Origin of the sequence: Xanthomarina gelatinilytica, assembly GCF_000348685.1 — a bacterium.
Lineage (GTDB): Bacteria > Bacteroidota > Bacteroidia > Flavobacteriales > Flavobacteriaceae > Xanthomarina > Xanthomarina gelatinilytica.
Map to the genome: position 1 here is coordinate 1 of NZ_ANLA01000029.1, position 52,058 is coordinate 52,058.

Sequence of the window (52,058 nt, forward strand, 5' to 3'; positions counted from 1 at the left end):
AGTGTACCACTCAATCACTGAAGTGTACCACTCAATCACTGGGCTGTACCACTCAATCACTGGGGTGTACCACTCAATCACTGGAGTGTACCACTCAATCACTGGAGTGTACCACTCAATCACTGGGCTGTACCACTCAATCACTGGGCTGTACCACTTAATCACTCGGCTGTACCACTCAATCACTGGGCTGTACCGCTCAATCACTGAAGTGTACCGCTCCATCACTGAAGTGTACCGCTCCATCACTGAAGTCCAACGGGCAAACACTGGGCTACGACAGGCAATCACTGGGCTGTGGTGCTTAATCACAGGGTTATTGTGGACAATCTTCAGTCTGTACTACAAAATAAGTGTATGCTTGGTAGTCCTTCTTGGTTTTGGGATGGTTTATGGTGTGTTGTGGCTCACTATTTCTGAAAACAGTTGGGCAGGTTTATGTGGTTTTGGAATTTTATTGAAAAATCCATCCCAAACCAGACCAATCCCCATAGAGGCAAACCGACAAGATCCGGTTTCCGACTTGGCGGACAGGCAGTCAACACGGCATTCCCCCTCGGAGGGGCAGGCATGTTGGGTTCCCGAAGGGTCGGGACAGGCTGTACCGACCATAGAGCCTGCCCCGATTTATTATCGGGGAATGCTTAGTTATTGTGCCCCGTTTTTATTTTTCTTTTTCGTCCGTGCGTTGGCGTGAAAGCTCTTTGCAACCGCAGGAACGAGGATTGCAATGTGCTTGAACTGAGCGTTGGCTATGGTTCATTTACAAATATTTCATTGTAATCTTCACGACTCAATACTGTATCATATCCACCAACAGCTTGTCCTTTGTGTCGGTTTATACCTATGTATTCTAAACTTGCGTCTTCGTAGCGTTTGAACTTATAAACTGCATCATTCATCAAGGCAGAATTGAACACTCCAAGGCTCACAAGCAATTCAAAGTCTTTCACGTTCAAGCCTGTTACTTTCTTGAAAAGCCCTGGTTCTAATTGAGTGATAACATCTTTCAAAGTATGTTCTCTGTAGTCAGTCAAGTACATAAACACTGGAATACGAGTAGCAAACTTGATGAGCTTTTCTTGAATCTGTTTTCTCAGGCTTTTGTATTCTTTTTCTTCGTCTGTAAGTTCTTTCTTCTCCTTTTTTGTCATTTCCTCATCGTTCTTCTCTTTCTTGGCTTTCTTGACCGCCTCGGATTTGTTGATGATGGTTTCAATGTCTTGATTCAAGGATCTAAACCCTTCAATACTCATTAATGCAGCTAATGCATCTGGATTGTTCTTGATTCTTTCTAGTGTTCCATTGTCCACATTTACAAGCAAGGCAGATTCCCACCTACGTGCAAGTAATGTTGCTGTTGTACCGCTCATGGCAATGTCTAGCACTCCAGCTGCATCTACCTGTTTCATTGAACTTCCATCATAGGCTAGAACAGGTAGGAAATGAATAAACTCCGCAACGTTTTTCTCTGGGTTTGATTCATTTACATTTAAACGACAAGCATAATCGGCTACTTGACTTAATGCACGATTTGGGGCAAAGTCAAATACATAGCATTCTTTTTTAATGATTTCGGTTTTGTTGGGCGATTCACCATCCGGGTTTTTGATTGCCCACGGTGACTGCACTCTAAATGCTGCTTGAAAATAGGTTTCAGGGCTAGATGAATTACGCAACATGAATATTCCTGTCCAAGGTTTTACGGTTACACCTGTTGTCAATTTACCGCAGGAAAGGGTGATGGTTTTCGTTTTTAACGGATTGTCCATTGCATTTAGAACAGGGGGTAAGGCCTCAACTCCAATCCCTGCTTGAGTTCCTGCTGCAACAACAACTTCATAATCATGGTAGAATTTGTTGTTTGGTCTTGACATCAGGTTTTTCATTGCATGGCAGGACGCAACACTTGGCAAGAACCAAAACGTATGATTCAGAATGCTCAATAATCTTGAATCTGAAAAAGGCATAGGTGGTTTCTTAGCACCCATTTTTAAATCATCAATCGTAGTTTCAGAAAAACCACCACGAATTAGGTCAAGCCATTTCTGAACGTAGCTTTCCATTCTAAATCGTGCACCTTCACCAATTCCTGTAGCTTCAAAGAATACATTTAAATCAAATTCGTTGAACTCACCGCCTATAGCTACTTCCTTAATAGAATCTGGCATTTGATAGGTGAGCATAACCATTCTTGGTAAGCTTTCATAGGGATTGTTAGGTCCTTTCCATTCTTCTTTGGCTCGCTGTTCGTCTGAGTAGGTCCAGTTGAAAATTTGTTCTTCTATAAACTCACCCGAAGTGATGGCTCTAAATGGTGTGCCTGACAAATACAAAAAGCCATTGGTGGTAATCGGAATCATGTCTTCATCGAAGTAGTCAATGCCTTCACCTTCTCCAAATTTGGCTTCTTTGGCATCTTCTGACTCAAATAAATCTTTGGCATTTTCTCGCCATGCACCATAGTGATACTCATCAAAAACCACACAATCCCAATTGGTTGCGTGCACCCATTCGTTTTTAGTTTTAATACCGCCTGTAGAAGTGTTCTTTCCCAAATAATCCTGAAACGAACCGAAACAGACAAAAGGTTTGCTTGGGTCAATATCTTCAAAAGACAGACCATTTCTGCTCACAAATTGCCAACCCTCAAAATCTACATGGGTGAGTAAGTCTTCCTGCCAGGCACTTTGTACAGCAGGTTTAAAGGTGAGTACCAATATTTTGTTCCAACCTTGTTTTTTGGCGAGCTGATAGGTCGCAAAGGTTTTACCAAAGCGCATTTTGGCGTTCCAAAGGAAATGGGGTGTTTTGTCTGGGTTTTCGTCTTTGTAGCTTTCAAAGTAGCGAGCTGTTTTATTGACAGCTTCCTCCTGCTCTGGCCGCATGGCAAAGTCTTTGTCACGGCTTAGCTCATAGCTTTTGCCATCTCGCACGGCCTTGATAGCACTTTCTACTTCTCTTTTGGTGCAGACAAACCACTCGCCATCGGGGTTTTTGATGCCTTTTTTACGTAGGTATTCGTGTACTTCATAATCTCGAAAGCTAGAACCATCCTTGCGCATGGCAGATTGTTCTACCACAATTTTGAAAACCGACCTTACCGCACCGATTTGCTCTTTGATGCGTTGCTGTGCCGTTCTATTGGTATCACCCACTTTTAATTGCCCTTTGCGACTAGCATCATTGGGCAACTCATAGGCATAAATGGTTGGCGTTGCCTCTGATTTTTTTGGGAAGAATTCTTGCTTACTCATATTCTACAATTCCATTGGTCTTACCATAGAGTCGATAAACTCGATTTCTTCCTCCGTTAAACCGTATTTCACATAAAGCTTTTCATCCGTCCATTCTTCATCAAAATTTTGGATTGGAACTTCTGAATAAACACCGCGCATAGCATCCTGAGTGTTTTTTCTCAGAAGGATACAGAACCTAAAGAACTTGGTCGTAATGTAATTTTGGACGTTGATACACCTTTTTTCATTAGCAAAAGGACCAATCATCAAATATGTCTGAGTGCAACAACTCTTTATTTTACCAATGAATGGTTTAGCTAAAAACCTATATGGATAGACCCCACGCTCACCATATGACTTAGAAATGTATACTTTATGTTCATCTATCCATTGAGGATTTTTCAAAACCTGTTCTCTCCTGATATGCTTAATGCCATTTACTGTATGTAACTCAATTGAGTCTTTGAATGGCTCATTTTTAAATGCCTTAAAAGAAGATACAAAGCCAAATGGTGTTTGCGCACTAACTAACTTTGAAAAAGACTTCTCTTTATGAGATTTGATTTTTCTTAGGATTGATATAGCTGGGTTAAAACGGATAAAAACGTTGTTTCCCTGTTCTAGTAAGGGTCTTGTCATCTCAGAAGTCACTTTATCACCTTGAAATGTCCTGACAAGACAGTCTCCTTTTTTGTCGCGATTCCAAAGGAAATAACATACCCCTCCTGAAATATCAACACCTGGGAAACAATCTGTTGCATTAGGATAATCTGTTATTTGGCGAATACTAGTATCGTTTAACATTTCATCGCGAAAGTCATCCAAACCTCTACCACCTGCATACCATCTTGCTGGAATAATCATTGTCAAGTACCTAGGATTTAGTTTTTTGGCTTGTTCAATAAATTTATGATAAAGTGGAATAGCATAGTTTTTCTTTTCTACACCAATATTTAACTGATAAGGCGGATTGCCAATTATTACATCAAACTTCATATTGAAAATATTTTGAGGCTTATCGGTATGGATAAACTGATAAGCGTAGGTTTCTAAATCATCTGTTCTGCTATACACTTCTTCGCTTGCACCGCAATAGGTGCATTTGCCGTTTTGCCATGTGTGTTGTATGCGGTCATACTTAATATTGCCTTCTTCGGTTTCAAAACTGGTGCAAACCGAGTATTCACCATTGGCTTTTTTGGTGCAATAGGTGCTTCGTCTTGCCAATAAGGAAGTCAGTTCGGTAATCGCAATGCCGTACAACTGCTTGCTAAAAATATGGTCAATGCGTTCCTGCTGGTCAGGAATTTGGTCTTTTAGTCCGTCATTCAGTCGCTTGGCAATTTCACGGAGGAACACACCACTTTTAGTTACGGGGTCAAGAAAAGTAGTTTCCTTGCTTTGGAACAACTCCTGCGGCAGCATATCCAAAATTTCGTTTACTAATTTAGGTGGTGTAAATACCTCGTCATTGCTCAAATTGGCAAGGCATGAGAGTACATCTGGGTTATAGTTAATCTGTAGCATAGTCCGCTAATTTTAAAAAGTGCATTACAGGATAATCTTTTACAGGTTCATCAATAGCCGCAGGATTGCCTTCATCACTGAATAATGCCATCTGATGGGATTGTTCTACCAAAAACTTAAACATATAATCTCTTCGTTTTATCATGCTCCCATTTACCGCAGACCATTCAGAAAAGACAATCGGTTTTTTCGTAACGGGATTGGTAAAGTCTAAGGCATCGCCCCAAAGGATGTTTCTTTTCAATAGGAACTTCACAGAGGCTCGGCATTCTTCCTTACATTCTGTTTTGTAAAGTTTGGTGTATTGGTCATCAAATATTTTAAATAGTCGTTCTCGACATTCTTGGGCATTATCTTCCAATATATCCACGCCATAAATGCTAGAAATAGCAATCACAGCATAACGCTCATATTCCAGTTGGCTCTTTTTGTATTTCGCTTCAACTACAGCAAGCTTTCTTCTGAGAACTTCAGCCAAGAAATTCCCATTTCCGCAGGCGGGTTCCAGAAAGCGAGAATCTATTCGCTCTGTTTCCTGCTTCACCAAGTCAAGCATGGCATTCACTTCCCTCTCAGAAGTAAATACTTCACCATGGTCGGTTACTCTTTTCTTTGATTTTACTTGGCTCATTTCTTTTTTTTCTTCTCAATAATTTCTGTTTCAAATTTCATCTTTTCTGTCAGCGTAGGCAAAAAAGCAATGTGTGCGATAGCACTCTTTGCTTTGTGCGTTGGCTTTTTCGCATGACACACAACGGTATAGTATATGAAAAGTGCGAATATATTAAGCCGATGTTTCGTAAGGGAACAAATAAACTAAAGTTGCACTTTGTATGGAATAAGGTATTAAAAGCATTTTTTATATACATTGTTGTATGCAGTTATTATTTAACGTATGAGTAATAAGTCGGATGAAATAGATTTCATTAATAAACTAAACTCTATTGAGTCAAATTTGCCTTTGCTAAAAAAGCAAATACACTTCCTTAAATCAAATACTACACACAAGAACAACGAAACCATAGAAGCCTTAATATCGACTTGTGAGTTTATTCCGAGAGTTTTACGTGAGCTTTTAAATGGGGAAGGTATTTCTTTATAGACTTACCTGTTTCTTTAAATTTATCCTTATCCTTTTTGGGTATAAACATCATATATAAATCAGATATTTCTTTTATAGTGTTTTTCTTATCAGTAATAATGTATTCCATATTTTAAATTTTTAGTTATGAGTAATAAGTCAGATTCCTTAAATGTTAAACACAAACAGTTCGATTGGCGCAAATTCTTTTTCGGACTAATCTGTGGATTGGTTCTTGGTAATATTTTAAAGTATTTATTTGCTTAATTATTATGTTTTTGAAAATATCAAATCTAGGATATATGGCACTAGCCCGACTAAAACACCTACTATAAAATCTTTTGACTGTATCATATAGCCTTTAATGCCCCATTTTAATCTAAAATATTGAAGTTTATTTATGTCCAAATAAACATTTAACAATCCTTTTTTAGTTGATTTTTGAATATAATATTTACATTCGTTTGGTATTCTTTCTTTAGCCTTATGGGTTTTATATATTTTATCAATAATTGACAATTCAGAATTATATTCTCTTGGATAAATCCCAACATCAAATCCATTATTAAATTCAACTATTTCATTTCTTTCTATAACTAAAGTGCAATCTAAAAAATCGTTAGATTTATGTTTTGCATTTCCATTATATGTAAAACCTTTAACTTTCATTCTTATCCATCTCTATTGTTTTAATTGCATACAACGGCTCGTATAACCGTCAGTTACGGGTTAAAGTACGCAAGTTTTTCGGTTAAGCACTGACGTTAGCAATTCCGAGTGGATTCGGACGTAGTCGAATCCGCCGTAATTGCGGTTATACATTGTTAGGCACAGTATTTTAATTTTTTTCATCAGTTCCTTTACGTCCAAATAGACTTCCAAAAATTGGTGGTTTATCATTATGCGATTGTTTTTCTAAAGTCGAACTCGGATTAAATCCAGCTGTGTCTATCATAGTTCGAACTAACTTCTCCATTATTTCATTTTTTTCATCGCTTTCGGGTAAGTTTTCAATTTCTCTTTTGTAACCATCATAGGATTTTGCTAAACTTTCTTTGTATGCATATTCCTGTTCAAGTCTTCTATTCTGACTTTGTTGTTTACTTGCAAATAAGGCTAACCAAATTGTAGGAATGAAAAATGGTGCTCTTGATAAAATATTCATAAACGCATTTCCAATATCAGTACTGTCAGTTACTGTCTTAATTGCGTAGTAAACCATTCCAATCATAGTTAAGGTGAAAACTGCTGACCAGATAATATTAGGCCATTTATAACTGCTCTTTTGGTCGTGATATGATTTAGCAAGTCCCGCTGAAGTTGCTCCAGGAAGAAGTCCCTCAATTTTGGTTGTCAATGTTTCGTATTTTCCTTCCCATTCTCCGTGTAATTCTTCGTGTTGGGTTTTTAAATCGTTTAGTTTAAATTTTAGAGATTCTTTGTCCTCTGGTGTTTTTCCGAAAACCTTTGTTTCAAATCCGCTAACTTTTTCCTCTATTTCTGATATTTCTGAATTATACTCATTGATTTTTTCAAAAGTTTCATTCAGTTTTTCCGCTTTACTTAAAACAGCAGAACTTGGTTTTTTTACGAAATCATTGTAAAGTTCTGTGATGTCGTTTAATTCGCTTTTTAAAGTCGAAATTTCTTCTTTGGCTGTTCCGATGAAGTTTTCAAATTTTTCTTCGAAAGTTTCAATTTTCTCCTCTTCTGGTTTTTGTTCTTCCATATGGTTGGTTCTATATTGTGCCTAACGGTCTCGTGTATGAGTAGTAGCGGATTTCCACTCTCTAACTTTTCAGTTTAGCACTGACCTTTGTTTTATGTTTATACTTTCATTTTAGCACTATTTCCGGTATTACTTATACACAATGTTGTACGCTGGCTTTCTTTCATTTCAGTTCGTTAGCGTTGGCGTGAAAGCTCTTTGCAACCGCAGGAACGAGGATTGCAATGTGCTTGAACATTGCGTTGGCTTTAAACAGAAAAGTCGAATTTATAAACTCCTTCTCCGATTAAAGAAACTTCAATATCGGTTCTACCATATCTTTCCAAATGGTGTTTTCTAACTGGTTGACCTAATGGTACACCAATTCGGTTTCTAATATATTCTCCCAATTCAGCTTTAATTGGGAAAGAACTAATTTGTTTTGGATAAATTACACCTTCCACTGGTTGTGAACCTTCTAGTAATCCTTCCATTGTCAGACCATCATCCCAGATTATTTCAATTGAATCATTATGCCTTTGCATTCTGCCTCTTCCGTCAATTTCTAATGGATTCAGTTGTTTCGGTGGAAATAGATTTGGGAAATCTCTAATATGGCTCGTTCTGATAGGTATATAGGCATCATTAGGAGTTGTGTGATTATTAGGATTTTGCCCCCAATTTAATCCTGCTGCATTTTGAACTTCTCCGTTTCTACCTAATAAAGTCATCAAACAGTTGTCTGTTTGTTCTGTTTCTTCAATGACCCGTTCCATTCCTACTTCTAAACAAGAAATAGAATTGTTGAGAATATGAGAAATGTAATCATTTAGAGGTCTGAATGTGTCAAAAGTTGTTTCTGCTAAAACCTCCCTAAATGGTGTTGTCAGACCATTGACAGAAAAGTTTGCAGAGCCAATTAAAGCGTGGATAATGTCGCCTCTTCTTCTCCAAACATAACATTTAGAGTGAACAGGTAAATTTGAATAGAATATGTTCAAATTGTCTACTTCTCCTTGAATGTTTAAAAGAGAACTGTGAAGACTAGGTTTTATTCCTTCTGAACCATACATTCCATAAATTACTGTTGAATTGAAAGGTAACTCTTCAAGGCGAGCAACTGGTCTTGGACCTAAATAACCTGATAACACAATTAACTCGTCCGTTTCGTGCAACTGGTGTCTGTGAAATATTAGTTCTTCTAAATCTTGAGTGTATAGCATATGTATTAGCTGATATATTCTTCTTGTTGTTTAAATATTCCTGTATTTATTTCTGCGTTTACATTTCCATTAAGAAGTTCACTGACTGTTTCAGCAATAATTTTAGAAAAAGCAGGAGGAACAGCATTTCCTATCATTTTATATTGGTCTCCTCTTGAACCTAAAAATTCAAAATCATCATCAAAAGTTTGGAGTCTAGCTGCTTCACGAACTGTTATTGAACGTGCCTGACTTGGGTCAGGGTGAATATGACGTAAACCATCTTTGTATAAATGAGCAGGAATAGTGTTACTTGGTTTGTCTTCTCTAATTACGTGGTATTTGTGAAAGTTAGAATCTTTACCAGTTTTCTGTTTATATAACTCTATCAGTGCCTTGCTCGAAGTGTACATTTCCCTTCCACTTTTAATATCTTCAGCAAGTAACTTGAAAATCTCAATGTCTCTCTCACTGTGCATTCTCGGTTCGTGGTTCTTTGGAAGTGGAACGCCATTAAGTTTTACCGTATGTGAATGGTTTGGGTTCTTAGAGTCAGGAAATATTTTAGGTAAATACTCAAATGCAGTTTTTGAATTTAAGGGTTCAGCACTGGCTTTTGATTTCATCATTGAGTAGAAAGAATTGATTTTACTTTTACTTTCTTTGTTTTTTGGAACACCAAAAATGATTACCCTTTTCCTTTTTTGAGGAACATTGTAAAATGAAGTATCAAAAAGTGCATTGCCTCTCAAATTATCTGTGATTTCGTACCCAATTTCGTTGAATGCCTTTCTTATTCTTTTTACAATTGAAATTCCACCTGGTTTTGCTGATAGTATTCCTTCAACATTTTCAAAAACAAACGCTTTTGGTTGATAGTGATTAACAAGTTTCACGTAGCTCTCAAATAGGAAATTACGATAATCGTCTTGCATTCCGTTTTCATCTCTAACTCTTCCTGCAATAGAGTATGCTTGACAAGGTGGACCACCAACTATTAAATCAACTTGATTTGTTCCAATTAATTCGTCAAGACCAACACTCGAACCGTAAACAGAATCATTAAACCCGTTTATTAATTCTTCTGTACGTTGAATATCAAAATGAAGAATGTTGTTTTTGTTCAAATCATATTTCCATTTATTTTCAAGTCGATTTTTGAGAGTTGCAACAGTTGGAAATTCCCAATCAACTGCTGCCAAAGTATTATACTTTCCAGTTTGCAGAAATCCATCTGTTAAACCACCACAACCTGCAAATAAGTCAATTACATTAATCTTCATTTTGTAAATAGTTTAAAAGTTGTTTACCTAAAATTTCTCCAAGCATTGGTGGTACAGCATTACCTACTTGACGGTATTGTTCTGTTTTATTTCCAAGAAAAACAAAACTGTCTGGAAATGATTGTAACCTTGCGTTTTCTCTAACACTTGGAACTCTATTCCACTTGTAATGGAAGTGGTTTCTGTGTCCAGTGTCTATTGTTTTTGAAGGCTTTTCACTGTGGTAACGTGTCCAAGCTTCATTGAATTTTCGGGAATCCCCAACTCCTGGTGGCAAATCTTTATGATTCCCACCTTCAGGTACTTGAGAAATAACATTGATTACGTGTTCTGTATGTTGAGTGCCCAAATGATTAAAAAGGACTTTGTTACCATTCCTCATTGTCTTTTGGTAATCACTAAAAGGTTTTTTGTCATAGTTTAATTTTTCCTCTCCCAAGTCGGATACTAAATCAGGTAAATCACCAATAGCATCTTTACAGCCAACATATTTGTCAGGTGTATGGGTTGGTTCGGGGAATTCAAACATTCCTAAATCTTTTCTCAATGCAACAAAAAACACTCTTTTTCTAATTTGAGGAACTCCATAGTCTGGAGCGTAAAGTAATTTAGGATTACAGTTGTAGCCCATTTTGTCGCATAGCTCTATAATCTCTTTTTTGGCTTTACCACCATAAAGAGTTAACAAACCGGGTACGTTTTCAATAATTATTGCTTTAGGGTTGGTTTTTTCTGCTAAACGGAAAACCGCATAGAATAATGAATTTCTTTCGTCATTTTCTTTCCTAGAACCTGTTAGGGAAAAGCCTTGACAAGGTGGGCCAGCAATAATTACATCAATTTCTTTTCCATTTGATTCTTTGATTATTGTGTCTATTGCCGACTCTTTATGTAAGTCTAGTAATAATGCTTTTGAATTGTCGTGATTCTTCTCAAATGTCTTTAATGCAATTTCTGTGTTATCAACACCTAAAATAACTTGAAATCCTGCTTGTTGGAATCCATAAGAAAATCCTCCGCATCCTGAAAACAAATCTATTGCTGTTAATTTTTTACTCATTTTCAAAGTTGAATGTTCCTTGTTTGGAATTAGTATTTCTTAAATAATTGGCTGTATCTTCTGCTACTGTAAAAATGGATTCTGAACATTTATACTTAAAAGCTTCTCTAGCAAACTTGTCTGCAAAAAATAAATCCGTAACGGTCTGTATGTCGGTTTTAAATAATTCTGCCAATTTTTTCAGTTTTGATTTGCTGAATTTTTGACTTCCGTTTTCAATTCGACTAATGGCACTTGTATTAATTCCGATTTTCGCACCGAATTCAGTTTGTGTCCATTCTCGCCTTTCTCTTTCCGTTTTTATGTAATGTCCGAAACTTGCCATTTTTACAATTTAATCAAATTATGATTTGACCTATTTTTAGCAAATGTAAAAATAATTTTCTGTTTTTGCATCAAGTCCGATTGATTTTTTTTCTGGGTGGTGGTGGGGAAGGGCAAGCTCTTTTGGTTTTTTAGCGTTGGCTTTGTGTGTCGGAAAAACCAAATGTGCTTGACCGTGTGGTGGCTTTTTTCAGCTTGCGTACAACGTGATTGTATATGGTTTGTTGCGTGGTTTAAACACCTAATTTAGCAAATAAAAACCGAATAGAAAATCCGAGAGGATTTTCGTAAGTAGGCTAGAACTAGCAATAAATTATATACGGTGTTGGCATTTCGTTGTTTTTTATTCCGACTTGTTCTTATTCGACTTAATTTTCTTTTTTTTTTTCTGCGTTTGAGTGAATTCGGTCAGTGTTTTATTCCGCAAACTTTTTCAATTCCGATTGAGTGAGCAATTCCGAAACTTGCTAAATTCCGCATTTAATTTGAGTTTTGCTTTTCAATTTAGTTTTCGATTCCGCAAACGAGCTAAAAGTCAAAAGTTCTGATTTAATTCACTCTTTTTTATATTTCTTATGTTCTATTTTCTTTTTTTCTAAAATCGCATAAAATTTTCGTGGCGAGATTTTCAGGTCTTTTGTTATTTCGCTCACTTTTTTCTTTCCTTTTTTATACAGCTTTAAATTCTCGTTTACTTTTTTATTAAAGTAATGTTTTTCCAGTTTCTCAACGATTTGTAATTCAGTCAGATTTGAGTCATTCGCATATTTTTCAATTTCCGATTTAATGTCTTTTAAATTACTCATAATTGTCATTTTTAACGGTTCTGCTCAATGAATGCCAACGGTTCGGCTATGCGCAGTGCGGGATTGAAAAGCCGAAACTTTTAATCTGGCACAAACGGTAGCCAATGCTGCGTTTTGTGTTTTTATATTTATTCAACAAAAACGTCAAAGCGGAGCATTGGCGGGCTAAAAGCACCAACCTTTCGTTTATTCCTTTAACCCGCATTGCGTATAGGTTTTGTTGTGCAACGTATTTATTTTTCAGGATATTTTTCATATGCTAATCTTTCAATTTCAGATTCAGGTAATCCTTTTGCTCTCAGTTCTCCGAAATAGGTAGCTCTTAATCCTGCTAAATCATCAAACGGATTATTAATCAAAATTGACTTATGCTTTCTTCTTTCCCTTTCTTCCCAATCCTTATTTAAACGACCAAGTAACTCTTCTTGCTTAGCAAACATTATTCTTCGAGAGTCCTTGTCTTCAATTCTATTTTTTAATTCGTAGTCACAAGCCATAGAAAAAGTCACACCTGAAAAAATCCAATACATTAAGTCATTTATGTCGGAAGTGATTTTTCGTTCATACTCAGTTCCCCTTTCTGATATTACAAAATGATAAAGCCCTGAATTGTCAACTTCAACATTTGGTGTTGCATCTCCAATCGGAGTACTAAAAGTCGGCAATAAGTTTGTCGGTGCATTAATTTTGCTTGCTAGTTCCTTGGCTAAATTTTGTATTTCAGTTAGTGTTTTCATTTTATGTTGCACAACGGTCTCGGCTATGAGTAGTGCGGGATTTCGGAGCCGAAAACTTTCGGTTTGGTACGGACGGTAGCCAAAGCTACGCTTTGCGTTTTACCTTTGTTTTTTTTGAAAACGTCAAAGCGTAGCTTTGGCGGAATGGAGGCCCGAAACTTCGATTTAGCATTTAACCCCGCATTACTTATAGCCATTGTTAGCGGCTGGCATTTTTCAATTTCCACAATCCACCGTTTTTTATGGCCAATTTATCTAATTTCCCTTTTTTTGTTAGTTCATTTAAAAGATGTTCGCTTTCTTTTCTTGGTGTTCCCGATAGTTCCGAATATTCTCTTGCTGTTAAGCTTGGGTATTTGGTAAAAAGTGTTTCCCAACTTTTATTGTACTCCATTTTGGAAGTTTCAGGGTTAATTTTCAAAATGGCCATTTCGTAAAACGCATAAGGTTTTGAGCCATAGACAATTTCTTTGTTGCCCAAACTATCAGTAAAAAACATTGTTGGAAATCCTCTTACTCCTAATTCTCTCGCTAATTTCAAATCTTCTTCAAATAATGTTTTTGCTTTCCCTTCATAATCGGTTTTTAGCTGCTCGATATTCAGCCCTACATTTTTGCCCGCAGTTGCGATATGTTGCCATTTGGCAATATTCTTTTTTTGTAAAAAGACCATTTCACGCATTTCCCTTAAAAACAGAATTGCCTTTTCATTGTCTTGAATTTGAGCTGCTTTAAAAGCGATAGATGGCGGATAGGAAGAATCCAAAGGGTCTTCCAACCACACATCTCCGTCAATGGGCATATCATAATGAACGCTTACTTCGTCCCAATGATGAGCGACATCTGAGGGTTTACTTATGCCACCACTATTGTAACTCCAATCAGGTAAAAGTCCGCCCATTCTGTATTCAATTTCTATTGTTTTTCCGTATTCCAATTTTAACTTCCTTAATTGAGGTTCTATGCCCCAACAAGAGGAACAGATTGGGTCGGTAAAATAAATTACTTTCAACTGCTTTTCGATTGTTTGAATACTTTTTGTACTTGTTTGATTTTCTAAATTTTCAGGAAATTCACACATTCCGGTTTGTGGGTCACACAAAAGAGGGTTTGTTTTATTTGTCTCGTTTTTCATTTCATTATTTTTTATTTGCTCTTGACAAGCATTGTGGCTCATCAAAATGATAAATGTTAAGATTAAATGTTGTTTGAGTAATGACACTTTGACTATTTGTAGTTGAAGTACAAAATTACAATAAACTTATTGTATTTTTGCTATGGATTTCCCTTTAGAAACTACTTTCCGAATGGGAAGTATGTAGGATTTTGTCGTTTGATAAAAAATAAAGTCAATGAAAAAAAAAGCGATCATCAACAATACGGCTGTTTGTCAAATTAGAATGCGAGCAATAAGCGATTCTATGAGTATTTTATCGGGCAAGTGGAAGTTCCATATTTTGGGAACACTCATTGAAGGTAGTAAGTTGGGGTTTATGGATTTGCTACGCGAAGTAGATGGGATTGGTTCAAAAATGTTGTCGAAAGAATTGCAAGATTTGGAAATGAACCGTTTGGTAAGTCGCACTGTTATGAATACCAAGCCTATAACCGTAGAATATTCAATTACCGAATATGGAAAAACACTTTCGCCTGTAATTGATGCTTTGGCAAATTGGGGTATATCATACAGGGATTCTGTTTACGAGAAGTGATTTGCGGGTTGGTTTTGCTTGCCGCTAACTCGTTATATCATCTCAAATATAATTATATAACGGTTATAATTTCCGGATAACAACACTTTTTTGTGCTTTTATCCTTTGCTTTCCGTTTCAAACCTACCAATTTTTTAGCAGCTTTACAATACGTGATGTTACGTATATGTTGTGGCTCCTGCCCTAGTTGTTTGTAGGCTTGTTTTTTTGTAAAGAAAGGTATAATTATGGGGAAAACCTTACGGGTTACCGTAAAGGGGGTGGTTTTTTTTGGAAGACACTTCGATACTTTGATGTTTCGACACTTCGTTAAACTCAGTGCAGGCTTGCTCAACACAGGCTTGCTCAGTGTGAAAATAGACAGGTTTGTGGGATTAGCTACGCTGAACCTTACGGTTTCTTCGCTTCGCTCAGAATGACAGGCTTGCTAAGTGTGGCAGTGATGGATATAACAAACCACGGACACAAGGTATCCGTGGTTTTGTTTGGGCCTGTTATGGCCTTTGTTTGCAGATTGCTATTAGCGAATACGCGTAAACGTTAAGCTACCTAACTGGCTGTATTGTGGGCTGTTTGCGCCAAAGATGGCTTTTACGGCTTGTTTTACAGATAGAAAGGTGTCTACATAGCCTGTTACGGGCTGGTTGAAGAACTTGTTGCGTTCTATGCGCGAGGTACTCCATATGGCCTGGGTTTTGCTTACGGTTTTGTTGCTATCTTGCATGGCGCTGCGTTTTGCCTGCAGGGCTGTAAGCTGTAACTCTGGGAGGTTTGGTTGGTACTCTGTGCAGGGGGTTAAGACGTTTATGAGGTCTGTAAAGTGCTGAATTTGCTCTGTAAACGAGGTTTGACTGGCACTGATATGGTTTGTAGTGCTGTCTGGGTCTATCTTGATGATACGTGTTCCCCTGATTTTACGCACATAGTGCCTGGCTTTGTCTATGGTTGCCTGTGGTGCTCCTGAGGCTTCTAGCTCGTTTAGGATACGCGTAGCCAGTGGTTTTAGGTCTCCATACACCTCTTGTCTGGCTTGGACTTCCTGTTTGTTTTCTTGCATTTTTAAACGGCTATTGTCCAGCAGGTCCTGCCCTGTTGTGTTTAGGGTTTCCAGACTTGCTATTGCCAGTTCTGGATTGCTGGGGTTGTAGTCTGGACCATAGGTTAGCAGGTACTCTACTGCTTGTATGCCATAGGTGATGTTAAGTGCCATGCCTGTTTCGTAATAGTTGGCGTTTCTGGCACGCTTAAGCTGTTGCTTAGGCTGGGTTGGTTTTGGGAGTTGGATGTTGTGCTTTTCCAACATTTTTGGCATTTGTGCCACATTGTTAATTAGTTCTTCCGCAGCTTGCGATTTGGAACTGTTAATGGTTTTTGTTTTCATAACTTTAGTTGTTTTAAGTTATTAGACTTGAGTTTGGCCATTGTTCGGTTTTTTAGACAGGTGCCCTGCCATGGCCATGCAGGGGGAGCCTGTTTTTTAGTTGTTAGATTTTAGTTGTTAGTTTTTAGTTGTTAGTTTTTAGTTGTTAGTTTTTAGTTGTTGGTTGTTGGTTGTTAGTTTTTGGTTTTTGGTTGTTAATTGTTGTTAACTGCTTGTTAGCTAGACGAATATAGAAAATGGTTTTTAAAATTCCAAGAAAAACATCGATAAAGTGTATTATTTGTTCGATGAAGTGTAGTAAAAATGGGGTGACGTTTTTTGTTTTGCTTGGGGTTGGTTTGTGAGATTAGCTACGCTGAAGCTTACGGTTTCTTTGCTACGCTTTGAATGGCAGAGGAAAGGTGTTTGTTCTTTTGTCTTGATACAAAAGAACCCAACCTGCCAAAATGCAAAAAAACATGAGGTGGCAGGCAAGAGATCAAAACTGTTTATTAAGGAAATTACTCCGTTTCACTTCGTAACGTTCGCTTTTTTCTTAAGGTTGTTTTGGAGGGTTTAGAACATGTGGTTCATAACTCCCTTGTTTGAGGATGGTTTATGGTGTGTTGTAGCTCACTATTTCTGAAAACAGTTAGGCAGGTTTATGTGGTTTTGGAATTTTATTGAAACAGGTGTATTTTAAGGAAAGTTTAAATTGAGATTTTAAATTATAAAAACAATAACAAAATTTAAATTTATAAAAGGTGCTTGTTCTTTTGTCTTGATACAAAAGAACCAAAAGATCAAAACTGTTTATTAAGGAAATTACTCCGTTTCACTTCGTAACGTTCGCTTTTTTCTTAAGGTTGTTTTGGAGGGTTTAGAACATGTGGTTCATAACTCCCTTGTTTTGGGATGGTTTATGATGTGCTGTTGCTCACTATTTCTGAAACCAGTTGGGCAAGGTTATTTGGTTTTGGAATTTTTTTACTCATAACACTTTTTTATTTTATTGTATGTTCATTTTTTCCATTGATGAAAAAACGAACCAAAAAAATCTAGGCTGATTTTTATTTTCTTGAAAACGACGTAATATCCTTATAGTGCGGATGGCAAACGCTGCGCTGGGCCATCCTCCTTCACCCATCGCTTCGGATTTTACTTTGTTTTACTACGAAAATAAAAAGTAGGCCAGTTGTTAGTTAAAAAAGGGAATTTAATTATTTTATTAGATTGTGACGACTTATTCAAACCCTCCGTCTAGCCTTCCTGACGTCAGGCTTTTGCCTATGCGCCGGCTCGCCCCTTCGCTAATCCCGATAGCTATCGGGACCGCTGGACTATCTTTATACGCTTGGTCGCCCTTCATCTGAAGGGAGGAGCTGTTTGTGAGATTAGCTACGTTGAAGCTTACAGATTCTTCGCTTTGCTCAGAATGACAGGGTTGTTTAATGTGACAGGTGGTTTGGGGATGGATGGTATTTGAGAAATTAAAAAAGAGCCTTTGTGCTTTTATACAAAGGCTCTTTTTACAGAGATTGAGGGTTAAATGTTTTCTACCTTTAAAATTTCCAGTGTTCGCTCGCCATCCTTAAACGGCCAATGGATGATATCGCCTACCTGTCTCCCAATGGTGGCCACGGCTACATCGCATAAAATAGATAGTTTTCCTTTTTTATTGTTTGTTTTGGTGGTTGCCACAAACATATATTCTTTTTCTTTGTTTTCTGTGTGGTCTTTTATTTTTACACGTCGGTTAACGGTAACGACATCGTCTGGTAGTTCACGCCTAAGTACTTGTTTGGCGTGTTTTAATTCCAAAAGCAATAGGTCTTCTTCTTCCCTGGTTACTTTTTTTCTTCGAACGTGATCTTTAATCATATCGTATATTCCTGTTGTTACTACTATATTTTTTGACATAATATTTATTTTTTTGATTTTCCTTCTCAACGCTAGCTGTTTGTGACTCAATAGTTCAAGACAGGGTGCCGTAAATAAAGCTCCTGTTCTTGAGCGCTAATGGTTGTGTTAAGAAGCAAATAAGATTAATTTTTTTTGAGTTTATTATGGAGTGGCCCTGTTTTGAGTCGTAACAGGGATTAATGAATAAACTCTTTTGAATTTTTCAAAAAAATATCGTCATGCAGGTAAGATAATGACAGCGTCAATCCCTGAAGGTTTTTTGTGTTTTTTATAAAGTAAACTGCTGTCATTTGTACTTAAAATTAATGAGTTACAAAGATAGCAAATATATTTAACATGTGCCCTATTTATACCAAAACTTGCATGAAAAACATGGGTAACATAAGCTTATAAAAGAGTGTTGTGCATTTCTATCCCTAACGGTTTTTGTAATACAGTTTATTTGCTATTTAAGCTTTGAACCTTCTTTTTAAACCTAAAAATTTAGGCTTATGAACATTTGTGGTTTAGACAGCTTGAAACTAGTTGATAACAAAAGACACGTTCATGTAAAAGTTTCTGCCTTGTCTGGGTATGTTGTTCCAGTCTGAATAGGTGGAGTAATTGGTATCCAAGATATTTTCCACGCCATATTTCAAGACCATTTTATTGCTTTTAACATAAAAAATATTGCCTAGGTTCAAATTTAAAATGGCAAAGGCTGCCGTTTTGTTTTCGCCGTAATAACTGCTGTAATTTGTTTGGTTTCCGTTACCATCCAATTGCAAGGCTGCATTAAAAAAGTTTCTGGTATAATTAATTTCTGCCAAATATGAAAAAGGTTTTATAAAAGGGAGGTTTTCATTATTGCTACCTTTTCCGTAGTTATAACCTAGGGTTGTGTTAAGGGAAAAAGCATCTGAAATATCATAGGTTGCATTTACATAAAAATCGAAAATACTGGCATGTGAGAGAGCCTGATACACCTTTACACCATTGGCACCAATGGTCATGGCACTTAAGGATGGATCTACCTCACCAATAATGTAATCTGTTAGGTAAAAGTAAGAGGTTTCAAAACCTATTTTAAACTGGTTGGCATGGTAATTTGCCGCCAGATTGGCCTCTAAGGCTTTTTCGTTGTTTAAATTTGGGTTCCCTATATAATCGAAATTATCGAAACTGTTGAACAGAAAGAAGCCATAGCCTTCGCTAACAGATGGTGCCCTTTCTCCATAACCAAGTCCAAAGGTGGCATCGTAGGAGTCTTTTTTCACTTTATAATCGGCAGACAAACTCATTAAAAAACGACTTTTGGAATCGTCCATGTCTGGATAAAATATTTGTAAGCTTTCCAAGCCCACTTCTTCTGCCACTGTGTTTTGATGGTACCCAACACGCGCAGAAGCTGAGACAGTTTTATCTTGGCTTAAGGCAAAAGCATCTTTTGCATATATGCCTGTGTACAGGGTCCTGATGTCTGGCCAGGTGTACATAAACATGGCTGGTTGATTGGGATCGTTAGGGTACATGGTCATTTCGGCCAAAGAACGGTTGTAAAAACCGTTTAGGTTAAGCAAGATGTTGTGCTTGTTTTCTTTTAAAGTGGCTTTGGTATAGAAACCATAGGTATCGCTCCAGCCTGGCATATCCATTCTAATAGGGACATCTGGGCGTTTGGAATCGTCCATGATATGTGTAATGGTGTTGTAATACAATTTGGATTCCCATGATTTGATTGTGGTGGAATCGTTTTTATAGGTATGTGTAAGGGAGGTTATCAAGGCTTCAGCCAGGGAGACATCCATGGGCAAGGCAGGATAGCCTACGTCTGTTGCTTTGTCGTAAATAACATTGGCATCCAGCACATGGTTTTCTGCTAGTTTATAACCACCTTGCAAAGACACATTGTATTTTTGAAATTGGGAATACAACACTTCTTTGTTTCCACCAGCATCGTAATTATCGGATTTTCTAAAAATACCATCGGCATTCACATAAAATTTATTGCCCACATATTCCAGTTCCAAACCAGCAATTTTATAATTGCCATTGGTTTCGTAACCCAAATCGACACTGGATTTAAGCCCGGAACCATTGAACTTGGATTGTGGCATTTGCAAATTGATGCCACCACCAACGCAATGACCATTTTCGGTACCTTCCTGTCCGGAATCTATACTTACTTGTTCCAGATTGGAGACATCTACATAGGATGTAATGGGATCCATTTTATCTGTACAGGCGCCAAAAATCTGCATGCCATCTATGGTAACCACCAAACGCTGACTGTCCATATTGTTCAAGGAAGGTTCCCAAGCGTAATTACCACGTTTAATCATGGTTACCTTATTGGATTTCTCTAAATACTCGTCTATGCTGGACAGGGTTTTTTCCTGTCTGTAATTGCTTAATTTGCGTTGACCGATTAAAATAACCTCATCCAATTGTGTGGTGTCTTTTTCTACTGTAGCTTCTAATTCCTGTGCAAACGTTAAGGCACTAAAAAGAAAGCCAAGACCAAATATCATGTATTTTTTCATGGGAATAATGTTAGGAGATTAATGAAACAAGTCAATAAAACATTGACCTGTTTCATAATATCTGTTGTGCTATTTGCTTAAAACTCAAGCTCTAAATAAAGACTGCTTTGAGGGTTTTCCTCTGTCACGCTTTCACCTTTTAAAACCGTATCTGTGGCATCCAAAAGTTTAAGGTTTAAAACCCAGTAACCCGTCATGGTTAAAGATAAATTCCCTTGGTAGGTACCATCTACAGTTCTATACGTTAAATCTGTATTGTTAGGCGAACTGTGGTTGCCCATTCCTGGCATTCTAGGATCTAAAGTAATAGTGTAATTTTCTACTACTGGAAAAGACATCATGTTTTCCATTTTGTAAAGTCCCACTTTCATGTTGTTAATGGCTATTTTAGGGTTTTGAGGCTCTATTAAAGCAAGAACGTAACGTGTGTTGTCTGTGCCCATAAAACTGGCAACGTTTTGGTTTTCGTATTGCAACACGGTTATGGTATCTGTTACGCTATAATCTGTACCGTCTATGGTATAGTTTAAGGTTAAGGACCATCCAGAACCATCTGTATTGGTCATTTGGTAAATGATGTTTCCTTGATAAACCGTATCCCTTCCAGGCGCTTTGGTTATAGCAGAATAAGGACAGGCATGTTGCATGGTTGGCATTTGCATGACTGGCATCCAGCTGATTGTAACATCTTCAAAAAAAGCATCAGTTGTATTGTCTTTAATTCTTAAGCTTATGTTATTGTAACCTGTATAAAAATGTCCAGACTTACTATAAAGTTCTATGGTGTGATTGTTGTTTACAATTTCCTGAATTTTTGTTAAGCCTTCTACCTCGTTAATGACAGGAGGTGTGCTGTTATTATTATCATCATCTGATGAACAAGCTGTAGACAATAAGGCTAAGAATAGAATTGGTAATATATATTTTAGTTTCATGTGTCAATATTTAATGTTTTCCAATGGTCACATGGAACACCCAAATTAACATTTCGCTATGTGACTAAAGTTTAATAACGGGTGTTTCATATTAGAATTTTTAGTTTAAAATTTTATGTAGCATGCCTCTCCAACTTGATATAACAAGCCAGATATGCTTAAACCCAAAGGGTTAGTTTTATACGAAAAAAGAAACTAAGAAATAGGTGGAGGTGTTTCGATATCCAAAAAGGTTTTTACAATTTTTGGCGAATTATGGGTCAATAAGACTTGTGGTAATTTATAGTCGTTAAATTGGTTCTCGATGGTGTTGATATTTGAAATGCAATACACATCCAAAACCATTCTTTTTGTCTCTTGAACGGGAATTTGACTATTGGAATCCGGATTGGTTTCCGAAAGTTGTTTGGCTAACTGACATTTACCATTACAACCCTGTTGGTTGTCCTTTTGAATACATAAGGTTTTGGCAATAAAATCCTGATTAACAAGAAAATCTCCAACAATAACCAAGGTGTTAATATTATGTGCAAATAATATGAACACAAGAACAAAGGCTGTTATTTTATGTGCTATTGCTGAAATCATAGGGCAAATTTAAGAAAGATATGCCTTGCAAAACATGATTAAAGTCAGATATTCGATTTAAATTATTAAAAAAAAAAAAGCCGAACGTGATGTTCGGCCTTGTCTATTTATAGGTGTGTTATTTTATATTTTAAAGGTCATAACCGGTAAAACTGCGTGGTTTGCAATATCTTCTGAAATACTTCCTTCAAAGAAATGTGCAATCCCTGTTCTTCCATGGGTTGCCACAGCTATTAAATCTGCGCCTATTTTATTTGCAAAGTTTAAAACACCTTTTTCAACAGTATAATCTGACACAAAGTTTATTTGCGACAATTTATCCAGGTTGCCTTCGGCCTTCATTAAAAAGTTGCTAACGGTTTGGTCTATTTCGTTGGTGCTTCTAAACCTATCAGAAGGAAGGTTTACGTGAAGCAAGTGCAGTTTTGCTTTAAAGTCCTGAAACAATGTTTTTGCCTTTTGGTACACAGCAACAGATTCAGCTGAGAAATCGCTAGCGAAAACCACATCTTTTAGATGGTCTTTATTGAATTTGTGTTTTAAGACCAACACAGGTACCTCTGAATGCCTTACTACTTTTTCGGTATTGGAGCCAACAAATATTTCTGAAAGCCCACTGGTACCATGAGAGCCCATAACAATTAAATCTGCTCCTTGGTCTTTAGCGACATCATTGACTTCGCTAAACACCTTAAAATGCTTTACCAGAGGTGTGACATTGGCCTCCTTTAAATAGGGTTTATCCAAAAATTCATTGAATCTCTTTTCGGCCAGTTTTAAAAAGAAAACTGCTTTTTGTTGTTGTTCTGAATCTGTGGATGTAAGGACAGAATCGGACATTTCGAGCATGTGGAGGGCAATAATTTCCGCATCATTGCCTTTGGCTAATTTTACAGCAGCTTCCAGGGCATACTCTGAATGTTCAGAAAAATCTATGGGGACAATAATTTTGTTCATTTTAATGGTTTTTAGTGATTTGATTTAAGATTTGTGTGCATACTTAATTTAACGATTTTTTGTTAAAAATAAAAGTACTGAACAGACTTTAAACCAAAGGTACTAAAAACACGATTAAAAATCTTTCTTTTTAGATTTAAAAATAATCCTGAAAACTGGCATAAGAACCCAAACTGTAAGCATGGCAATTGATACAATTAAGCCAAAATTGGTACCAAAAAACTGTTTAAAGATGGCTCCTGTGTAACCCAATAATGCAGAGATATCCAGTTTTAACAAAATAAGTGTCCTGGATAAGTCTATAGGGTTTAGCATGGTTCCTATTAAGGAGAGCTTATCCAACGGATAGTCTTCAAACAAAATCAAGGACATTAAAAAGATACCATCGTAAATAATGGCAAGAAACAGCCACAACAGGATGGCATAACCAAAGCCTTTAATTTTATTTTCGTTGGACAAGGCAATGTTGAAAGCCAAGGCAGAGAAAATAAAGGTTAAAAAGGCACCTGTTATCAACAGTAAGGAAAAATCCCAAATGGCTGTGGATTTAAAGAGACCGTAAAATATGAATGGTATTCCCAATCCCAAAACTAAACTCATGGACAACGAAATGGCGACGCCCAAATACTGTCCCAGAAAAATGGAAGATCGTTTTAAGGGTTGCGCCAAAAGAAGCTCTGTAAACTCTTTGGAGTTGTAGTAATACATTACTCCAAAAATGGTCCCTATTAATGGCACCAACACAATAATGACGTTCATTAAGGTAATAACGGCTTTGGAGAGGTCGTTGTTTAAAAACAACAAAACGATACCCAATAATAAGTAAAATGCAAAATAAACGTAGCTCCAACGGCTTCGCATTAAATCGTAAAAACTATATTTTAATATTTTAAGCATGATTGTCTGTTAATATAGATGCGATGGCATGTTCGAAATCTGGTTGATTGGTTTTGTTCTTAAGTTCGTTTATGCTTCCTTTGAAGTAAATTTTACCTTCAAGCAAAAACACAATTTCATCTGAAATTTCTTCAACAAAACTCATAATATGAGAGGTTATTAAAATGGTTTTACCCTTGTCTTTTTCGGCTTGGATTAACTTTTTTAACCGAAGCAATGAAATGGGATCCAGTCCAGAGGTTGGCTCATCCAGTATCACCAAAGGACTATTGAACATAAATGTTAGTACCAAATTCACTTTTTGTTTGGTACCTCCAGAGAGATTGCCCAATTTTTTATCTAAAAAAGGTTCCAATTTAAAAAGGCTGATCAATTCTTGGTCCAAGGTGGTGTTTCCACGCAAGTCCTTAATCATTTTTATCAACTCCTTTACCTTTAAATTGCTAGGGAAATTGGCTATTTGGGGTAAATAATCTATTTTATGTCTGTATGCAGAACCGTTTTTTACGTTTTCTCCCATTACAGAAATAGAACCTTTATTGGGAATGACCATTCCCAACAAGCATTTAATAAGAGTTGTTTTTCCGGAACCATTAGGGCCAAGAACAGCAAAGATACCTCCTTCGCTTATCTCTAGATCGAGACCGCTTAAAACCTGGTTCTTCCCGAATTTTTTATGTAAATTTTGAATGCTTACCATGTAATTCTTTTCATTTTAGGGTTGTTATCCAGTAAATTGTCTGGTGTAAAAACTGGCGATACTTTTTCGGAGAAATCAATAATATCTATAAACAAGCTACGCAGTAAAATAATGGTTTCTGGTGTTCTGTTTACTATATATGAAAAGAGCTTGACAGGTCTGTATGGTATGTCTCCAATACCGTTTTTGTTCAAATCGTAACCTGTGTAATTGCTCCAGTAGTTTTTATCGAAAATGTTATCGTTAATATTGCTGTTATAGGAAATATCAAAGGAATTGTACAAGAAATTGTTGCTGATAAAATGATTGGTATAGCAAGCGCCACGCACTTTTACAGCCCAACCATTGTTAATAAAATCGTTGTTGATATAATTAATCCTGTTGGATCCCTCTATGTTGATCCCTATGGTATTGTTAGAAAAAATATTGCCCTTAATTTCGGCATCGTTTATCTCTTTTAAGAGCAAACCATAAGATGCAGTCCCCCAGTTTTCTTTAAAAACATTGTTGTACATTTTTATTTTCTTTGAAAACATGACAGCCACTCCTGCTCCATTGTTTTCGAAGGTATTGTCTTGGTAAATATCATCGTTAGAGAACATGAAGTGCAGGCCATACCTAATATTGTTTGCACTAACATTGTTTTTTATGGTACAAAAGTCTGAGAATTCCAGATAAATCCCATCACGAACGCGTTCTACAAAATTATGTTCAATTTCAACGTTTTTGCTGTACCATAATTGAATACCATTTCCTGAGTTATACTCTTCTACGGCATCCCCTATTATTTTATTGTGAAAGATTTTTCCGTTTTGTGATTTTTCAATGTAAATACCAAAAAACAGTTTTTCCAGGACCAGGTTTTTAATAACAAAGTCCTTGCTCCTTTTTACCCGAATAGCTGCATAATCTTCGGTATAACTGGTACCAACATTAATAATGAACAGGCCATCTACAGTAACACTGTCTGAAACAACGGTGATAATTTCACCTTTCATTTCGCCATCTATTACAGGATAGTCTTTACCAATAATGGTCAAAGGTTTATCTACAAGTATATCGTGTTCTTTGTAGGTGCCTTTTTTTATAACAATGGTATCAAAATCCTTAGCAACTTTTATGGCATCTTTTACGTTTGAAACCGGACATTTCTCACAGACCTCAATGGTTTGTGCATGCAAAAAGCTGGCTAAAAAGATAGCTATAAAAGATACAATTTTAATTTTCATGCTAGTTTTCTTTAAAATGAACCAATAATTCATTCCAGGTGTAAAGTGTCCCTCCTTTTTCTTCTTGAACGTTTTGAGCGTCTTCTTTGGTCTTAAAAGCTGTTAAAAAAGCTCCCATAGGACTTGGAACATTTTTACTGATTAAAAAAGTAGCTTGAGTAGCATCTACAAGTATTTCTGGTTCTGTATAGACGTTGGTTAGGTAACTTTTTACTTCGGCAGCATCAAAGTCTTCCATAAAGTTTATCATGCATTCAGAAGCATCAAACTTGTAAATCTTACCTTTATTGGTTACAATTTCTGCAGCGTGAACCTTATCTACTATGGTCATTTTACAAAAATGGCAGCCATCTTTTCCGTAATCTATAGCTTGTGGCCCAACATTGCAACTGGTTAATACCAATAGTAGTACCACAAAGGAAATGTGTTTAAATCTTTGCATTATTTTAGTGTTTTTTTTAATCTCTAGGAGATTACTCTCCCGTGTTTTTTTAAGCTGAACCTTCTGCCTAACCAGAAAGCCACAAGTGTTAACGACATCCCTACAAACATAAGGTATCCACCAATATGAGGCAAGGAAGTTACATCAAAATTAAGTAATTTTTGGTGACCGAATAATGGTGGCTTATACGTCATAGGTGAACCATCTGGGTTTGTTACTTTTATAATGGCATGTGGATCTAGATCACTACCATAGGATATTAACCAATTATTAAAATCGTACATGCCTAAGATACCTAATACAGACATAAGTACAAACCAACCTAGAAAATATTTATAACTTATTTTCTCAAAAAAGCCTAATAAACCAATAGCTACACCTAAAACAACCATCCCTATAATAACTTTAGGGAACACGGCAAATTCCCACATATCTTCAGGTTTAGGTATCGTTTTCATTCCAATATAGTGGTTTAACCCATCAATATTTTGAAGGTCAAACTCAGACACTCCTTTAATTCCTTGAATGTAAATATTCATTCCTAGAGGTTCAGGGTATTGAGGAGCACCAAGCATGATGTTCCAAAGTGGAAATTTAAAAAGTCCCAACAACAATAAAGAACCTAAAACCATTACAATTCCAGCCTTTTTCATAAAATTAATACTTATTTATTAACCATTTAGTTAATAGTGTTTTAAAAAGAAAGGCGAGAGCGATATATTCAACTCTCGCCTTAGAGTAGGAAAATAAACACTAAAACAAAATTTTCCTAAGCTTTATTTATATCTAAACTTTTATTCGCCTAGAGACCAAGACAATTCAATATCGGAGTCTGCTGGAGACACACGGATATAACCTTGCATTTCTTGGTGTAAAGCAGAACAGAAGTCTGTACAATAGAATGGCCACACACCAACTTGCTTAGCTTCCCAAGTTAAGGTTCTTGTTTGTCCAGGCATGATTAATAATTCGGCATTATTAGCTCCAATCATTGCAAAACCATGAGGTACATCAAAATCTTGCTCTAAGTTAGTAATATGGAAAAATACTTTATCACCTACTTTAACACCTTCAATATTATCTGGTGAGAAGTGACTACGTATCATGGTCATATAGATATGTACGTTATTACCATCTCTAACTACTTTTCCTTCAGCATCGCTTAAGGTTTTTCTTGGATGTTCGTTTTCAGCGAGTTTAAAGATTTTTTGGGATTGATCTTTAATGATTTCTGCTGGAATAGCCGCTGCATAGTGCGGTTCTCCGTGTGTTGGGAAATCGTATATCAATTCCATTTTATCTCCCGAAATATCATATAACTGAGCAGAATGCTCCATCTCAGGACCTGTTGGTAAATAACGGTCTTTTGTTATTTTGTTCATAGCAAACATGTACTTGCCAAATGGTTCTCTAGAGTTTCCTCCAGGAATGGCTAAGTGACCAACTGAGTAGTATGTTGGTTTTCTGTCAATAACTTCCCATGTACCCAATTTCCATTTTACAACTTCAGAAGAAATAAAGAAGGTAGTATAAGCATTTCCTTTACCGTCAAATTCGGTGTGTAAAGGGCCTAAACCTGGTTGCTCTACAGAACCTGCCAATACATCTTCGAATTTTAAGATAGGAATACCATAGGCATCTCCATCAAACTTTTTGTTTTCAATGGCATCAATCATTTTAGTAAATGAATGCACTGTTAAGTTGGCTGATAATTTACCGTTACCAACAATATATTCTCCAGTAGGATCTACATCACAACCATGAGGAGATTTTGGTGTTGGCAATAAGAATACAGCACCAGGAACTTCAGAAGGGTTTACCACACGAACTTCGTTTTTCATGGTAGATGTTGCAGTGTGAGTTACATCACTGTGCAAATTATGAGCATATTTTGCTGGCATCATCGTTCCACCACCATTATTAACGTATTCTTCGATTTTTTTCCAGTTAATGGCTGCAATAAAATCTTTATCGTTTTGAGATGCATTAACCTCTAACAGAGAGTTTGCTTCTTCAGTATTATAGGTTGTAAAGAAAAACCATCCGTGAGATTTTCCACGTCCTGGGTGAGATAAATCGTAGTTAAATCCTGGCATTAACACTTGGAATTTAATATCCATATGTCCATGTTCCGGATCTACAGAGATAAATGTTAAAGCTCCTTTAAAGTTTCCTTTATAGTCTTTAATAGACATATCTCTTTGTGGTACTGGAACAGAGAAACGTGTTCCTGCAACTACATACTCTGTATTTTCTGTGATAAAAGAAGAACTGTGGTTACCAGCACTGTTTGGAACTTCAATGATTTCTTCAGTTTCAAAAGTGGTTAAACTAATTCTGGCAATACGAGGTGTATTGTTACCATTAATAAAAATCCAACGACCATCTAATTTACCATTAGTTTGAGAGATGTCTGGGTGATGTGAATCGTCCCAAGGCACAAAGCCATAAGAAGTTTCTAACATAGGTTTGGTTTCTTCAGAATACCCGTAACCATTGGTAGGGAATTGAGAGAATACTGGAATTTCTTTAAACATTCTTCCAGATGGTAATCCGTACACTGTAAGGTTACCACTATATCCTCCAGAAAGAAACGCATAATGCGAATCGTGTTCACCTGGAGCAATGTATACCTTCTCGGCATTACTTGAACTTAAAGCTCCATTAGATTTGTTCGACTTTTGATCATTACAACTTGTAAAAGCTACCGCTGTAAAGAAAAGTCCAATTGATAATTTAAAAAAGTTTTTCATAAGAATGATATTTATTAGTGTTTAATTTTAATTAGGTAAAATAACTTTATCCACCACATGAACGATTCCGTTACCTGCAGGAATGCTAGCTATAATTTTAGCTCCACCTACGTAAACATCGTCTCCTTTAACTTCTACTGTAACATAGCCGTTATTAGCTTGTCCTAATTTTTTAAATTTCTTTAAAAAATCTTTAGAGTAGTTTCCAGGTGTTACATGGTATTTTAAAATATTTGCTAAGGCATCTTTGTTTTCAGGTTTTAGTAAATCTTCTACGGTCCCTTCTGGCAAAGCAGCAAAAGCTTCGTTTGTTGGTGCAAATACCATTAATGGACCTGCATTTACCAAAGCGTTTTCCAGTTGAGCTGCTTGAACAGCTGCTACTAATGTAGTATGGTCTGGAGAACCTATGGCTATTTGCAAGACATTTGGTACTGCCTCATCATCTTCAATAAAAGCTTGACCTTGTCTTTCAGGTGCTTCTGTAGAAGCTGCTTCGGTTGTGACTTGTGATTGTTCTGTTGTATTAGCTTCATTTTTACAGCTAATAAACAGAACAACTAAAAGAGCAGTGAATAAAAATTTAAGGTTAGTTGTTGTTTTCATAATATGAATTATTTAAGTGTTCTAAAGTACTCTAAAACAGCTCTAGCTTCATCTTCTGTTAAGTTTTGGTTAGCCATTGGGGAACCGTTAAACTCAATTAACAATTCTTTTGCCAAAGGATCGTTTTGCACCATTTCTTCAGGATTTAAAATCATGTTCATAATCCATTCTGGTGTTCTACGCTCTAAGATACCTGTAGGAGCTGGACCAATGAATTTTTTGTCAACTCTATGGCAAGCTGTACACATTTTTTTATAAATGTCTTCACCTTTGGTAGCCATACTTTGGTCTATGTCTGCAGGTAACTCTACCGATTTGATAGGCCCAACCCCTTTATTGGTTAGATCTATTTTTTCGGAAGCTTTTACTGTTTCAACTTTTGGCGCTTCTTCCTTTTTCTCAGTTGGCGCCTTTTTTTGGTAAGAAAATGTTTCTTCTTTTTTTTCTTCTTTTCCTCCACAACTTACAAGTAGTGAAATAAATAAAACGGTAATAATTTTTAGTGTTAACTTCATGATATATATTTAATTTAATAGGACAAATTTAAGGGCTATCTATAAAACAAAATATGACATTAATCATATTTAGGATTATTTCATCTTTTTTTATAAAAAAAAGGGTTGAAACAAAGTTCAACCCTTTTTCATCATGAAAAAGTTTCTTATGAAGAAAAAAAAACTAAATTTTAAAAGTCATTACTGGTAAGGTGGAATGGTTGGCAATATCTTCAGAAATGCTTCCTTCAAAGAAGTGTGCTATGCCCTTTCTACCATGTGTTGCCACTGCTATTAAATCGGCTCCTATAACGTTGGAGAAATTTAAAATCCCTTTCTCAATGCTATAATCGTTTACATAATTCACTTCGTTCATTTTTTCAATGCCACCATCGGCTTTTCTTAGAAAAACCGCTACTTGTTTTTCTATCTCTGCCGAGCTTTTAAACTTAGAGCCTGGTAAATTTACATATACCAAGTGCATTTTAGCTCCCAGTTTTACAGCCATTTCTTTGGCTTTTACATATTGTTCTATGGCTTCTTCCGAAAAATCGCAAGCAAAAACCATGTTTTCGAAATCCATTAAAATAGGATTGTGTTTGATTATGAGCACTGGAATATCTGAATGCCTTACCACTTTTTCGGTATTGGAGCCAACCAGCACTTCTTTAAGTCCACTAGCCCCTTGAGACCCCATCACTATTAAATCGGCATGGTGTTCCTTGGCCACTTCGTTGACTTCGCTAAACACTTTAAAGTGTTTAACAATGGGTGTTACCGCAACTCCTTTAAGATATTCTTTGTTTAAAAAATCTTCGAATTTTTGTTCGGCCAATCTTAAAAAAAACAGAGATTCCATTTGTTTCATATTATCTGCTTTTGTTAAAACAGCATTGGAAATTTCCAGCATGTGCAATGCTAAAATTTCGGCGTTGTTCTTTTTGGCCAACATGGATGCTGCTTCTAAAGCATATTCGGAATGCTCAGAAAAATCGACTGGTACAATTATTTTTTTCATTTTTTTGGTTGTGTTTTTATATCGTCATAGAAAACAATTGGGTTTCTGGCATTTTTTCTTGCAATAACAAATCGAAAGCCATACAAATGTTCCTTACAAATGGTTTTCCTTTTTCGGTTACCTGAAGGCTTGTGCTGTTTATTTCCAACAAACCATCTGTTTCCATTTCCTCCAGCTTTTTTAAAACTTCCGGAAGTTCTTTAAAATACTGTGCGTCTGAGTTCCAAGAAGTATAAAACTGGCACATTAGGTTTAAAATATGTTTCCTGATTGTGAGATCGATGTCATTTAAAATATGACCTCTATATATAGGAATGATGTTTTCGTCTATTAAATGATAATATTCTTCCAGGCTTTTTACGTTTTGTGCAAAGCCATACCAGCTATCGCTTATGGAAGAAACTCCCAAGCCAATCATGGCCTGTGTTTTGGAAGCTGTATAGCCCATAAAATTCCTGTGTAGTTTTTGTTGCTCTATGGATTTGTACAATGAATCTGATTTAAGGGCAAAATGATCCATGCCAATTTCCACAAAGCCAGCTTCTGCAAGCAGCTCTTTACCTAGTTCATATTGTCTTCTTTTGGTTTCTGGAGTAGGTAAATCTTCTTCTTTAAAACCACGTTGCCCATTGCCTTTTATCCATGGTACATGTGCATAACTGTAAAATGCCAATCGGTCTGGCATAAGCTCTTTGGTTTTATTTATGGTTTCTTGAACATGTTCTATGGTTTGAAAAGGTAAACCAAAAATTATATCATGACTTACAGACGTGTAACCTATTTCCCTTGCTTGTTCTGTAACACGCTTGACATTTTCAAACGGTTGAATTCTATGAATGGCTATTTGAACGGTTTTGTTATAATCCTGAACTCCAAAACTAACACGTCTAAACCCTAAATCGTACAAGGTTTGCAAATGTTCTTTGGTCGTATTGTTTGGATGGCCTTCAAAACTAAACTCATAGCCTTCTGCCAAAGTTGCCCTTTTTAAAAGCCCTTCAATTAAACGCTTTAGGTTGTCTGTGGAAAAGAACGTTGGTGTGCCTCCACCCAAATGTATTTCTTTAATATTGGGTTTGGTATCAAACAACTTGCAATATAAATCCCATTCTTTTAAAACAGCAGTTATATATGGCGACTCTACCTCGTGTCTTTTGGTGATACGCTTGTTACAACCACAAAAAGTGCACAGGCTCTCGCAAAAAGGCAAATGCAAATAAAGGCTTAATCCCTCTGTTTGGTTGCTTTCGTTAAAAGATTTTATTAAGGATTCTTTCCATTTTTTAGATGAAAAGGTGTTTATGTCCCAATAAGGAACCGTTGGATAGCTCGTGTATCGAGGTCCAGCTACATTATATTTATTTATTAAAGAGTTTTTCATACCTAAACAATTCAGGTACAAAAGTATATTTAATGCGATTTTTAAAACATGACTTTTATCATATTAGAGGGTTTAAAATTTTAAATCCTTCTATTATTTACGTAACTTTGGATAAACCTTAAACATTAATTTAAAATGAAAAAACCGATATTGTTTGCGTTATTGCTAAGCTTGAGTTTTGCAATAAGCTGTAAAAACGACAAAAAAGAAAACACTGAAGCCGAAGGAACCACTACCGAAGAAAACGTAGTAGAACCTGTTGAAGAAACCGTAAATGAAGATGTTAAGAAAATAAAAATTAAACTAGAACCTAAAAGTGACAGTAAAGTAAACGGAAGCGCTGTATTTACCGAAACAGAAGGAAAAGTAACCATGGTTGCTGTTTTTGACGGTTTAACCCCTGGAACCCATGCCATCCATTTACATGAAAAATCTGATTGTTCTGCACCAGATGGAACATCTACAGGTGGACACTGGAACCCAACAAACGAACCTCACGGAAAATGGGGTGACGTAAAAGGATATCACAAAGGTGATATAGGAAATTTTGAAGCTGACGAAAACGGAAATGGTACCATTACATTCAGTACAGACCAATGGTGTATAGGTTGTGGAGATCCTAACAAGGATATTTTGGATAAAGCCGTGATTGTGCATCAAGGTGCAGACGACTTTACATCGCAACCCACTGGTGATGCTGGTGGTCGTGTAAGCTGTGGTGGTATTATAAACTTAGAATAAATATAAACCTAAACACAAATAAAAATGCTGCCAGATGGCAGCATTTTTTTTATTCTTCAACTCAACAGGTACTAAAATCTATAACTAATATTGGCTTTAAAAAAGAAAGGTGTTCCAGGAGTAAAGTGAATTTCTTCTACAGGTTCCAATTCGTTTTGCAATCTGGACTCTGTGGCAAATTGCGTTTCATTCCATTCGGTATCGAAAAGGTTTTCTATGGCAATTCCCAGAACCAAATTATTGGCAAACTCATAGCTTAAGTTCAGATCGGTTACAAAATAACCTTCGGCAACTATGGAATTGTCTTCATTTGCTGGTCTATCATCTATAAATCGATAACGAATCGCTCCAGAAAACCCTTTAAAATTATTCACCGACAAGCCTCCTGTAAGTGTGAAATCCGGTGCTAAAGGAATGTAATCTTCCCCGGAAGGTTCCTCTACACTTCTAGCATGTGTTAAGGTTGCGTCTGTATCAAAATACAACCAATCAATAATTTGGTACCTTAAGCCCAAATCCAACCCATATCGTTTGGATTCTCCACTAGGCTCCACAATTCCAGCATCTCCAACATACACAAATTCCTGTTCCAAAAACAAGTACCACAAAGCTGTATTAAAAACCACTTTAGGAACTGGTTTCCAAATAGCCCCAAAATCTGCTCCATAAGCTCTTGGTAAAATATCCTCGCCTTGTTGTTGCACCACAACCCTAGCATCGTTTGAATGGAAACCTATACCAGTTTTTAAAAACCATTGTAGGTTTTCATTTTGGTTAAAAAAGAAATTCACCTTAGGGTTTACTATGGTTTTTGTTTCTGAAAGGGTTTCATAATCACTCACCAAAGCATCATTGTACATAAACTTAAAATAATCCAAACGCAACGCTGGCGCTACTATAAATTTACCAAAGTCCAGTTCGGCATTTATATAGGCAAACATATTGGTTTCGTTCACATCGCCCAAAGCCATATAATTTAACGTTTCGTTTCTATTTAATGTATGCGACAATTCCACATCGTTTACAAAATCGTAACGCATGCCAAAACCTCCCGTATAAGTAGCTTCAACTGCACCTAAATTGCCATCTCGTGTAAATTCTGCATTGAAACCAAAAATATCCCTAGCTTCTTTTTGTTTTATTTGGTCGCCATTGATTGGGTCTTCCAAAAAGAAGGTGAAATTGGAATACAGTTCAAAATTGTATTGCGAATAAAACACATTGGACTTAAACTGTAAATTTTCGGATAATAAGGAGTTGTACTCTACATTAAAATTGGTTCTGGAGGTATTTCCTCCTTCGGTATCATCAATAGAACCCCATCGATCTATCATACCAGAGTCTACAGCCCTTTGTGGTATTTGTCCCGAAGCGTCCCAACGACTTTTAAAATGAGAAAGCGATACAGATAATCTGTCGTTTCCTTTAAGATACGTGGTGTATTTCCCAAAAAGGTTGATACGGTTGAAATTTTGAGGAGAATGATAAGGTCCATCAAATTGAATGTACTCCAAAGCTACATAAGCATTTTGGTTGGGTGTATTTCCCAACAGGTTGAACATTCCAAGCGTTCGCATGGAATTAAATTGTCCGTAACTGAAGTTTATTTCACTGGAGCCAATATCTTCCTTGGTATTAAAGTCCACATATCCAGCGGTATTGAAGTCGCCTTTGTTGGCATAGTATGGTCCTTTACCAAAGTTGATATTATTAATGGTTTCCGGAATAAGAAAGTGTAAATCGCTATAACCCTGTCCGTGAGCATGAGACACCATATTTACAGGCATACCATCTACAGAGAGACTGATATCTGTACCATGGTCAATATCAAAACCACGTAAGAATATTTGTTCGGCCTTTCCTCCTCCAGCATGTTGCCCAATAATCAGACCTGGGACTTTACGTAAAATTTCTTGTGAAGAATTAACTGGATTGGTTTCCAAATCCACTTTGGAAATGCTGTTTAAAGCGTCTATTTGTTCCGTAATCACCAATTCATCCAATAAAATGGTCTTTCCTTTTAAAACAATGGTAAGGCTATCTTTGAAATGGTTTTCGTTCAACACCAAAAAAGTCTTTTCGTAACCCAACAAACCAACGGTTAAAGAATCGCCTACCTGATTGTTCTCTAACACAAAAGAGCCATTGGCAATGGTATGCGCATGAGATGATGAGTTAGTGTTGTAAATATAAACATCCTCCAACGGTTGTTGGTTGCTATTGGTAACAACACCTTTGATGTTCTGAGCCTGTGAGCTGCCAATAATTAAAAACAATAAAATAGTAAAGATTCTTTTCATAAGTAATTAAATAACGTGATTAAACGATAAACCTGTAAAAATATAACGACAGCCATAACCCTTTTACAATGTTAACAGCTTTTTAACTTTTGCTTTTAACCCTTTTAAAAAATCACAGAGCTTTATAAATATTTTTTACACTTATAGTATTGGTTGATTTTAGATATAAAATTTATCTTTACTGCGAAGAAATTTGTCAATCATGAATCCATCAGCAAGTGGCTGGATAAAAAAGTTACTAAAAGAATTAGACACAAACCCTATCTGGAATCATACAGACGAGAACACCTTTTACGATATTTTAAGGGAAAGTGGCTTTATTTATGGTAGCAACGTTAAGGTTTTAAAAGACCATTTTGATGCTTCAGAATTAACCGAAGAAGAAATATGCAAAGTAAATTTTTTACTTGCTTTGAAATATATTTTTGAAGAAAACAAAACTTCTGATGTTGAATTTATTGAAAGCATTATCAATTTTTATATTGAAATCAATGCACACTCCACTTCCATATTTTCTGAAATTTTAGGCGAAAAGAAAACTGCCTCCTTACTGGAAAAAATAATTCACAAACGCATTCAAATAGATGACAATTTAATTGACAGGAGCTTTAATTATTTTATTACAAATGCTTTGCTGTTTACTGATATATTGGCCTATAAAGCATTTTTACTAACGCAGGAAATTTCAGAAAAACACATTCAGCATTTGGAATCTGCCATAGAGACCATAGTAAGGGAGGTTTTAAATTCCAAAAGCAAAAAAACAGAATACGACAACAGTTTGTTAAAGTTGGTCGACCAATCCATAAGGTACAAATCCCATAAAACACTAACATTCCAAGAAGCCTTGGAGTTTATAAATACCGATTTGGAAACTTATTATATTATGGATATTGCCTGCATGGCAACTTGGGGAGATTTAAATATTGACAAAAATGAAAAAACACTGCTTTTAAAACTTGGCGAACAACTGCAGCTTGAGCAGGTACGCATTTATAATTCCATACGCTTTATAGAGTTGTTCTATAAAAGCAATAAAGATAAAATAGCTCTATTAAGTTCTAAAAACATTGTAAAAACCTTTTATTCCAACTCGAGTAAAATGGTTAACAAACTTATTTCCAGAAACAGCAAGCGTTTGCAAAAAGAGCTTATGGAGAGTAAGGAGCTCATGGTGTTGTTGTCCAAATCCACGGTTAGGGATTTAAGCGACGAAGAACAAAAGAAAGTGCAAACACAATTGTTGGATATTTTTAAATCCATACCAAGTTTGGCCATTTTCATGCTTCCTGGGGGCGCATTGCTGCTACCTTTGGTGATTAAGTTTATTCCCAAACTCTTACCTTCGTCTTTTGATGACAATAGAATTGAGGAATAAGCCCTTACTTTACTCCAGCCAGCTTTTAAAATCCTTAACACGCTCCCTTGATACAATAACCTCTTGCTCGTTATAGGAATGCAATTTAATTTGCAAACGCGAATTGGTATAGCTAACCATATCTTTTATGGCATTGATATTTACAAAAAACGTTCTGTTAACCCTAAAAAAGGTTTCAGGTTGCAGTTCGGTTTCAAGTTGCTCCAAAGTTTGATCTATCAAATAGTTCCTGCCTTCGGTTGTGTATAGATAGGTGCCTTTATTTTCGCTGTAAACACATTCAATGTCATCAATGGGAACAAGCTTTAAATGCTGACCGACTTTTACCGAAAAACGCTTTTTGTACTCCTTGTCGTCTCTTTCTATTGGATTTACCAACAGTTTTTTAATATCGTCAAAATTTAAGGTAATAGGCTGAATGGTTTTATGTTTTGAATTGAATTTATGGATGGCTTTCTCCATTTCCTCAGCATCTATGGGTTTCAACAGGTAATCCACACTATTTAGTTTGAAGGCTTGAAGCGCGTATTCATCATAGGCAGTGGTAAAAATGATGGAAGATTTTACATCTATCAAATCGAAAATTTCAAACGATAGACCATCGCTCAGTTGAATGTCCAAAAAGATTAAATCTGGATGCTCATTCTCCTGAAACCAAGCAACGGATTCCTCCACGGAATGCAACATGGTTTCTGCTTGAATGCCTATTTTATCCAGCATTCTCTGTAAACGTCTTGCAGATGGTTTTTCGTCTTCAATAATAATGACTTTCATAGTTTATAAGGTTGATTGGTTTTAAATTAATTGTTGTGAAAAAGTTTATTTCCAGTGTTTTTTATCTTCTTCCATGAGTTGTTTTATTTTACGTTCTTCCCAGTTTTTTCCTAAAATAAAATCTGGCAAAAACACGCTTAATCCATGGACAGCCAAACCAATTCCCCAGAAAAACAAAGTAAAGAAATTTTTATATTGAAAATAGCTTTCACCAGGCTCCAAATCTTGGATATTTAGAACCACAATCATCAGGTTTACAACCACATATACCAATAAATGCACATAAAACCCTTTGATTTTTTTAACCCGCTTTTTTACACGTTCCAAGCGTTCCAGCTTTGAGAAATCCCGTTCCATGATTATTTCCATTTATTTTGATTATACGTCTCTTCTTTCTCCATAATTTCTTGAATCTTGCGTTGTTCCCAAGATTTACCGTATCCAAATACAGCAAAGGCATGAAACAGCAAGCCCATTCCCCAACCCAACATAGGGAACCAAAACCATTGAAAGCCCCATGAGGTTTGATAGTTAATAAATATTATAAAAGGTATGACAATGCAATAAGAAAGCAGGTTCCCATAAAACCCTTTAATTTCTTCTACTTGTTTTTTAGCTCTATAATAAGCGTCTTCCCTGTTGTGTTCTGATTTTGTTTCCATAATGGTAATTTGTTTTGTAAGCATAGGTATTGCAACTGCAAAACTGTCTGCTTGTTGATTGATGATAACTTTTCGTTTGGTTAATAATTGGTAGCGTTGCATGATATTACTCAACCCTACACCGCTACTCTTTTTTACTATTTGTTTTATCTGTAAATTATTTTCTACTATTAAAAGCCCGTCTTTTTCGTAAATTTTAATGTGCAACGGATTTTTTTCCGTAACCATATTGTGTTTTACGGCATTCTCCAATAAAAGCTGAAGAGATAAGGGCACCACCTTACTTTCTGGATTTGAAGCCTGTTCCGGAATATCGAAAACAATACTGTCCTCGAAGCGCATTTTTAGTAAAGACATATAGGTCTTGGCAAATTTTAGCTCTTCATCCACAGACACTAAATCCTTATTTTTTTGTTCCAGAACATAGCGATAAACTTTAGATAAGGACGTTGTAAAATCTTGTGCTTTATCTGGATTCTCTTCAATTAAGCTGGTTAAGACATTTAAACTGTTAAACAAAAAATGTGGATCCAGCTGGTTTTTTAAAGCATCGAATTTAGCTGTTTGCGTTTGTGCAACTATTTGAGATTCCTTAACTTTTTTTTCCTGGTTCTTTTTAAAGAAATAAACAGCATGAAAGGTTATTACAATACTTAAGGTAATCCACAACCCAAAGGTATAATCCCTGTAGGATTCGTTAGCCATAAAGGTTTCAAATGATTGCTTGTTGTAAAACAGCGCTGTGGCCATTCGTAAAAAAAACAAACCTACCAAAGTGAGTGCAATGGAACCAATAATACCAATAACAATACGTTTTACAGCCTCTTTTTCTTTCCAGGGATATTTCTCCAAATAATTAAAAAAATACATATTGGAATATCCCAAAACAAATGCATAAAGTTGATAGAAGGTAAAATTAATAAGCAGCTCGTTGCTGTCTTCAAATTCAAAACCACTAAAAATAGCGTTCCCAATTACAAATACTATACAGCCAATGCCAAAGGTTATTAATATATTTTTAGTGTTTCTGCTCATGATTTTTATTTACAGTCTTTTAAAATCTCTTCAGCGCGTTCTTTTCCCCATGATGGAGCAAATTTCGATTCTGGTTTAAAGGTAGCAAAAAGTTGCAAAGCTCTTTCTACATCTTTACAAAATGGTGTTGTATCCTGACCAAAATAACGTGCTCCTCCCATTTCCCAATCGGCTTTGTTCAGTACAACCCTTGGGTTGTTTGGTGCCAAAGCTTCGGCCTGTTCATACAAAGACATGATTTTTCCAGACAAGGTCATGCCGTAAGTAGCTCCATCGCTGGCTACATAAACAGTATAAAGTAAAGCTTGCAAAACCATGATCTCTGGATTGTTTTTTGAAATGGCAGTAGCGTCATTTAAAAAATTCTGTGCTTGATTTAGTTGGGCCTCCAAAACCTCTTTGTTATCCATTTTTGTAAATCCATCCAAAATCAAGGTTTCTGCTGCATAATAAGGAGGCAACCAGTTATCTGGTTCTGCATGGGCTATTCTTTCAAACATTTGTGATGCTTCAATGGGATTGGTTCCCCATAAATCGAAAGCTTTTTGCATGCCTTTTTCGTAATCGGTTTGCGCTTGTAAGTTTGCTGTAATTAAAACAACCAAACAAATTGTAAGTAATTTAAAGTGTTTCATGATTATTTGATTTTAATATTGAAACAAATATGCAAACAATAACATGGGCTTTAAAAAGAGCTTTACCGAATTGTTGATTTTTATTTCCGAATTGTAGGAAAACAAAAAAACACTCTCAAGATATTGGAAAGTGCTTGTAAAATAGGGGCTGAAAAACGTTTTTAGGTAAAGCTTATTAGTTTTGAATTTTGAAGTTTATAGGGATGCTATAGGGAACTGTTACCGGATTGCCACGTTGTAAACCAGGTTTCATTTGTGGCAACAACCCAATGATGCGTTCTGCTTCTTTTTCAAGCATTTTATCTGGTCCTCTAGATTGAATGTTGGTAATGTTTCCTTCTTTATCCACTACAAAAAGTACGATTACACGTCCATAAATACCCAATTCCAAAGCTGTTTGTGGATATTTAAAGTTTTTGGTTATGTGCTCATTTATTTTTTTACTAAAACAATCTTTTAATTCCTGATTGGTATTACCAGAACAACCAGGAAAAATTGGCACTTTTTCCACAACCGAAAAAGGCACAGATACTTCTTCTTCCACTTCTTCAACCTGGACTTCCTCTACCTCAACAATACGCTCTGCTATTTTCTCTTCTTGGTCTGTTTCTGTACTTTCAAGCACTGTTTCTTCAATGTCTTTGGTGTCTTCAACAACAGTAATGGTTTCTGGTGCTGATAGCACTGGAGGTGGTGGAGGTGGTGGAGGCATGTTCAAATCGGTAATTGGAATATCTTCTTCAAAAACATCTTCCATTTCAATGTTTTCCAATATTACTTTGGAAGTCTCAAAAGTCTTATGCTCCATGGTTAAGTATGTAAACAGCAACATGATATTTAAACCTATTGCGAAATACAAACCACTATTTCTACCAACCTCTATATTTGGGTTTTTTTTAGGTTCCATGACAAAATAATTTATAGTATTAAAGTTAACACTCTAACTTTCAAATTACTATGATATTGGTCATGTTTGGCAAAAACTACATAAAAGGGTTATTTTATAAGTTATCCAATTGATTATCGGTTCCTTTTTCACTTATGGTCCAGAAAAAACCCACAAAAAAGAATTGATCGGCTGCTGGCCTAAGAGCGTTACTTGCATAGATTCCGTTACTATCTGGTAAATCTGCATATTGGTATCCATTAATGTTTTTTAGTCCCAAGACATTATTAACGGAAAAATAAAGGATTTTTTGTTGACTGATTAAATAAGCCCAATTAAAACTTAAATTGTTGTAAGATTTGGTTTTTTGGTTTAAAAAACCCGTTTCATTTGGATTGGTGTAGGTTCTTCCAGAGGCAAAACCATAACTCAACCCAAGTTGGCTTTTCCAAGTTTCAATCCAATATTTAGTAACAACCGATAGGTTGTGCGTATTCACAAAACTTGGAACGGCTTGAACGGGATAATTTTCGTAATCCCTTTCACTGTCCAAAAAACTGTAACTTATCCAGTAATCCAGGTTTTTAATACTTTTGTTATCCCTCCAAAACAAATCGATTCCTGTGGCATAACCTGAACCCAAATTGTTGTAGTTACTGGTAAAATCAGCATATTCCGTATCGTATTTTATTAAGTTTTGGTAGTCCTTATAGAAAGCTTCTGCCCTAAAAATTTTACCATTTTTGTTTAATTGATAATTTAAAATATAATGTCTTGTTTCTTGAGCATTTAAATCTTGCTCAAATTTTAGAATATTGTTGTTTGGGTTTTGGTAAAAGTTGCCATAGGCCACAGACACCTGACTTTTAGTAGATGTTTTATATGCCAATGACACCCTTGGTGAAAGAGTCAATTCTTTAAACAACTCACTATATTCCAAACGCAAACCAGCTTTTAAAGCCAAGTTTTTTGAGAAAAACACATCTGCTTCAGAATAAGCGGAGGCAATATTATTGTTAAAACCATAAGATACATTGTTTATAAAAGGACTGTTGTAATCCTCATTAAAATTTGTTGCCAAATACTCAGCTCCAAAATTGAGTTTAAACCTGTTATTGAAACGGTGTTTCAATTTCATTTTTAAATGATAGGAATGTTCCTTGTCCTTAACATCATTGTCCATAACTTTCATCTTACTGTTGTTGTTGGTGTAGCTTAAACCTCCAAAAACTGTCCAGTTAGTACTTAAAAGCCCTTGATAAGATCCATTAACATAGAGGTTTTTATTATTGGATTTGTAATAAACCCCATCCACATAATTAATATCTTCTTGAATCAATTCGAAACCACTAGACTCAAAGGCTGAATAGAATTTAAGCATGCCATTGTTGAATTTTTTTCTAAAAACAGCTTCTCCAGAACCCCCTTGAAAAGGTTGTTTCCAATCATTTCTATCTGGAAACAATGCCACATAAGGTGCTAAATTTATATAAGCTCCATTAAGGCTCAAGGAACTGTTTTTCCATTTTTCGGTATGGCCCAAAGAAGCACCAACGCTCATAATACCAATATCGGTTTTTTCCTGTTCAGGTTCTTCTATGGTGTTTAACAACAATACAGAGGACAATGCTTGGCCATACTCTGCCGAATAGCCTCCTGTTGAAAATGTAATCCCATCAAATAAAAATGGGGAATATCTCCCTCGAGTTGGAATGTTGTTTGTGGAAGGCACGTAAGGTGTGAATACACGAATACCATCTATAAAAATTTGAGTTTCTTCTGCGTCTCCACCTCTTACAAACAAACGTCCATCTTCGGCAACAGTTGTGGTTCCTGGCAAGGTTTGCAAGGCACCAACATAATCCCCCAAAGCACTAGCTGTGGTAACCACATCCAAAGGTTTTAGTGCAGATACTTTACTGTTGTCTCCTGCTGAAAAGGTTCCTGCAGAAATAACAACTGTATCCAGAGCATTCACATCGTCACGAAGTTTAACTTCCAAATTGTTTAAGCTTGAAACCTCTTGCGTAAGCCGAAAGGTCTCGTAAGAAAGAAAAGAGATTTTTAAGCTAACCACTCCAGTTTCGTTGGTTGAAAAAGAAAACTGGCCATCGGCATCCGTTATGGTTCCATCGTAGGTTCCATCTAAATAAACATTGGCTCCCTCAATAGGTTGGTTTTTGGTATCTATTACCTTTCCTGTAATGATTGTTTGCGATATGCTTGAAGTCACTATGAAAAAGAAAAGGATGAAAAATGATAGTCTCATGAATGTAAGTTTAACTGTTCGATTTTTTTGATTGGTCATCCTAAGCATCTAGGCAAAGGAAGATTGATGGGCAAATCTCCATATAAACAAAACTTACATAAACTAAAAATGACCGAATTGTAAAAATTTTAGGATGAAATGAATATATTTGATTACAACCAAAAGAACTATGCCAACAAAAACCGAAAAATCGTTTTCCTTACTCTTTATTTTTCTTCTGGCTTTAGAAATAATTACATCAAGTTTTAAACACCTGCAAATTTTCAATTATATAGCCAAGCCAGCCTTATTGATTTCCCTTATTCTATTTTTTTGGAAACAAAGCTCTCACTTGGAAAAAAAAATAAAACTGCTAATTGTTTTGGCTTTAATATGCTCTCTTTTAGGAGATATCCTACTTATGTTCACAAACCATTCTACTTATTTTTTTATGGGTGGATTGCTTGCTTTTTTAACTGCACACATTTTTTATGTTTTGGTGTTTTTAAAACAAAGGAACAAATCAAAAAAAGGATGGGTTTTTATGGGATTGATGTTGGTTTATGGAATCCTTTTATTTTACTTTTTAAGAGATGGTTTAAACAACTTGCTGTATCCTGTAATTATTTATATGATAGTTATTTTAAGTATGGCAACAACAGCTTTTTTAAGACAGGGACAGGTTGCAAAAAACAGTTACATCTTGGTTTTTGTTGGTGCTATTTTATTTATGTTATCGGATAGTATTTTAGCCTTAAACAAATTTTATCAACCCTTGCCGTTTACAGATTTTAGTATTATGTTTACCTATGGCTTTGCCCAGCTTTTTATTGTTTTAGGGCTTCTAAAGCAACCATAGATTTTATTTATAATGCTTAATTTTATTTTTAATAATCAATGGCTTAAATAAGATACATTAAACAATTAATTTAACTTTTTAAAAGGTCTTATAATTAATCTGGCTGCTTTATCAAAATTGATATAATTATAGGTCCAATTAAAGAAAACAACCACTCTGTTTCTAAATCCTACCAAAGACATTAAGTGGACAAACATCCAAACAAACCAAGCAAAAAAACCTGCAAATTTATACGCTTTTAAATCGACCACTGCTTTGTTTCTCCCTATGGTTGCCATGGAACCTTTATCTCTATATTCAAAAGCTTTTAAAGGTTTTCCTTCTATTAATTTAATAAGATTTTTTCCCAATAATTTCCCTTGTTGAATAGCAGGTTGGGCTACTTGTGGATGTCCTTTTGGGAAGCGTTCGGTTTCCATGTAAGCAATGTCTCCAAGAGCAAAAATATTGTGGTAACCTATTACTTGGTTGTATCTGTTTACCCGATATCTGTTCGCTTTATCCACAAGCACCTCTGCATTTAAGCCTTGAATAGGGTTTCCTGTAACTCCAGCTGCCCAAATAAGGGTTTCTGTCTCTAAAATCAAACCATTATTGGTAGACACCACCAAACCATTATAATCTTTTACAAACGTGTTACAATGGACAATCACTCCCAGTTTTTCTAAAAATTCCAAGGCCTTTTTAGAAGCATGTTCGCTCATGGGTGGCAAAACCCTTGAACTTCCTTCCAACAAATGTATTTGCATGTCCTTGGCATTCAAATCGTGATAATCCCTAGGAAGGATGTGGTTTTTTAATTCGGCAATGGCTCCAGCAAGCTCTACTCCAGTTGGGCCTCCTCCCACTATCACAAAGTTAAGCAAGGCTTCACGTTCTTCCATGGAACTGGCAATAGTGGCTTTTTCAAAATTTTGAAGTATAAGACTTCTTATATTCAAGGCTTGAGGCACGTTTTTCATTGGCATGCTATTGGTTTCAATAGCTTTGTTTCCAAAATAATTGGTCTTGGTACCAGTTGCAATCACCAAATAATCGTAAGAAAGGGAGCCAATATCAGTAATAAGCTGTTGGCTTTTTGGGTCTATGGTTGAAACTTCAGCTAAACGAAAAAAAATGTTATCGTGCTTTTTAATAATTTTACGTAATGGATAGGCTATGGAGTCTGGTTCCAAACCCGAGGAAGATACTTGATATAACAAAGGCTGAAATGTATGGTAATTGCGCTTGTCCAAAAGAACTATTTGCACCTTTTTGTTGGCAAATTGTTTTACCAAACTGACACCTGCAAAACCACCACCAACAATTACGATTCGAGGATGATTGGATTTTGGAATATTCATAGGAATGTAGAAAAATTTCTCTTACAAAGATACAATAAACACAAGTTAAAGACTATTTTTAAAGATTGTTTTGAGAATTTGTAACAAATTATAAAAACTGCTACTTATAGTGTAACTAAACCACCAATTTGAATAAAGAGTTAGAACATAGCTTTGTTGAAGAATTAGAGAAAAATCAGAACATTGTGCACAAGGTTTGTAGGATCTATACCAACAACCAAGAAGCACATAACGATTTATTCCAAGAAATTACCATTCAGCTCTGGAAAGCCTATCCTAAGTTTCGAGGCGACTCAAAATTTAGCACTTGGATGTATCGTGTTGGCTTGAACACAGCCATTACCTTATACAGAAAACGTAAGCGATCCATAAAAACTGAAACTTTTGATGCTTTTCAATACAAAATAAAATCGGAACCTTACGACGATACGGAAGAAGAGCAATTGAAATTACTATACAAAGCTGTACACCAATTAAACGACATTGAAAAAGCGCTTGTTTTTCTTTATTTAGAAGACAAAAGCTATAAAGAAATAAGTGAAACAATAGGAATTAGCGAAGTTAATGCACGTGTGAAAATGAATCGTGTTAAAACCAAACTAAGAACTATTTTAAATCCGTAAGCATATGGATGAATTAGAATTATTAAAGAAAGACTGGAAGAAAAATGAAGATACCAAGTATCCAAAACTTTCATACAAAGAAATATATGGCATGATTTTAAAGAAATCCTCTTCTATTGTGAAATGGATTTTTATCATAAGTATTTTAGAATTTGCCTTTTGGACCCTAATCTCTTTCGCTTTTAAAAACACAGAATACAACAAACGTTTTGAGAGTTATCATGCCGAAAACATCATGATACCATTTCTTATTTTAGGCTATATTATTTTGGGGTATTTTTTCTATAAGTTTTACATGAACTACAGAACCATTTCTGCTACAGACAGTGCCAAAATATTAATGGAAAACATTTTAAAAACCAGACGAACCGTAAAACAATATGTTGGCTTTAATTTAATTTATTTGGCTCTTTCTGCTTTTATAGCATTGGGTGTGCAATTTGATCGGGATGAAGAAATGATTTCTTTGGTAGAAAAAGCTTCAGCCAATGGAGAAATATTTAAGTTTTATGCCGTAACCATTATTTTAACCCTTGTTTTTTTAGGATTGTTAATAGCCATTATATTAGGCTTTTATTATTTAATTTATGGGATTTTATTAAAACGGCTTAACCGAAATTACAGGGAATTAAAAAAACTGGAAGTCTAGCTTAATAGTCGTCTTCCAAACGCCATTTCCTTAATTTGTTAAGTTCTTCCTGAGCTTCTATTTCCTCTCTTGGAATAACTTTTAAAAAAGATGGATGCTGTTCTATAGCATATTCTATCTTTTCCACAATTTCAGCTATGCTTTCATTCTCGTAATCAATTTCCAAAGGTTCCTTAATTTCAAATGTCTGCAAAATGTTTTTCTTTTTCACACGAAGTCCTTTTTTATCAAAAGAGCGTCTAAAACCGTCAATTACAATAGGCACCACAACGGGCTTGTAATGTTTGATAATATGCGCTGTTCCTTTTCTAATGGGCTTGAAAGGTGTTGTGGTCCCTTGAGGGAAGGTAATTACCCAACCATCGTCCAGGGCTTTTTTAATGTTAGATATATCGCTCATCTTCACTTGCCTGTTTACATCTTCGCCCTTAGACCTCCAAGTACGCTCTATACTTATTGATCCTGCATAGGCCAAAATTTTAGGCAACAAACCAGATTTCATGGTTTCTTTGGCAGCCACATAGTAAATATTCAATTTAGGATTCCACAAGTACCCAATGTTTTTAATATTGTCTTCCCTGTTGCTTAAACTGGCATTGAATACATGGAACATGGCAACCACATCTGCAAAATATGTTTGGTGATTGGATATAAAAAGCACATTTTTATCCGGTAGGCTTTTTATAATTTCAGAACCTTCAATTTGAAGTTCGTTAAATCCTCTAAATCTTCTATGGGACAAGGAACCTATGATTCTTATAACCCATTTTTTTATAAAAAGTATATGTCCGAAAGGATTTCTTTTAAATAATCCCATAATCTTTTTCAATGTTAGGAAACACAAAGGTAATAAATCTGAGCCTTTACATAAGTTGTTTTAACAAGTCTTTTATTTCGCTTAACATCATGGCAGTTGCTCCCCAAACTATGTGTCCGTTTAAATTGAAGGCTGGAACAGCCACCTCCAAACTGTAAGAAGTTGAAACTGTTTTTGTAACCACATTTTCCTCGTTTATAAAATCCCTTAAATCTATTTCAATTATAGCTTCAACCTCCTCATCCTGTTTTAAAAATTTTGGTGTATTCCTGGAAATCCCTATATAAGGTTGCACAAAAAAATTACTTGGAGGAATATAAACTTGAGTGAGCTCCCTTAAAACTTCTATACAATGATGTGGCACACCTATTTCTTCAAAAGTTTCCCTTACAGCTGCTTCTTTTAACGATGCATCCGAAGCCTCCAGTTTACCTCCTGGAAAACCAACCTGTGCCGAATGAACCCCATTATAGGTTTTACGCAATATAAGCACCAAGTTGGTCTGTTTGCTATTGTTAGGGTAAAACAAGGCCATGACTCCAGCTTTTTTGGCATGTTTCATAACATGTCTTTGTTTTTTCTGCAAGATATCCCTAAAAGGAGGAGACATTTTTAACTGAGATGGTTCGGCTGGAAGTGGTATATTTTCTATTTTTGAAATGAGTTTGCAAAATTCATCAAATTCCATGGTTCTTTTTTTTTCGTATAAAACCTAAAAGCATCAATATATTAATCAATTTTAAAAAAATACAAACGTCTTTATGAGATCTATCTTTCTAGTGCTGTTAAGTTTTTTATTACTGAATTGTGAAGATAAACATTCTGGCAAAAAAACAAATAACACTTTAAAAGAAACCACACAAACCACCAAGGATTCCATTGCTGAAAATGAAGTTGCAGTTGAACCTGAAACCAATATTGAAGGCGAAGACAACAACCGTTTAACAGACGAAAATGCCATGGAGTTTTTTCTTCAATACGAAAAAGAAAACCCAGAAAACAAAGTTCGCATTACCACAACTTTTGGAGACATAGATATTTTGCTGTTTAACGAAACAAAATTCCATAGAGCCAATTTTATTTTCTTGACCAAACAAGGTTATTTTAACGGCACCCAGTTTTATAGGGTTATCGATAATTTTATAGTTCAAGCAGGAAACTCCGACGATCCCAAAGTCTCAAAAAAACGCAATGAAATTGGCAGGTATTTATTGCCCACAGACACAAAGAGAGGTTTTAAGCATGATAGAGGCGTTATAAGCATGCCAAGCAGTGAGATTGACAATCCGTACAAACTGGCTTCTCCATTTGAGTTTTTTATAGTGCAACAGAAAGGTGGAGCGCATCATTTGGATGGCGATTATACCATTTTTGGAAAAGTTATCAAGGGCATGGATGTTGTGGATACCATTGCAAAACAAAAAACCGATGAAGGCGATTGGCCCTTTCACAATATCTATATTGAAAAAGTAGAGATTATTGAGTAATCTTGAAACTGAAATTGAAATCAGGATCAAACTAGATTCTTTAAGCGTGTTACTGTTCTTCCTTATAGAGAGTTGGCAAACTTATTTTAAATCTTATGGCCAAAAGCCTAACCAATATTACAATCAATCCTGCTATTACAAAAGCCAAATCGATATCTATAGGCAGTTTTTTTATCAAAAAGTATGAAAATCCACCAAGAATACATGCAGTGGCGTAAATTTCCTTTCTAAAAATAACTGGAATCTCGTTACATAAAATATCCCTAATAACACCTCCAAAACAGGCAGACATGGTCCCTAAAGACACACAAATAATTGGGTTCAATCCGGCCGAAATGCCTTTCTCCACACCCACAACTGTATACAGTCCAATTCCAATGGTATCAAACAGCAATAAAGAGGTTCTTAAATAATCTATTTTTTTTCTAAAAACAATGGCAAACACAGTAGATGCCAATATTACATAGGTATAGGTCATGTTTTTCATCCAACTCACAGGTGTATCACCAATAAGCACGTCCCTTAAGGTTCCTCCTCCTACTGCTGTAACAAAAGCAATTATTAAGATACCAAATGGATCCATCCTTTTGTTTAGAGCCACCAAAACGCCCGAAATAGAAAAAGCAATGGTTCCCAATATATCTATGGTATAAAACATCTTAATTTATTTATACATTTATTAAGTGGACAAAATAAAGACAATTGAGTGCCATTTAAAAGGTTTCCTCCAAAAATATGAATGAAAAGAACTTACTTAAAACAATTCAGTTTCAAGAAATGACATTTCAGTATATAAATTTAGGGTTACAAAAAAATAAAACAGACATTTGACATGTATTAATCAACAAAACAAACATTAAAATGAAAACACTAACACTGATTGTCTCACTTCTTTTAACATGCTCTTTTATTCAAGCTCAAGACAGTTTAAAATCTTATCATATTACCGTAAAGATTGATAATGCGTTAAGCGACAATGGCAGTATGTTGTTTGGATTGCACAACGAAAGCACTTTTATGAAAGGCAAAAGCCTCCATAACATGAAAAGCGCCATAACAGATGGGAAAGCCATGGTGACCTTTGAAAATGTAACTCCAGGAACTTATGCTGTTATGGTGTTTCATGATGCCAACAATAATGAGAAAATGGATTTTGACACCACTGGAATGCCCATGGAATCCTATGGTATGTCCAACAATCCTATGTTAATGGGCCCACCAAATTTTGCAGATGCCAAATTTGTTTTGGAAGATGAAAACTTAGAATTACTTATTAGATTATAAACGGCAACTTATTGCAATATAAAAAGCGACCATAACTATAAGTTAAGGTCGCTTTTAGTTGCTATCAATTAATTTGTGGATTTATACTGTTTCTCCCAACCAAGCTTTCATCATCCAAACCGTTTTTTCCTGTTCGGTAATAAAGTCGCTCATCATGGAGTTTGTTCCCTCATCGTTGGTTTCTCCAGACTTATCAAGTATATCGCGTTCAATTTGAAGTAATTCCGATAAAGAATCCACGATCAAACGTACAGCTTTTTCGTCTTGGGATACATTTTTACCAACTGGTACTTTTGCCAATTTTGAATAATCTTCAAAGGTGTGCAAAGGAGTTTCGCCCAAGGTTAAAATCCTTTCGGCAATTTCATCAACTTTCACATTGGCATCTGTGTACAGTTCTTCAAACTTAACATGTAAATCAAAGAATCGTTTTCCTTTAATATTCCAATGAATACCTCTTAAATTTTGATAATAAATTTGGAAATTGGCCAGTAAGCCATTTAAGTCATTTGCTAAATCTTTAGCCTTATTTTGATTTAATCCTATACTGTTTAGTGTCATAATACAATCTGTTTTTAATATTTACTCAAATTTACATCATAAATAATGTTATTTATCATAAATTTTATTGATAGATTTTATATTTTTATAGTCTAAATTGATACTTATGACGATCACTCAATTATACTACGTGTTAGCTGTTGCAGAAAACAAAAATTTCACAAAAGCTGCTGAAAAATGTTTTGTGACTCAACCAACATTAAGCATGCAAATTCAAAAACTGGAAGACGAACTGGACATTCTAATTTTTGATAGAAGCAAAAAGCCCATAGAATTAACGGAAGTTGGTAAAAAAATAGTGACTCAGGCCAAAAATATTGTAAACGAGTCTTATAGGATTCAAGATATTGTAGATCAACAAAAAGGGTTTATTGGAGGGGAATTTAAACTGGGCATTATACCAACCATTATGCCTACGCTTTTGCCTATGTTTTTAAAGACTTTTATAAAAAAATACCCAAAAATTAAACTCAAAATAGAAGAGCTGACCACCGAAGAAATAATTTCCAGGTTGAATGAAGGCCATTTAGATGCCGCTATTGCTGCCACACCTTTGGAAATAGAGACCATTAAAGAGCGTGTGCTTTATTTTGAACCATTTGTAGCTTACATTACAGAGCATCATAGATTGCACAGCAAACAAAAAATAAGCACCTCGGATTTGGATATTGAAGATATGCTACTCTTGGAAGATGGCCATTGTTTTAGGGATGGTGTAATAAATTTATGCAAAACATTTAAAAACCAAGTGGACACAAACTTTCAACTGGAAAGTGGTAGTATTGAAACACTAGTTAAACTTTCCAACGAAGGTTTAGGGATGACCTTGCTTCCTTATTTACATACTTTGGATTTAAATGAAAAAGCCAAACAAAACCTACATTATTTTAACGAACCAAGTCCTGCCAGGGAAGTGAGCATCCTGTATCATAAAAGTGAATTAAAGATGCAAATTATTGAAGCCATGCAGAGCGTAATTTCTGGTATTATTAGAGGCGCCATTGCCTTTCAAAACGTTGAAATTATCAGTCCGCTACCAAAATAAATAGTTTTGTCATTTTTCTATAGAAGTTAGAACAACCATCTAATAGCTGTAGTCTGCAACTTTTGGAAGTCTGTAACATATTTATTTTGTTTTCCAGAAAAAAACAATCTGAGCTTTTTTCAGATGGTTGCCTTTTGGATAATCTAATGCGACATAATAAAAATTCATTGCAAACTATCATAACATCAATACAGGTATTACAATTTTCAAAAAAAAAAAAAAAAAAAAAAAAAAAAAAAAAAAAAAA

The 52,058-nt window shown here is 35.7% G+C and carries 50 protein-coding genes; 9 read left to right on the forward strand and 41 right to left on the reverse strand.

Annotation, left to right across the window (positions count from 1 at the left end):
• Positions 1 to 752 precede the first annotated feature (752 nt).
• The 13 genes from D778_RS13540 to D778_RS13595 form a co-directional block, all read right to left on the reverse strand.
• Positions 753 to 3,257, reverse strand: a complete 2,505-nt coding sequence (locus D778_RS13540; protein ID WP_007651694.1) for a GIY-YIG nuclease family protein — start codon at positions 3,255 to 3,257, stop codon at positions 753 to 755.
• Between the two features lie 3 nt (positions 3,258 to 3,260).
• Positions 3,261 to 4,766, reverse strand: coding sequence for an Eco57I restriction-modification methylase domain-containing protein (locus D778_RS13545; protein ID WP_007651696.1), 1,506 nt, complete (start codon positions 4,764 to 4,766; stop codon positions 3,261 to 3,263).
• A complete protein-coding gene (locus tag D778_RS13550) occupies positions 4,753 to 5,397 on the reverse strand; it encodes a DNA methyltransferase (protein ID WP_007651697.1) in 645 nt (214 codons plus the stop codon). Before D778_RS13550 ends, D778_RS13545 begins: the two co-directional genes overlap by 14 nt.
• 418 nt (positions 5,398 to 5,815) lie before the next feature.
• Complete coding sequence (locus D778_RS14575; protein ID WP_007651700.1) at positions 5,816 to 5,977, reverse strand: hypothetical protein; 162 nt, start codon at positions 5,975 to 5,977, stop codon at positions 5,816 to 5,818.
• Positions 5,978 to 6,117: 140 nt separating this feature from the next.
• Positions 6,118 to 6,516 carry a hypothetical protein gene (locus D778_RS13555; protein WP_040492646.1) on the reverse strand — a complete coding sequence of 133 codons (399 nt, stop codon included), beginning with the start codon at positions 6,514 to 6,516 and terminating at the stop codon, positions 6,118 to 6,120.
• Positions 6,517 to 6,685: 169 nt separating this feature from the next.
• On the reverse strand, positions 6,686 to 7,576 hold the full coding sequence (locus tag D778_RS13560) for a hypothetical protein (protein WP_007651703.1): 891 nt from the start codon (positions 7,574 to 7,576) through the stop codon (positions 6,686 to 6,688).
• A 248-nt stretch (positions 7,577 to 7,824) separates the two neighbouring features.
• Positions 7,825 to 8,778 carry a restriction endonuclease PLD domain-containing protein gene (locus D778_RS13565; RefSeq protein WP_007651704.1) on the reverse strand — a complete coding sequence of 318 codons (954 nt, stop codon included), beginning with the start codon at positions 8,776 to 8,778 and terminating at the stop codon, positions 7,825 to 7,827.
• A 5-nt stretch (positions 8,779 to 8,783) separates the two neighbouring features.
• Positions 8,784 to 10,040 (reverse strand): DNA cytosine methyltransferase, encoded by a 1,257-nt coding sequence (locus D778_RS13570; RefSeq protein ID WP_051052658.1) that lies wholly within the window; start codon positions 10,038 to 10,040, stop codon positions 8,784 to 8,786.
• Positions 10,030 to 11,100 (reverse strand): DNA cytosine methyltransferase, encoded by a 1,071-nt coding sequence (locus D778_RS13575; RefSeq protein WP_007651705.1) that lies wholly within the window; start codon positions 11,098 to 11,100, stop codon positions 10,030 to 10,032. Before D778_RS13575 ends, D778_RS13570 begins: the two co-directional genes overlap by 11 nt.
• Positions 11,093 to 11,425, reverse strand: coding sequence for a helix-turn-helix domain-containing protein (locus D778_RS13580; protein WP_040492648.1), 333 nt, complete (start codon positions 11,423 to 11,425; stop codon positions 11,093 to 11,095). The genes D778_RS13575 and D778_RS13580 overlap by 8 nt, the downstream gene beginning before the upstream one ends.
• Before the next feature lie 553 nt (positions 11,426 to 11,978).
• On the reverse strand, positions 11,979 to 12,230 hold the full coding sequence (locus D778_RS13585; RefSeq protein WP_007651708.1) for a hypothetical protein: 252 nt from the start codon (positions 12,228 to 12,230) through the stop codon (positions 11,979 to 11,981).
• Positions 12,231 to 12,463: 233 nt separating this feature from the next.
• On the reverse strand, positions 12,464 to 12,967 hold the full coding sequence (locus D778_RS13590) for an Imm63 family immunity protein (protein ID WP_007651709.1): 504 nt from the start codon (positions 12,965 to 12,967) through the stop codon (positions 12,464 to 12,466).
• 199 nt (positions 12,968 to 13,166) lie between these two features.
• On the reverse strand, positions 13,167 to 14,102 hold the full coding sequence (locus D778_RS13595) for a ClpXP adapter SpxH family protein (RefSeq protein WP_040492663.1): 936 nt from the start codon (positions 14,100 to 14,102) through the stop codon (positions 13,167 to 13,169).
• A 217-nt stretch (positions 14,103 to 14,319) separates the two neighbouring features.
• Here D778_RS13595 and D778_RS13600 point away from each other — a divergent pair, with 217 nt between their 5' ends.
• On the forward strand, positions 14,320 to 14,679 hold the full coding sequence (locus D778_RS13600; RefSeq protein ID WP_040492650.1) for a winged helix-turn-helix transcriptional regulator: 360 nt from the start codon (positions 14,320 to 14,322) through the stop codon (positions 14,677 to 14,679).
• Positions 14,680 to 15,199: 520 nt separating this feature from the next.
• Here the strand turns inward: D778_RS13600 and D778_RS13605 are convergent.
• The 16 genes from D778_RS13605 to hemN form a co-directional block, all read right to left on the reverse strand.
• Entirely contained in the window at positions 15,200 to 16,060 is an 861-nt protein-coding gene (locus D778_RS13605) for a hypothetical protein (RefSeq protein WP_007651712.1), read from the reverse strand.
• Between the two features lie 1,524 nt (positions 16,061 to 17,584).
• A complete protein-coding gene (locus D778_RS13610; RefSeq protein ID WP_007651715.1) occupies positions 17,585 to 17,959 on the reverse strand; it encodes a GreA/GreB family elongation factor in 375 nt (124 codons plus the stop codon).
• 524 nt (positions 17,960 to 18,483) lie between these two features.
• Positions 18,484 to 20,484 carry a TonB-dependent receptor plug domain-containing protein gene (locus tag D778_RS13615; protein WP_007651716.1) on the reverse strand — a complete coding sequence of 667 codons (2,001 nt, stop codon included), beginning with the start codon at positions 20,482 to 20,484 and terminating at the stop codon, positions 18,484 to 18,486.
• A gap of 77 nt (positions 20,485 to 20,561) precedes the next feature.
• Positions 20,562 to 21,419: a hypothetical protein gene (locus tag D778_RS13620; RefSeq protein ID WP_040492652.1), complete on the reverse strand. Its 858-nt coding sequence runs from the start codon at positions 21,417 to 21,419 to the stop codon at positions 20,562 to 20,564.
• A gap of 195 nt (positions 21,420 to 21,614) precedes the next feature.
• Positions 21,615 to 22,007 carry a hypothetical protein gene (locus D778_RS14270; protein ID WP_007651719.1) on the reverse strand — a complete coding sequence of 131 codons (393 nt, stop codon included), beginning with the start codon at positions 22,005 to 22,007 and terminating at the stop codon, positions 21,615 to 21,617.
• Between the two features lie 123 nt (positions 22,008 to 22,130).
• Positions 22,131 to 22,964, reverse strand: coding sequence for a universal stress protein (locus D778_RS13630; RefSeq protein WP_007651724.1), 834 nt, complete (start codon positions 22,962 to 22,964; stop codon positions 22,131 to 22,133).
• Between the two features lie 114 nt (positions 22,965 to 23,078).
• On the reverse strand, positions 23,079 to 23,861 hold the full coding sequence (locus tag D778_RS13635) for an ABC transporter permease (protein WP_007651726.1): 783 nt from the start codon (positions 23,859 to 23,861) through the stop codon (positions 23,079 to 23,081).
• Positions 23,854 to 24,561: an ABC transporter ATP-binding protein gene (locus D778_RS13640; protein ID WP_007651728.1), complete on the reverse strand. Its 708-nt coding sequence runs from the start codon at positions 24,559 to 24,561 to the stop codon at positions 23,854 to 23,856. The genes D778_RS13635 and D778_RS13640 overlap by 8 nt, the downstream gene beginning before the upstream one ends.
• The gene (locus tag D778_RS13645; RefSeq protein WP_007651732.1) at positions 24,555 to 25,790 is read right to left on the reverse strand and encodes a nitrous oxide reductase family maturation protein NosD; all 1,236 of its coding nucleotides are present in this window, start codon (positions 25,788 to 25,790) and stop codon (positions 24,555 to 24,557) included. The genes D778_RS13640 and D778_RS13645 overlap by 7 nt, the downstream gene beginning before the upstream one ends.
• A 1-nt stretch (position 25,791) precedes the next feature.
• On the reverse strand, positions 25,792 to 26,232 hold the full coding sequence (locus tag D778_RS13650; RefSeq protein ID WP_007651733.1) for a nitrous oxide reductase accessory protein NosL: 441 nt from the start codon (positions 26,230 to 26,232) through the stop codon (positions 25,792 to 25,794).
• 23 nt (positions 26,233 to 26,255) lie between these two features.
• The gene (locus D778_RS13655; RefSeq protein ID WP_007651734.1) at positions 26,256 to 26,885 is read right to left on the reverse strand and encodes a hypothetical protein; all 630 of its coding nucleotides are present in this window, start codon (positions 26,883 to 26,885) and stop codon (positions 26,256 to 26,258) included.
• 141 nt (positions 26,886 to 27,026) lie between these two features.
• On the reverse strand, positions 27,027 to 28,985 hold the full coding sequence (gene nosZ, locus D778_RS13660) for a Sec-dependent nitrous-oxide reductase (RefSeq protein WP_007651736.1): 1,959 nt from the start codon (positions 28,983 to 28,985) through the stop codon (positions 27,027 to 27,029).
• Positions 28,986 to 29,012: 27 nt separating this feature from the next.
• Positions 29,013 to 29,591 (reverse strand): fasciclin domain-containing protein, encoded by a 579-nt coding sequence (locus D778_RS13665; protein ID WP_007651739.1) that lies wholly within the window; start codon positions 29,589 to 29,591, stop codon positions 29,013 to 29,015.
• 8 nt (positions 29,592 to 29,599) lie between these two features.
• A complete protein-coding gene (locus D778_RS13670; RefSeq protein ID WP_007651741.1) occupies positions 29,600 to 30,106 on the reverse strand; it encodes a c-type cytochrome in 507 nt (168 codons plus the stop codon).
• 163 nt (positions 30,107 to 30,269) lie between these two features.
• Entirely contained in the window at positions 30,270 to 31,103 is an 834-nt protein-coding gene (locus tag D778_RS13675) for a universal stress protein (protein WP_007651743.1), read from the reverse strand.
• A gap of 16 nt (positions 31,104 to 31,119) precedes the next feature.
• Positions 31,120 to 32,484 carry an oxygen-independent coproporphyrinogen III oxidase gene (gene hemN / locus D778_RS13680; protein ID WP_007651745.1) on the reverse strand — a complete coding sequence of 455 codons (1,365 nt, stop codon included), beginning with the start codon at positions 32,482 to 32,484 and terminating at the stop codon, positions 31,120 to 31,122.
• 135 nt (positions 32,485 to 32,619) lie between these two features.
• Between hemN and D778_RS13685 the strand changes: the two genes are divergently transcribed.
• Positions 32,620 to 33,225 (forward strand): superoxide dismutase family protein, encoded by a 606-nt coding sequence (locus D778_RS13685; RefSeq protein ID WP_007651747.1) that lies wholly within the window; start codon positions 32,620 to 32,622, stop codon positions 33,223 to 33,225.
• A gap of 71 nt (positions 33,226 to 33,296) precedes the next feature.
• Here the strand turns inward: D778_RS13685 and D778_RS13690 are convergent, their stop codons facing one another.
• On the reverse strand, positions 33,297 to 35,525 hold the full coding sequence (locus D778_RS13690; protein ID WP_007651753.1) for a TonB-dependent receptor: 2,229 nt from the start codon (positions 35,523 to 35,525) through the stop codon (positions 33,297 to 33,299).
• Between the two features lie 202 nt (positions 35,526 to 35,727).
• On the opposite strand from D778_RS13690, the gene D778_RS13695 reads away from it, so the two are divergent.
• Positions 35,728 to 36,903 carry an LETM1-related biofilm-associated protein gene (locus D778_RS13695; protein WP_007651756.1) on the forward strand — a complete coding sequence of 392 codons (1,176 nt, stop codon included), beginning with the start codon at positions 35,728 to 35,730 and terminating at the stop codon, positions 36,901 to 36,903.
• Positions 36,904 to 36,912: 9 nt separating this feature from the next.
• Here the strand turns inward: D778_RS13695 and D778_RS13700 are convergent, their stop codons facing one another.
• The 6 genes from D778_RS13700 to D778_RS13725 form a co-directional block, all read right to left on the reverse strand.
• A complete protein-coding gene (locus D778_RS13700) occupies positions 36,913 to 37,677 on the reverse strand; it encodes a LytR/AlgR family response regulator transcription factor (RefSeq protein WP_007651758.1) in 765 nt (254 codons plus the stop codon).
• Between the two features lie 45 nt (positions 37,678 to 37,722).
• Complete coding sequence (locus tag D778_RS13705) at positions 37,723 to 38,046, reverse strand: 2TM domain-containing protein (RefSeq protein WP_238307694.1); 324 nt, start codon at positions 38,044 to 38,046, stop codon at positions 37,723 to 37,725.
• Entirely contained in the window at positions 38,037 to 39,374 is a 1,338-nt protein-coding gene (locus D778_RS13710) for a 2TM domain-containing protein (protein WP_007651763.1), read from the reverse strand. The genes D778_RS13705 and D778_RS13710 overlap by 10 nt, the downstream gene beginning before the upstream one ends.
• 5 nt (positions 39,375 to 39,379) lie before the next feature.
• Positions 39,380 to 40,009 carry a hypothetical protein gene (locus tag D778_RS13715; RefSeq protein WP_007651770.1) on the reverse strand — a complete coding sequence of 210 codons (630 nt, stop codon included), beginning with the start codon at positions 40,007 to 40,009 and terminating at the stop codon, positions 39,380 to 39,382.
• Between the two features lie 175 nt (positions 40,010 to 40,184).
• Positions 40,185 to 40,916: an energy transducer TonB gene (locus D778_RS13720; RefSeq protein ID WP_007651773.1), complete on the reverse strand. Its 732-nt coding sequence runs from the start codon at positions 40,914 to 40,916 to the stop codon at positions 40,185 to 40,187.
• 94 nt (positions 40,917 to 41,010) lie between these two features.
• Entirely contained in the window at positions 41,011 to 43,164 is a 2,154-nt protein-coding gene (locus tag D778_RS13725; protein WP_007651776.1) for a TonB-dependent receptor, read from the reverse strand.
• Positions 43,165 to 43,333: 169 nt separating this feature from the next.
• Between D778_RS13725 and D778_RS13730 the strand changes: the two genes are divergently transcribed.
• Positions 43,334 to 44,002 carry a lysoplasmalogenase gene (locus tag D778_RS13730; RefSeq protein ID WP_007651778.1) on the forward strand — a complete coding sequence of 223 codons (669 nt, stop codon included), beginning with the start codon at positions 43,334 to 43,336 and terminating at the stop codon, positions 44,000 to 44,002.
• 65 nt (positions 44,003 to 44,067) lie between these two features.
• Here D778_RS13730 and D778_RS13735 read toward each other — a convergent pair whose 3' ends face one another.
• On the reverse strand, positions 44,068 to 45,345 hold the full coding sequence (locus D778_RS13735; protein ID WP_007651781.1) for an NAD(P)/FAD-dependent oxidoreductase: 1,278 nt from the start codon (positions 45,343 to 45,345) through the stop codon (positions 44,068 to 44,070).
• Positions 45,346 to 45,473: 128 nt separating this feature from the next.
• Between D778_RS13735 and D778_RS13740 the strand changes: the two genes are divergently transcribed.
• Complete coding sequence (locus tag D778_RS13740) at positions 45,474 to 45,968, forward strand: RNA polymerase sigma factor (protein WP_007651783.1); 495 nt, start codon at positions 45,474 to 45,476, stop codon at positions 45,966 to 45,968.
• A gap of 4 nt (positions 45,969 to 45,972) precedes the next feature.
• Positions 45,973 to 46,617 (forward strand): hypothetical protein, encoded by a 645-nt coding sequence (locus D778_RS13745; RefSeq protein WP_007651784.1) that lies wholly within the window; start codon positions 45,973 to 45,975, stop codon positions 46,615 to 46,617.
• A 1-nt stretch (position 46,618) separates the two neighbouring features.
• On the opposite strand, the gene D778_RS13750 is transcribed toward D778_RS13745, so the two are convergent.
• Positions 46,619 to 47,434: a lysophospholipid acyltransferase family protein gene (locus D778_RS13750; protein WP_007651786.1), complete on the reverse strand. Its 816-nt coding sequence runs from the start codon at positions 47,432 to 47,434 to the stop codon at positions 46,619 to 46,621.
• A 46-nt stretch (positions 47,435 to 47,480) separates the two neighbouring features.
• Positions 47,481 to 48,122 (reverse strand): NUDIX hydrolase, encoded by a 642-nt coding sequence (locus D778_RS13755; RefSeq protein WP_007651788.1) that lies wholly within the window; start codon positions 48,120 to 48,122, stop codon positions 47,481 to 47,483.
• A 73-nt stretch (positions 48,123 to 48,195) separates the two neighbouring features.
• Between D778_RS13755 and D778_RS13760 the strand changes: the two genes are divergently transcribed.
• Positions 48,196 to 48,921 (forward strand): peptidylprolyl isomerase, encoded by a 726-nt coding sequence (locus D778_RS13760; protein ID WP_040492655.1) that lies wholly within the window; start codon positions 48,196 to 48,198, stop codon positions 48,919 to 48,921.
• Positions 48,922 to 48,970: 49 nt separating this feature from the next.
• Here D778_RS13760 and D778_RS13765 read toward each other — a convergent pair whose 3' ends face one another.
• Positions 48,971 to 49,579: a trimeric intracellular cation channel family protein gene (locus tag D778_RS13765; RefSeq protein ID WP_007651792.1), complete on the reverse strand. Its 609-nt coding sequence runs from the start codon at positions 49,577 to 49,579 to the stop codon at positions 48,971 to 48,973.
• Between the two features lie 203 nt (positions 49,580 to 49,782).
• Between D778_RS13765 and D778_RS13770 the strand changes: the two genes are divergently transcribed.
• Positions 49,783 to 50,205: a DUF2141 domain-containing protein gene (locus D778_RS13770; protein WP_007651793.1), complete on the forward strand. Its 423-nt coding sequence runs from the start codon at positions 49,783 to 49,785 to the stop codon at positions 50,203 to 50,205.
• Between the two features lie 81 nt (positions 50,206 to 50,286).
• Here D778_RS13770 and D778_RS13775 read toward each other — a convergent pair whose 3' ends face one another.
• A complete protein-coding gene (locus tag D778_RS13775) occupies positions 50,287 to 50,766 on the reverse strand; it encodes a Dps family protein (protein ID WP_007651794.1) in 480 nt (159 codons plus the stop codon).
• 106 nt (positions 50,767 to 50,872) lie between these two features.
• On the opposite strand from D778_RS13775, the gene D778_RS13780 reads away from it, so the two are divergent.
• A complete protein-coding gene (locus D778_RS13780) occupies positions 50,873 to 51,811 on the forward strand; it encodes a LysR substrate-binding domain-containing protein (RefSeq protein ID WP_040492657.1) in 939 nt (312 codons plus the stop codon).
• The last annotated feature ends 247 nt before the right edge of the window (positions 51,812 to 52,058 follow it).

What these genes read in the sequence shown, in the direction of transcription:
- D778_RS13540 (WP_007651694.1), bottom strand. Translation starts at nt 3,257, where the DNA reads ATGAGTAAGCAAGAATTCTTCCCAAAAAAATCAGAGGCAACGCCAACC.
- D778_RS13545 (WP_007651696.1), bottom strand. Translation starts at nt 4,766, where the DNA reads ATGCTACAGATTAACTATAACCCAGATGTACTCTCATGCCTTGCCAAT.
- D778_RS13550 (WP_007651697.1), bottom strand. Translation starts at nt 5,397, where the DNA reads ATGAGCCAAGTAAAATCAAAGAAAAGAGTAACCGACCATGGTGAAGTA.
- D778_RS14575 (WP_007651700.1), bottom strand. Translation starts at nt 5,977, where the DNA reads ATGGAATACATTATTACTGATAAGAAAAACACTATAAAAGAAATATCT.
- D778_RS13555 (WP_040492646.1), bottom strand. Translation starts at nt 6,516, where the DNA reads ATGAAAGTTAAAGGTTTTACATATAATGGAAATGCAAAACATAAATCT.
- D778_RS13560 (WP_007651703.1), bottom strand. Translation starts at nt 7,576, where the DNA reads ATGGAAGAACAAAAACCAGAAGAGGAGAAAATTGAAACTTTCGAAGAA.
- D778_RS13565 (WP_007651704.1), bottom strand. Translation starts at nt 8,778, where the DNA reads ATGCTATACACTCAAGATTTAGAAGAACTAATATTTCACAGACACCAG.
- D778_RS13570 (WP_051052658.1), bottom strand. Translation starts at nt 10,040, where the DNA reads ATGAAGATTAATGTAATTGACTTATTTGCAGGTTGTGGTGGTTTAACA.
- D778_RS13575 (WP_007651705.1), bottom strand. Translation starts at nt 11,100, where the DNA reads ATGAGTAAAAAATTAACAGCAATAGATTTGTTTTCAGGATGCGGAGGA.
- D778_RS13580 (WP_040492648.1), bottom strand. Translation starts at nt 11,425, where the DNA reads ATGGCAAGTTTCGGACATTACATAAAAACGGAAAGAGAAAGGCGAGAA.
- D778_RS13585 (WP_007651708.1), bottom strand. Translation starts at nt 12,230, where the DNA reads ATGAGTAATTTAAAAGACATTAAATCGGAAATTGAAAAATATGCGAAT.
- D778_RS13590 (WP_007651709.1), bottom strand. Translation starts at nt 12,967, where the DNA reads ATGAAAACACTAACTGAAATACAAAATTTAGCCAAGGAACTAGCAAGC.
- D778_RS13595 (WP_040492663.1), bottom strand. Translation starts at nt 14,102, where the DNA reads ATGAAAAACGAGACAAATAAAACAAACCCTCTTTTGTGTGACCCACAA.
- D778_RS13600 (WP_040492650.1), top strand. Translation starts at nt 14,320, where the DNA reads ATGAAAAAAAAAGCGATCATCAACAATACGGCTGTTTGTCAAATTAGA.
- D778_RS13605 (WP_007651712.1), bottom strand. Translation starts at nt 16,060, where the DNA reads ATGAAAACAAAAACCATTAACAGTTCCAAATCGCAAGCTGCGGAAGAA.
- D778_RS13610 (WP_007651715.1), bottom strand. Translation starts at nt 17,959, where the DNA reads ATGTCAAAAAATATAGTAGTAACAACAGGAATATACGATATGATTAAA.
- D778_RS13615 (WP_007651716.1), bottom strand. Translation starts at nt 20,484, where the DNA reads ATGAAAAAATACATGATATTTGGTCTTGGCTTTCTTTTTAGTGCCTTA.
- D778_RS13620 (WP_040492652.1), bottom strand. Translation starts at nt 21,419, where the DNA reads ATGAAACTAAAATATATATTACCAATTCTATTCTTAGCCTTATTGTCT.
- D778_RS14270 (WP_007651719.1), bottom strand. Translation starts at nt 22,007, where the DNA reads ATGATTTCAGCAATAGCACATAAAATAACAGCCTTTGTTCTTGTGTTC.
- D778_RS13630 (WP_007651724.1), bottom strand. Translation starts at nt 22,964, where the DNA reads ATGAACAAAATTATTGTCCCCATAGATTTTTCTGAACATTCAGAGTAT.
- D778_RS13635 (WP_007651726.1), bottom strand. Translation starts at nt 23,861, where the DNA reads ATGCTTAAAATATTAAAATATAGTTTTTACGATTTAATGCGAAGCCGT.
- D778_RS13640 (WP_007651728.1), bottom strand. Translation starts at nt 24,561, where the DNA reads ATGGTAAGCATTCAAAATTTACATAAAAAATTCGGGAAGAACCAGGTT.
- D778_RS13645 (WP_007651732.1), bottom strand. Translation starts at nt 25,790, where the DNA reads ATGAAAATTAAAATTGTATCTTTTATAGCTATCTTTTTAGCCAGCTTT.
- D778_RS13650 (WP_007651733.1), bottom strand. Translation starts at nt 26,232, where the DNA reads ATGCAAAGATTTAAACACATTTCCTTTGTGGTACTACTATTGGTATTA.
- D778_RS13655 (WP_007651734.1), bottom strand. Translation starts at nt 26,885, where the DNA reads ATGAAAAAGGCTGGAATTGTAATGGTTTTAGGTTCTTTATTGTTGTTG.
- nosZ (WP_007651736.1), bottom strand. Translation starts at nt 28,985, where the DNA reads ATGAAAAACTTTTTTAAATTATCAATTGGACTTTTCTTTACAGCGGTA.
- D778_RS13665 (WP_007651739.1), bottom strand. Translation starts at nt 29,591, where the DNA reads ATGAAAACAACAACTAACCTTAAATTTTTATTCACTGCTCTTTTAGTT.
- D778_RS13670 (WP_007651741.1), bottom strand. Translation starts at nt 30,106, where the DNA reads ATGAAGTTAACACTAAAAATTATTACCGTTTTATTTATTTCACTACTT.
- D778_RS13675 (WP_007651743.1), bottom strand. Translation starts at nt 31,103, where the DNA reads ATGAAAAAAATAATTGTACCAGTCGATTTTTCTGAGCATTCCGAATAT.
- hemN (WP_007651745.1), bottom strand. Translation starts at nt 32,484, where the DNA reads ATGAAAAACTCTTTAATAAATAAATATAATGTAGCTGGACCTCGATAC.
- D778_RS13685 (WP_007651747.1), top strand. Translation starts at nt 32,620, where the DNA reads ATGAAAAAACCGATATTGTTTGCGTTATTGCTAAGCTTGAGTTTTGCA.
- D778_RS13690 (WP_007651753.1), bottom strand. Translation starts at nt 35,525, where the DNA reads ATGAAAAGAATCTTTACTATTTTATTGTTTTTAATTATTGGCAGCTCA.
- D778_RS13695 (WP_007651756.1), top strand. Translation starts at nt 35,728, where the DNA reads ATGAATCCATCAGCAAGTGGCTGGATAAAAAAGTTACTAAAAGAATTA.
- D778_RS13700 (WP_007651758.1), bottom strand. Translation starts at nt 37,677, where the DNA reads ATGAAAGTCATTATTATTGAAGACGAAAAACCATCTGCAAGACGTTTA.
- D778_RS13705 (WP_238307694.1), bottom strand. Translation starts at nt 38,046, where the DNA reads ATGGAAATAATCATGGAACGGGATTTCTCAAAGCTGGAACGCTTGGAA.
- D778_RS13710 (WP_007651763.1), bottom strand. Translation starts at nt 39,374, where the DNA reads ATGAGCAGAAACACTAAAAATATATTAATAACCTTTGGCATTGGCTGT.
- D778_RS13715 (WP_007651770.1), bottom strand. Translation starts at nt 40,009, where the DNA reads ATGAAACACTTTAAATTACTTACAATTTGTTTGGTTGTTTTAATTACA.
- D778_RS13720 (WP_007651773.1), bottom strand. Translation starts at nt 40,916, where the DNA reads ATGGAACCTAAAAAAAACCCAAATATAGAGGTTGGTAGAAATAGTGGT.
- D778_RS13725 (WP_007651776.1), bottom strand. Translation starts at nt 43,164, where the DNA reads ATGAGACTATCATTTTTCATCCTTTTCTTTTTCATAGTGACTTCAAGC.
- D778_RS13730 (WP_007651778.1), top strand. Translation starts at nt 43,334, where the DNA reads ATGCCAACAAAAACCGAAAAATCGTTTTCCTTACTCTTTATTTTTCTT.
- D778_RS13735 (WP_007651781.1), bottom strand. Translation starts at nt 45,345, where the DNA reads ATGAATATTCCAAAATCCAATCATCCTCGAATCGTAATTGTTGGTGGT.
- D778_RS13745 (WP_007651784.1), top strand. Translation starts at nt 45,973, where the DNA reads ATGGATGAATTAGAATTATTAAAGAAAGACTGGAAGAAAAATGAAGAT.
- D778_RS13750 (WP_007651786.1), bottom strand. Translation starts at nt 47,434, where the DNA reads ATGGGATTATTTAAAAGAAATCCTTTCGGACATATACTTTTTATAAAA.
- D778_RS13755 (WP_007651788.1), bottom strand. Translation starts at nt 48,122, where the DNA reads ATGGAATTTGATGAATTTTGCAAACTCATTTCAAAAATAGAAAATATA.
- D778_RS13760 (WP_040492655.1), top strand. Translation starts at nt 48,196, where the DNA reads ATGAGATCTATCTTTCTAGTGCTGTTAAGTTTTTTATTACTGAATTGT.
- D778_RS13765 (WP_007651792.1), bottom strand. Translation starts at nt 49,579, where the DNA reads ATGTTTTATACCATAGATATATTGGGAACCATTGCTTTTTCTATTTCG.
- D778_RS13770 (WP_007651793.1), top strand. Translation starts at nt 49,783, where the DNA reads ATGAAAACACTAACACTGATTGTCTCACTTCTTTTAACATGCTCTTTT.
- D778_RS13775 (WP_007651794.1), bottom strand. Translation starts at nt 50,766, where the DNA reads ATGACACTAAACAGTATAGGATTAAATCAAAATAAGGCTAAAGATTTA.
- D778_RS13780 (WP_040492657.1), top strand. Translation starts at nt 50,873, where the DNA reads ATGACGATCACTCAATTATACTACGTGTTAGCTGTTGCAGAAAACAAA.